Source organism: Janthinobacterium sp. 17J80-10 (assembly GCF_004114795.1).
GTDB lineage: Bacteria > Pseudomonadota > Gammaproteobacteria > Burkholderiales > Burkholderiaceae_D > Paucimonas.
Genome location: NZ_CP035311.1, coordinates 57,672 through 115,342 on the forward strand (window position 1 = coordinate 57,672; position 57,671 = coordinate 115,342).

Sequence of the window (57,671 nt, forward strand, 5' to 3'; positions counted from 1 at the left end):
GCCATCCCTGGCCAGCATGCGCCGGCCGGTATCGAGCACAAACACCACCTGCTGGTCGCGCTCTTCCTGGTATTCGCGGCTGATGGGTTTTTGCAGCCGTGCGCTCGCCTTCCAGTCGATCGCCCGCAGGCTGTCGCCCTGGCGATATTCGCGCAACTGGCGAAAATCCGTGCCTTCGCCACGGCGGCGCTTGCGAATCGCGCCCGCCGTAGGCGCCCGGCGGTCGGTGGCGCTCAGCGCATGCCCGAGCAGTTTGGAAAAATCCGGAAACACTTTGACGATGGATTCGTGCCCCAGGCGATGCTGGCGTTGCCACAGCCCCAGGGGCGAGCCGACCTTGACGTGCGCGGCACCGAATCCGGCAATGCCGCGGCGATCGGGACGCAGCCGGTAAGTGACTGCGGCAAACATCCCCGCCGCGATCCACGTGGCATGGGGCAGGCCTTCCATGTCCCACGCGGTCGGATAGTCATCCATGAGTTCGATCGCCAGCGCGCGCGCGCCGTCATTGTGCAGGGTGAGCGTCACCCCGCTCCATATCTCGACCGGCCATACGCCCGCCAGCCGGCGCTCGATGCGCAGCGACGGCGGCGTCCTGGACAGCCAGGCATCGGCGCCGCCTGCCAGCAGGAGTGCCAAGCCGCTCCCCTGCCAGAGCTGCGCCAGGCCCGGCCACAGGCTGGCCGCAAAGCCCAGCACCGTCCATGCCGCGACCGCATACAACAGCCGGCGCGAGGGAATCATGCGCGCGGCGTGGCGACTTGTTCGATCAGGGCGCCCAGCAGGTCGTCGCTGCGCAGCCCATCCAGTTCGCTCTCGGGCGACAGGGCAACGCGGTGCCGCAGCACCGGCAGCACGGCAGCCTTGATATCGGCGGGCGTGACGTAATCGCGTCCAGCCATCAGGGCCATGGCGCGCGCAATGCGCACCAGCGCAATCGAGCCACGCGGCCCGGCGCCAACCGCCAGCCCGGGCCAGTCGCGCGTGGCGCGCACCACCCGCACGGCATAACCGGCGACGGCGTCGTCGACGCGGACCTGCGCGACAACCTGCTGCAGGGTGACGATGGTGCCTGGCTTGACCAGGCTGCCCACCTGGCCGACATCGAGGCCGTCGCCGATGCGGTTGCGTGTCACCATCTGCAGCAGCATGACTTCTTCCGTCTCGCTGGGGAAGTCGATGCGCACCTTCACCAGGAAACGGTCGAGCTGCGCTTCCGGCAGCGGATAAGTACCTTCGTTTTCCAGCGGGTTTTGCGTTGCCAGCACCATGAAGGGCGCCGCCAGCGCGTGCGACTCGCCCTCGATCGTCACTTGCCGCTCCTGCATGACTTCGAGCAATGAAGACTGGGTCTTGGCAGGCGCGCGGTTGATTTCATCGGCCAGCAGCAGGTGCGTGAAAACCGGTCCCTTGCGCACGCTGAAAGTCTGGTTTTTCATGTCGAACACCGAGTGGCCCATGACATCGGCCGGCATCAGGTCGGGTGTGAACTGGATGCGTGAAAAGCTGCCGGAAAAAGTGCGCGCCAGCGCCTTGACCAGGAGTGTCTTGCCCAAGCCCGGCACGCCTTCGATCAGCACGTGGCCGCCTGCGAGGCAGCAGGCCAGCACCTGGTCGATGACCGATTGCTGGCCGACCACGGCCTGGGCGATCTGCTCGCGCATGCGCTGCACGAGTTCGATTGCCTGCTGCAAATGTTCGGCGCTCAGGCCGAGCGGCGGCGTGGCGGTGGCGGCGATGACGGGAACCGGATTAGCGCTCATGGAATTGTCTCAATTGTCGAAGGATATGGATCTGGCGGGTGAAGATGGCTGGCGCCTTGCCGGCAGGATGCCGCAGCGCGCTGACGAGGTCGGACGCGTCAAGATCGCCGGCCTGGGCGAGGCGTTCGATTTGCTGGTCCGGGTGCAGGCGCAGCAATTCCGGCATGCGCCGTTGCCATGCCTTGTTGGCAGCCGCACGCGCCGCGCCGAGCAGGATTTCTCGTCCTTTCGCAGCGCTCCACAGCCAGCGGCCGCTGGCATCGATATGCTCGATGAGCGAACGGCGCTCCAGCAGCGGCTCCGGCAGCGGCGGCCCGAAACGGCGCAGCGCAGCCCATAGCAGCAGCAACAGGATGCAGGCGATGCCGATCAGGCCGGGATAAAAATTCGTCCAGAGCGCCTGGTACCATTTCGCCATATCCAGCCCGCGCACGATGAGAAAGTGCTGGCCTGGGTGCTGCACCAGCCCGGCCAGTCCCAGCAGCATTTCCGCATGGTCGTAGCGGATGAGTTGGTGATTGTTGAAATAATTCCTGGCCAGCAGCACGACATAGCCACGCCCTTCGCCATACACGCGCACGGTGTCGCCGGCGGCGTCCCCGTGCAGCGGCGGCGGGCCGGACTTGAATGACGTCATGCGGGCGTAAGAGGCGTCCAGCTGCAGGGAATATGCGGCGCCCGGCAGCGTGAAGCTGCTCAACTTGTCAGCTGACGCCTTTGGCGAAGCAGACGGGGCAGCCGGCTTTGGCGCATCGGCGCTAGCATCGGCGCCGATGCGGCGATTTTTGCATGCGCAATCGCCCTGTTTCAGCGCCACGCCAAAGTGCGCCCCGATCGGATCCGTCTCGATCGGCGCTGTCGCCTTGTTGCGGCGCGCCTGCGCGCCGTTTCGGACATCACTCGCGGCATCGTCCTCGCTGCCTTCAGCGTCCTTGCCCTCTTCATTGTCCGTCGCATCGCTGCCCCACTTCGGGCGCATGATCAGCGTATTGCCTTGGCGGACCCAGGCCAGCAAGCGTTCAGCCTGTTCGGCACTGACGACGCCATCGTTTTCCGCAATCAGCAACGTTCCCTTCGGCAAGTTCTTTTGCAATGCTTCGCGCAAAGTGACTGCGGTGGTCACGGCATAGCCGCGCCCGGACAGCAGGCGCGTGGCGGCCAGCATGGGGTTGGTGCGCACCGCTTCGGATTGATGATGACGCGCCACCCAGCGCTTTTCATAGTTCGCAAACCACCACCAGGTGCCAAGCGCAACCAGCAGTACCCCGAGTGCGGCCATCAGCCATTGGCGTTGGGAGTAGCTCATGCCGCCGCCTTGCCGGCTGCAGCGCCGCTGAATTGTTCCTGCCAGGCGAGGCAGCTGGCCCCGATCTGTTCCGTCGCCGGCCAGCGGTCGCCGTAAGCGCCGTCGAGCCAAAGCGCCGTCACGCTGGCGGTGACCTGCAGGCGGCCAGCGGCCAGGCGCTGCTCGCGGCAAGCCTTGCCGGCCAGGCGCAGGCAGTCTGCTTCGGTGGCGCCCCGTGTCAATGGCAAGCCATCCTCGCTGGCCAGGCGCGACACGGTGGCGCGGTACAGCAAGGCCAGCGCTGCCCGGCGCGCGCCTTCATGCCAGAGCTTGAGCACATTGCCGACGATATCGCCAGGCAGGCTTTCCGGACGGATGTCGAGTCCGCCGATTTCCGTTGCCCGCTGCGGCGCGGTCTGGCCAAACCAGCCTGTAAACTGCCCGCGATAGCGGTATAACAGCCACGCCACCAGCAGGACCGCCGCGGCAATCAGGCCGATCCGGATGATCTCGGCAAGCACGGCCAGATCCGGCCACTTGTAGTTCCAGTCCTTGTCAGGCTTGGGCTTCGATGGCGTTTTTGCTTCCCAGGTCTCGACGCAGCGATAGCTGGCCAGATCGTCGGTGGCGTACAGTTGCGCCAGCTCCTGTCGCAGTTGCGCCTGTGCGGCGCTGCGATCCTGGGGCCGTACGGTGCGAGCGCTCTTGGCCCACTCAGGCTCGGCGCATTTTTGCGCCATCGTCGGCTGGCTGACGGTTTTTGCTGCGGCTTGCGCTGGCACCGGCAACCCCAGCGCAAGCAATGCCGCCAGCAGGCAACCTGCCAGCACAGGCACCGCGGCCATGGCGGCACCGCTGCGCCGGCGCGCTGCCGGCGCCTTGAGCTGGCGCAGCATGATTTCAATGTCCCAGGCTTCCAGCGTGGCCCGGCGGCACAGGTACAAGGTAAAGCAGCAGGCGGCATAGACCGGGCCGATGATGGCGCCGCTCAGCGCATAGCCGGCAAAGCTGGCCACCAGCAGCTTCGCCGAGGCAGGGCCGGCATCCGCGTCGAACAGGTAGGCAAACGGATTGATGGCATTTTCATCGGCCAGGAAAATGCCGATGAAGGCGATCAGTCCCAGCTGAAGGATGACTTCAAGATGCGCGCATACCACGCCAAACCAGTACGCCGAACGGGCGGTGCCGTCCGCGCCGATCACCCGGCGGCGCTCCGCAGCGGTCTTGCCGCGCGCACCTTCGAGCTGCCAGATCGGCTGGTACAGCCCGCGGCCGGCGATGACAGGGCGCCACCAGGTCAGCAGGCGGATCCAGCCGCCGCGCAGCTGCCCCGGCCACGCGCGCAGCGCCTCGCGCCACGACACGGCTTCGCCAAACACCTGGCGCGACAGGATGTACAGCGGCGCCCGTTCCAGCAAGGGCCGCAGCCACCAGGGCAACAGCAGCCACCAGCTGCCATAGCCTGGAAAGACATATGCCAGTCCTGCGGCAAGCAGCACCAGCGGCAGCCAAAGCGCCAGCCACGCATTGTAGACAGTGCCGGCATGCGCGCGCAGCAGCGCAAGGCCAAGTTCGATGGCCTGGGCATGGGAGCGCGGACGCAAGTCGATTTGCAGCTTTTCCAGTTGCATCAACGCCCCGCCCGGCCCGCCAGGGCAAAAAAAGCAATCAGCACGGCCCAGCAGGCGGCGCCGACCGCATACTTGACCTGTGCCGAAATGCCGGCGTTGGCCGACCAGAATGCCTCGACAAATGCCGCCAGTACGGTAAGGATGGCAGCGCCGACGATGACGGGGAACATGGTCCTGGCGGCGGCGAAAATCGCATGCCTGCGCGTCATCCGGCCGGGGGCGATCAACGACAGGCCCAGGCGCATGCCGGCAACGCCCGACAGCAGCAGGCCGGTCACTTCAAAGCTGGCGTGGGTGATCACAAAGGCACTGAAGGTTTCGCGCGTGGCGGGATCCATGCTGAGCCAGCTGGCCACCACGCCCAGATGCATGCCATTGAACGTGATGCTGAAAAGCGCGGGGATTCCGCCGAAGATGCCGGCGGCAAAAGTGCGGAATCCGATCGAGACATTGTTCCAGATATAAAAGCCGAACATCATGACGTCGCTTTCGCTGCCGCCGCGCCCGATATGCATTTTGCCAGGCTGGTACATGGCCTGATAATCCTGCAGCTGCTGCGGCGACATGAAAGCATAGGCCCAGTGCGGCTTCACCCAGACCAGCCAGCCCAGCGCCAGCGCAACGCCCCAGAACGCCAGCAGCGCCAGCGTCAGCAGGCGCCATTCCCGACGGACCTGGCGCGGCATTTCCTGCAGGAGCCAGTTGCGCAAGGTGAGCGGCCTTTCGGCAACCGCGCCATACAAGTGCTTGTGACAGTCGAATACCAGCGCCTGCAGATAACCGGTCAGCGCCGGTGAGTAGCCGCGCTGGCCGGACAGCGCCAGGCATTGGCACAGCCGGCGATAAAGCGCCGGCAGCTGCAATGCCGACTCTGGCGCCTTGCCCTGCAGGATCAGCTGGATGTCCTGCCACAGGGCGCCATGTTCAGCTTCGAACTGTTTTTGCTTCATTGGGTCAATCCCGCGACGATGCCGCGCAAGCGCTGCAGCGAAGCTGCGCCGGTGTGCCCGGTCAGCGGCTCGGCCAGCGTACCCAATTCTTCCAGCCGGTCCGGCGACAGGCGCCTTTCACGCTCGAACAAATCCAGCAGCGTGCGCTGCTGCTCGGGGGTGAGCGGAAAGGGCGGCGCGAGCGGCGCGACAGTGGCGTCGATATTGCTGCGTTCCGCGCGCTTTTCACGGTACACGACCTGGGTTCCCGCGACGATATCGCCCAGGCGCCGGCTGCGGCTGTCATACAGCATCGAGAGCAAGCCGGCAAAGTACATGGCCGGCAGAAAATCCGCCACCAGCAGCAAGTTGCGCAAGCCTGACTCGCGCCAGCCCACCGGCAAGCCATCGGCGCGCAAGACTTCGATCCCGAGGATACGTTTGCCCAGGGTACTGCCGCCGAAATACACTTCGCAAATAATCGGATAGCCCCAGTAGGTAACGAACAAGAGCACCAGGTAGACGCCCTGGCCAAGTTTTGATCCCAGCAGAATCAGCGCCAGCAGCCACACTGCCGCCAGCCAGACCAGAAAATCGATCAGCCAGGCCCAGGCGCGGGTTGCCGGCCCTGCCGGGGTCAGCAATAGGCGCACGCCTTCCGGCGTGGTCAACGACAGGCGGCCATCGACAAGGCTGGAACTAGACATAAGGGACCGGGGCACGTATGGACACCGCACCACATCCGTCGGCCGCCATTGCGGCAAGCAAGGCCGGCACAGGTACTGCAGGACTGGGATCAGGATGAGGCATCATTATTTTCTTTTTGGCATGAATGCCAGTGCCCTAGTCTACGAGTTCCATTTTTTCATGTCCATAAATGCAACATTATTGCGTCTTCCAAACAACACTCGCCAGTCATGAAAAAGACTGGGAGCACGTTTGCACGCGCTTTCTGGCGGTTTAAAACTTTAATTACCCGAATTAAGAATATTTAACAAATATCCGTGCAAAATTCATTTAGTTCCCTACCGGAATTATTTATGATGAGTAAACGGCGTGGAAATTTCTCTATGCCAACTTCTATCACTGTAAAAGTTTCTATTCGTGCAAGCTGCGCCACAGTTTTATTTCCATACACCAACAAAGTCTTTTTTTTGTGGAAACTCCGATAGAATTAAAGGTTATTGTTTGCCGCTGAAATGTGTACGCCAACTTGTTGGGCGCGTCCCGGTCCAGTAGTCGCCGGCACATCGAAAGCGCCAATGGCCCCTATATTGAGCATGGAAAACCTTTTAAAACATCTGGTGGAAATCACGGGACACCGTGACCATAACCTGCTGGATATTTCTGTCATTTCTGCGCTCAGCGATCTGGCCGGCGCTCGGCAGGCACGCGTGCTGGAAATCTTCCGCGTGCGCGAGGAAACCTTCGTGCGCCCGCGCGTTTGGCTCAAGGATGGCAAGGCAATTTCTACGGAGGAGCATGCCGAAGGTGACCAGACCGGAGAGCCGATCGGCAATTTCCCGGCCCTCCTCACCTGCATCGAACAGCATCGCGACAATATCGAAGAAACCACGGCCAACAATGAATATGTGATGTGGATACCGGTCTGGCTCAACGAGAAGGTCAGCACTTGCCTGCACATTGTCAATTCGGCGCCCTACTCGCCAGCCATGAAGGATGTCATGAGTGGCATCCTGAACGTGTATCGCAATTTCCAGAACCTGCTTGATTACAGCGAACGCGATTCGCTGACCGGTCTTTTGAACCGCAAGACCTTCGATGAAAAATTCTCGAAGATGACGGCCTATATCGCCCCGCCGGACAGTACCGGCCAGGAGGGCGACGAACGGCGCAGCAGCGACGAGGTGCGCGAGCACTGGATGGCCATGGTCGATATCGACCATTTCAAGCGCATCAACGATACCTTTGGCCACATCTATGGCGATGAAGTACTTATCCTGGTGGCCAACCTGCTGCGCGCGTCATTCCGCGCGCAAGACCGCATCTTCCGCTTCGGCGGCGAAGAATTCATGATCCTGCTGCGCTCGAGCACTCTGGAGGACGCCCGCAAGATCTTCGAACGCTTCCGCACCAGCGTCGAGCAATATAATTTCCCGCAAGTTGGCCAGGTCACGGTCAGCCTGGGCTTCGTGCGAATTTCCGCGCAAACGCCGGTAGTACTCGTCGGCCATGCCGACCAGGCGCTGTACTATGCCAAGACGCACGGCCGCAACCAGATTTGCCACTATGAACAATTGATTGCAGAAGGCTTGCTGCATTCCGGCGTTTCCAACGATAGCGTCGAATTCTTCTGATACGATTGGGCTGCCCCCCTTGACGCCGGCGGCGCAAGTTGCCCGCGGCGCATATGGCGTCTTCGCCCTTGGCTCCCGCGCACTAACCATCGACCGCTTTATTTCAGCAGGCGCGCCAGTTCCACCGCCGTCTTCACGTTCATCTTGTCGAAAACGTGCGCGCGATGAAATTCGACGGTGCGCATGCTGATGCCGAGTTCGTCGGCGATCACCTTGTTCATCTTGCCGGCGAGGATAAGGTCGAGCACTTCGCGCTCGCGCAGCGACAGCGTGGCCAGGCGTGTATGGACTTCGGCGGCGGCGACCGCTTCGCGCGAGGCAGCGAGCGCCTCTTCCACGCGGTCCATCAGCTTGTTGTCGTTGAAGGGCTTTTCGAAGAAGTCGAAGGCGCCGCGCTTCAGGGTGTCGACCGCCATCGGCACATCGCCGTGGCCGGTGAGAAAAATCACCGGCAGCCGCTGCGTCAAGCCGCGCGTGACCAGGGTATCGAACAGCGCGGCCCCGCTCATGTCCGGCATGCGCACGTCGAGCAGCAGGCATTCTCCCTGCGCGTCGAGGTCTTTCCTGGCATCGAGTGCCGTAATGAACGCCGCACCGCTGTCGTAGGCGCTGGAGTCGATCCCCCGCGAACGCGCCAGCCAGGTAAGCGCGTCGCGAATCACCTCTTCGTCGTCGACGATGTGCAGCATCCAGTCCCCTCTTGTTTTTTCGAATTTGCTCCAATTATAGTGAGCTTGTCATGCCAAAGTGCATTTCATGCTGTTACTGCAATCAGGCATGCATTATTTTTGCTCGATGGCACGCGATTCCTTCGTCGCATCGGCCATCGCCGGCAAGGTAAACCGGAAAATCGTACCGCCAGCCGGATTGGGCACATGAACCAGCGTTCCGCCATGGAATTCCACCGTGGTGCGGCAGATTTTCAAACCCATGCCCATGCCTTCGGCCTTGGTGGAAAAGAAGGGGGAGAACAGCCGCTCCGCCACTTCCTCGGAAATGCCGTGCCCCTGGTCGACGACGGAGATGATCACATTGCGCTGCGGCGAATCGGTATCCAGCGTGGCGACAATGCGCAGGATACGGCGCTCCGGCGCGACTTCTTGCATCGCTTCGATCGCATTGCGGGTGAGATTGAGCAAGACCTGCTCCAGCATCACGCGGTCGGCCAGCACGCTCGGCAACCCTGGGGCGATCTGCACTTGCAGATGGACGAAAAACTGGCGCGCCTGCAATTCGACCAGCGTCATCACGCTTTCAATCAGCGACTGCATGGAGAGCGGCTCGCGGCTGGGTTCGCGCCGCTTCACGAAGGTGTGCACGCTGCGGATGATGTGGCCGGCACGCTGCGCCTGGGTGCTGGCTTTTTCCAGGGCCGGCTTGAGCACTTCCGGGTCGAGCAGCTTGCCCCTGGCCGAGCTGTTCTCGATCATGTTGAGTGCCCCGGTGGTATAGCTGGAAATGGCTGCCAGCGGCTGGTTCAGCTCGTGCGCCAGCGTGGAGGCGATTTCCCCCATGGTGGCCAGACGGGCGCTGGCCTCCAGTTTTTCCTGCTGGCGCCGGTTCAGCTCTTCGACTTTCTCGCGGTCGGAAATGTCGAGGATGGAGCCCATCCAGCCGGTTTGCTTGCCGGAGTCGTCCACCAGCGGCGATTCGAAAATCAGCACCGGAAAGCGCTCGCCATTGGCGCGCTGAAAAATCGTCTCGTACTGCGGCGTGACGGTTCCCGCCAGTACCTGCGTGAAGCGCTGCTGGTATTCATCCATCGCCTCCGGCGCCCAGTAGGGCATGGGCGGCGCCTTGCCGACCAGTTCTTCCGCCGGGATACCAACCATCTCGCAGAATGCCGGATTGACATAGGTGATACGCCCTTCGAGATCGCGCGCACGCAAGCCCGTCATCAGCGAATTTTCCATCGCCGTGCGGAAGGCGACCTGCCGGCGCAATGCGCCTTCCGCCGCAAGCCGCCGGTTGATGTCGCGCCATAATGCGATCAGGCTCCAGATCAAACCGACCGACAATGCAATCACCGTTCCGACCAGCAGGTTGGGCAGGAGCGTGGGCTCGCTCTTGACACTGTTGGTGCGCAGCGTGACGCTGGCATAGGGCAGGTCGAGCACGCGGCTGTGCGTGTAGACGCCGCGCCCCGGGCCGCCGGCCGCACGCCTGGCGATCACATTGTCGTTGTCGTCGGCCAACAGGATTTCATTGTCCTGCGCAAACCACCAGGGCACCATCTCTTCCAGGATGCTGGCCACGGAATACTGGACGACAAGGTTACCCAGATACTGCTGGCCGCGATGCAGCGGCACATGATAATCCATCAGCATCGGCCCGTTCTGGCCGGGTGGCGGCGCAGGCTGGCTGTATTGCGGCGTCCTGGTGGCGCGGGCGCGTTCGGCCGTAAGACGCGAACTGGCGGACAAATCGCTGATCGAGATCTGCCCGGTGTCGGTGGAGGTGACCGTGCGCCCAAGCGGGTCCAGCCAGATGATGCGGCTCAGTTCGCGGTTGTTGCGGCGCAGGACCGTCATCCGGTCCTGCAGGCGTTTTCCGGAAAGGTCGCCTGCACTGATTTCATTGCCGATCAGGCCGATGCTGTCTTCATCGCGCTCCAGCTGGAAGCGGATGGCCTGCTCGACCCACAGCGTGTCGGCGATCAGCTTTTCCTGGCGCTCGGTTGCTTCCATCTGCTGCGCCTGCCAGGGCAGCCACAGCATGGCCGACAGGAATAGCAGCACCAGCAGCATCGGTACCAGCCAATGCCATACCCGCTTGCGGTCGGGAATGCCGAAAGTGAACAGCGAGTCGAGTTGTTTGTTAAGCATGATGAGCGGTGCCTTAACGGCGTCAGCCGCCAGTATAGCCGAGGGTCAAGCCCGGCTCCGCGGGCGCGGCATTGTGGTTATCCACAGTTGTGACGCCCGATGGAAGCAATGAAAATGGCGAAATCAGAAGTCTAGCCGGAGCACGGATACTCCCATGAAACTCGTTGCATCGTTACTTGCGTTCGCCGCCGCGCTTGCCGGTGTCGGCGCCCATGCGCAAACGCCGGCGCCGATCGTCATCAAGTTCAGCCATGTCGTTGCCGCCGACACGCCCAAGGGCAAGGCGGCGGAGCGCTTCAAGCAACTGGCGGAAAAAGCCACGGGTGGCCGCGTGCGCATCGATGTGTATCCGAACAGCCAGCTGTACAAGGACAAGGAAGAGCTCGAAGCGCTGCAACTGGGTGCCGTGCAGATGCTGGCGCCATCGCTGGCCAAGTTCGGCCCCCTCGGCGTGCGCGAGTTCGAGGTGTTCGACCTGCCGTATATCTTCCCGAACAAGGAGGCGCTCTATCGCGTTACCGAAGGGCCGATCGGCCATCGCCTGCTGAAGAAGCTGGAAGCCAAGGGCATTACCGGCCTGGCGTTCTGGCACAACGGCTTCAAGGTCATGTCGGCCAACAAGCCGCTGCATACGCCGGCCGACTTCAAGGGCTTGAAGATGCGCATCCAGTCGTCGAAGGTGCTGGATGCGCAAATGCGCGCGCTGGGCGCGATCCCGCAAGCCCTGGTCTTCAGCGAGGTCAACCAGGCCCTGCGCAGCGGCGTAGTCGATGGCACCGAAACCCCGCCCTCCAATTTCTATACGCAGCGCACGCATGAATTGCAGCGCTACCTGACCCTATCCAACCATGGCTATCTCGGCTATGCGGTCATCGTAAACAAGAAGTTCTGGGACGGCCTGCCGGCGGAGATACGGGCTGCGCTGCAGGGCGCGATGACCGAGGCGACCAGATTCGGCAATGCCAATGCGCAGAAGGAGAATGAAGAAGCGCTGGAAGCGATCAGGAAATCCGGCAAGACCGCCGTCCATGTCCTGTCGGAGCAGGAAAAGGCGGAATGGCGCAAGGCCCTGCTTCCCGTGCACAAGGAAATGGAAAGTCGCATCGGCAAGGAGTTGATCGTCGAGGTATATCGGGAAGCGAACGCGGCTTCTTCCCGGTAAGCAAAGAATCCCGAGGAAGCGCTTGTCAAAGGACGGATGCTGCTTGGCCACAGGAATATCACCTACACCTTCCTTCAATATTTGTTTGTTAAACGCAAAAACAGAACAGCGTGTTGGGCAGACATTGGGAACGTATTAACACCATTTTTTTCCAATCTTTTCACAACTACTCCTAGAAGAGACATCATCATGCCGCACCTAGAATCACTGCCAGCAACACCACAGGGCGCCCTCAAGAAAAGCCAGCCCTTCTATCGCTCCCTCTACCTCCAGGTCATCGTTGCCATCGTCATTGGCGTTTTGTTAGGCCATTTTTATCCTGAAACTGGCGCAGCAATGAAGCCGCTGGGCGACGGCTTCATCAAGCTGATCAAGATGATCATTGCGCCGATCATTTTCTGTACCGTCGTGGTCGGCATCGCCGGCATGGAAGACATGAAAAAGGTGGGCAAGACCGGCGGCCTGGCCTTGCTGTACTTTGAGGTGGTCAGTACGCTGGCTCTCGTGATCGGCCTGGTCATCGTCAACCTCGTCAAGCCCGGCGTGGGCATGCATATCGACCCGGCCTCGCTGGACACCAAAGGCCTGTCTGCCTATACCGGCCCGGGCAAGATGGAAAGCACGACCGATTTTTTCCTGAACATCATTCCTTCGAGCGTGGTCGATGCCTTTGCCAAAGGCAACATCCTGCAGGTGTTGCTGTTCTCGATCCTGTTCGGTTTTGCGCTGCATCACTTCGGCGGCCGCAACAATACGGTGTTCCATTTCATTGAAAAAATGGGCGCGATCCTGTTCGGCATCGTCGGCATCATCATGAAGCTGGCACCCATCGGCGCATTCGGCGCCATGGCTTTTACCATTGGCAAATACGGCGTAGGTTCGCTGCTGTCCCTCGGAAAACTGATGGGAACGTTTTATGCGACGTGCCTGATTTTCATTTTTGTCGTCCTTGGCATCATCACGCGCCTGCACGGCTTCAGCGTCTGGAAACTGATCAAGTACATCAAGGAAGAATTGTTCATCGTCCTGGGCACCTCTTCATCAGAATCGGTATTGCCACGCATCATGGCCAAAATGGAAAACCTGGGGGCGAAAAAGTCCGTGGTGGGCCTGGTGGTGCCGACCGGCTATTCTTTCAACCTCGACGGGACCTCGATTTACCTGACCCTGGCGGCAATGTTCGTGGCGCAGGCGACCGACACGCCCATGACACTGACCCAGCAATTGACCTTGCTGGCGGTCTTGCTGGTGACATCGAAGGGCGCTGCCGGCGTGACCGGCAGCGGATTCATCGTCCTGGCGGCGACCCTGTCGGCGGTGGGGGGGGTCCCGGTGGCGGGGCTGGCGCTGATTCTGGGCATTGACCGCTTCATGTCGGAAGCGCGTGCGCTGACCAACCTGATCGGCAACAGCGTGGCAACGCTGGTGGTGGCGAAATGGACGGGCGACCTCGATGCCGGGCGCATGCGCTCGCACCTGGACCGGGAAAGCGCCCTGGAGGCGAACGAGCCCGAGGAACTCGTCGCCGACGCGCTCGACAAGAACGGCACGGCCTGACGGCAGCATCACTGATCGCGCGCGCCGCCAGGCGTGCGCGGCAGGCACGCCGGCTGCCTGCTCTGCCAGACCGCTATATCCAATGCCAATGCATGATGCGATAATTGCCTGCCGCGTTTTTCGCAACCCCTGCTTTTCTTTTCCCGCTTCCCATTAATGAATTCCGGCCTCCTTTACGCCGCCGTGGCCTATGCCGTGTGGGGCTTGTTCCCGCTGTATTTCAAGGCGGTCCAGGACGTTCCGCCCCTGCAGGTGCTGATGCACCGTGCAGTCTGGTCGCTGGCTTTTCTTGCCATCGTGCTGGCCGTGCGCCGGCACTGGACGTGGCTCGGCAGCGCCTTGCGCGATCCGAAAGTGCTGGGAGGTTTTGCTGCCAGTGCCCTGCTGCTGTCGATTAACTGGTTCATCTACATCTGGGCAGTCAACCATGGACGCGTGGTGGATGCCAGCCTGGGCTATTTCATCACGCCGCTGGTGAATGTCTTGCTGGGCTTTATGCTGCTGGGCGAACGCCTGCGTCCACCGCAATGGGGCGCAGTCGCCCTGGCCGCCGCAGGGGTGGCGTGGCTGACCTGGCAAAGCGGCACCCTGCCCTGGATCGGCCTGCTCCTGGCGGCCTCGTTCGGCGGCTATGGCTTGCTGCGCAAGACCGCGTCGCTGGGCGCGCTCGATGGCCTGGCGCTGGAAACCCTGCTGATGTTCCCGATCGCCGCGGGTTACCTGGCATGGCAAAGCATCGCCGGCAGCAATGCCTTTGGCAGCGCGCCGCTTTCGGCCCAGTTGCTGCTGGCCGCGGCCGGGCCGATCACGGCCATTCCGCTGTTGATGTTTGCCACCGGGGCGCGCCGCATTCCACTATCAGTGCTGGGGTTGCTGCAATACATCACGCCCAGCATGCAATTGCTGCTGGGCGTGCTGCTCTATCAAGAACCTTTCGACAGCAAGCGCCTGCTGGGATTTATCCTGATCTGGTCAGGACTCGCGGTGTATTCGCTGGAAAGCGTGTGGCGGGCCTGGGCAGGCAGGCGATCCGCCAACCCCTAGCCCGCCCTGCGCGGCGCCTTAGAAGCGATAGCCGACGCCGACGCCAACCAGCAAGGGATCGACTTTAACGCGGCTCAATTGCGCGCCGCCGGCGGTCACATCGCTGCGCAGCTGCATTTTCTTGATATCCAGGTTCACTGACCAGTGCTTGTCGATCTTGAAGTCGACGCCCGCTTGCAATGCCAGGCCGACGCTATGATTTTCCAGGTCCGCGCCGCCGCCCAACAGGCTGACGTTGGAAATGCGGGTGTAATTGAGGCCGGCGCCGACATACGGGCTGATCTGTGCATTCGGGGTGAAGTGGTATTGCACGGTCAGCGTCGGCGGCAAGTGCTTGAAGGTGCCGATCTTGGCGCCATCCAGGTAGACGCTATGCTTTTGCGGATAGGTGAGGATCAGTTCGGCTGCCCAGTTCGGCGTGAAAAAGTAAGAAATGTCGACCTCGGGAATAGTCTTGCTGCTGACCGAAAGGCGGTCGGCAGCGCCGGCGCCGCCAACCGGATCGGACTTGTCTGCCGGGTTGATGTGCACGGCGCGCGCACGGATTTGCCATGGGCTTTGCTCCGCCATCGCCGGGGCGGCCAGCATGCCAAGAGTCGAAAGGGCCAGAACGATTGCAGTCTTTTTCATGATATTTCCTTCGTTAGAGTAATTACTAATATGTAAGTTAATCCCCCATCCGACGAATTCGATTGATATGAATCAACCAATGCCAAGTAGAAATGTCGGGATTGTCGTACGGGTTTCTTCTCGCAGGCACCCCTTCCCGGCGGCGATGCGGTATCCTTGCACTCTTCTTTTTTTTGGATCCAACCCCGGTACTTTCCATGGCAAATTACGTTTACACCATGAACCGCGTGGGCAAGATTGTCCCGCCCAAGCGCCACATCCTGAAGGATATTTCGCTGTCGTTTTTCCCCGGCGCCAAGATCGGCGTGCTCGGCCTGAATGGCTCGGGCAAATCGACCCTCCTGAAAATCATGGCCGGCATCGACAAGGAAATCGAAGGCGAAGCCGTGCCGATGCCGGGGCTGAACATCGGCTACTTGCCGCAGGAGCCGCAACTCGATCCGGAGCAGACTGTGCGCCAGTCAGTGGAATCGGCGCTGGGCGAAGTGTTCGAGGCACAGGCCAAGCTCGATGCCGTGTATGCCGCCTATGCCGACGAGGATGCCGATTTCGATGCGCTGGCGGCGGAACAGCAACGCCTGGAAGCGATCATTGCTGCAAGCGACGGCAACACCCTGAACCAGCAACTGGAAATGGCCGCCGATGCATTGCGCCTGCCGCCCTGGGATGCCAAGATCGGTGTCTTGTCCGGCGGTGAAAAGCGCCGCGTCGCCCTGTGCCGCCTGTTGCTGTCGAAACCCGACATGCTCTTGCTGGACGAGCCGACCAACCATCTCGATGCCGAATCGGTCGAATGGCTGGAGCAATTCCTGCAGCGCTTCCCCGGCACCGTGGTGGGCATCACCCATGACCGCTACTTCCTGGACAATGCCGCCGAATGGATCCTCGAACTCGACCGCGGTCACGGCATTCCCTGGAAGGGCAATTACAGCTCCTGGCTGGAACAGAAGGGTGCCCGACTGAAGCAGGAGGAATCCAGCGAATCGGCGCGCCAGAAAACCATTGCCAAGGAACTGGAGTGGGTACGGCAAAATCCGAAAGGACGCCAGGCCAAGAGCAAGGCGCGCCTGGCACGCTTCAATGAATTGTCCGAGCACGAATACCAGAAGCGCAACGAGACCCAGGAAATCTTCATTCCCGTGGCCGAGCGCCTGGGCAATGAGGTCATCGAATTCAAGAACGTCTCCAAAGCCTTTGGCGACCGCCTCCTGATCGACAATCTCAGCTTCAAGGTTCCAGCAGGCGCCATCGTCGGCATCATCGGCCCCAACGGCGCCGGCAAATCGACCCTGTTCAAGATGATCGCCGGACTCGATCAGCCCGACAGCGGCGAAGTCGTAAAGGGCTCGACCGTACAGATTTCCCTGGTCGACCAGTCGCGCGAGCAGCTGGAAAACAAGAAGACCGTGTTTGACGATGTCGCCAATGGCGCCGACCTCCTGACGGTCGGCCGTTTCGAGATGCCGGCGCGCGCTTACCTCGGGCGCTTCAATTTCAAGGGCGGCGACCAGCAAAAGATCGTCGGCAACCTCTCCGGCGGCGAACGCGGCCGCCTGCACTTGGCCAAGACGCTGCTCATGGGCGGCAATGTCCTGCTGCTCGATGAACCGTCAAACGACCTGGATGTGGAAACCCTGCGCGCGCTGGAAGATGCCTTGCTGGAATTTGCCGGCAGCGTCATGGTGATTTCGCATGACCGCTGGTTCCTCGACCGCATTGCCACCCATATCCTGGCGTTCGAAGGCAATTCGCAAGTGACGTTCTTTGACGGCAATTACCAGGAATACGAAGCCGACAAGATCAAGCGCCTCGGCGAAGAAGGCGCCAAGCCCAAGCGGGTGCGCTACAAGCCCGTAACGCGCTAGGCGCTACGCCGCGCCAGCGGCAATTACCGGCCAATTGTCGGCCAATGACCAACGGGGTGAGCCATGCTCGCCCCGTTTTGCATTCAATCCACCGCGCCCTGCTGGCGCAGCCATTGCACCAATGCCTGCAAGCACTCCTGATTGATGGTGATGCTGCTAGACACCACATCCTGGCTGCCGGTGTCTTCGCGGATCTGGAACTCCAGCGACGAACTGCCTTCCGTCTGCAGCGTCACCACCAGCTTTTCGTGGCCGATCGCCGTGGCGTTCTGGATGACGGCCTGGCCGGAGTCGGATGCCTGGAATGTCGAGTGCATGGCCGCTCCCTATTCATCCATGCCATTGAGGGTTTCGATATCGCCGATGGCCAGCCTGAGCATCAGTGCGGGCGTCGCCTCTTTCGGTGGAATACCGGTCACCATGGCATCAGGAAAAGCTTTTTTCATGATGCCATTGTGATGAATGAAGTATTCGCCTTGATCATACTCAATGACATAGGTCAGCCGCTTGCCGCCGCGGCGCGTATATTCTTCAACTGGCATGGCAATTCTCCATGTGCGATGCGAGGATATCAATCATAGACCCACGCTAGCATGGTACTCCAAGCAAGGATACGCGTTTGATCAAAGATGATTTCAAGGTAGGCATGGCATGCCATCCCAGGTGATCGATGAATACGAAATCGAGTATGAAGGCGTTGCCTTGCCCGAGCATCAGGGCTGGGGCGCCTATGTGACAGTGTATGGCCCCTCTCACAATCCCATGCATCGCAACAGCATTTTTCCACGACACCACGTTTCAATCGAGGCGGTGTTTCCTACCGAAGCCCTTGCGGAAGCCGAAGCGCAACGTGTCGCCATGGAATTATTACGGGGCCATCGTCCGCGGCATTAAGAGTGCAGCGGCGGCGCACTTTCGGTACTGAATATCTGGAACAATTGCCTGGTTTTCATGCCTAATCTTTCTGGTAGCAGTCATTGCATTTTTCCGGAGACCGACATGAGCATTTCCAAACTGCAGAAAGAAGCCTGGCATCCTTACTTTGACGCCATGTCGAAAACCCTGGCTGGAAAAACCGCGGAAATTGCCGTGGATTCCCTCAAAATTGGCCATCAGATCGAAGCGGAATGGCTGCCACTGTATGGCCTGGTGTATGACCCGAAAAGCGATATCTTTGAAGTCGTCATGGAGGGACTGGACCACATGATCCAGCATCCGCAGGAAGTGTATATCGATATCGACGCCGCTGGCTTGAACAGCGTGGAAGTCATCGATGAAGACGACGTGCATCAGATCATCACCCTGCGCGCACCGCTTTTGCTGCCCCAGCCGCTGCACTGAAGCTCTTGCAGTGGAAAGCCAGTCAGTTCCCGCATTGCCACGCATGGTCGTGTCCACTGCCGCGACGCCGGCGCGAATTGCAGGACGGCTGCCTTCCCACGTAAACCCTGGCGCATTGACCGCACTGATTCCTGCACTATCTCGCGTTCACGACCGTCATCCCCGGCACAAGCTGAAGCTCGCAGCGCGCCCACCCTCGCCATTCCTCTTTCGCTGAGCGGCAAGCTTTTCAATCTTCCAACTACTGAACAGACCGCAAGCCCGCCGGCCGCGGCGACGGCACAAAGGATTTTCCAGCATGGAACGTATTATTCATTTCGGCTTCCTGACGACTGTCTCGATCATCATTGGAATGAGCCTGCTGCTTTACGGTGCGCTGTCGCAGTCGCAGGAATCCACCCTGCACTTGCAACAAATCAATAATATTTTGCAAGTCACGCACCAGCTACGGGAAAACTACGTCAAGGCAGAACTGGCGGCGCGCAGCTATGATGCCACCGGCAATCCAGTCAAACTGGATGATAACAAGCGTCTGCTAAGGGATCTCGGCCGCGATATCGCCGCGCTGGAGCCAATGCTCAGAAACATGCCCGAGCAACATCGCAGACAGCAACAGATGGCGGCAGTCTTCGTTGCCATGCAGGATCCGGTGCTGGACGCCACACTGCCAAACCGACCTGCCGGCAAGGAAGCCGGCCTGATGACCGAGGAGCGCCGCACTTTCTTCCAGCACGTCAGCGACATTTCGAATGGCACCCTGCGCGAGCTCAACGCCTACAACACCCAGTCGCAACGTCGCATCCAGGGTACCCTGCAAGCCCTGTTCGGCATGGTTGCCTTCGGCTTGCTGATTCTGGCGCCGACATACCTGAACGCGATCCGGCAGGTGCGCGCGCGCAAAATGGCAGAGCTGCAGCAGAAGGAAAGCAGCGAACTATTGCGCCTGACGGTCGATTCCGTGGAAGGCATGATCCTGTACGTTGACAGCAACCAGCGTTACAAATTTCACAGCAAATCGTACGAGCAGATGTTCAGCCGCGGCGGCCGGCCCATTGACGGCGTCACGGTGAACGAGGTGCTGGACAGAGACGCCTATGGCAAGGTCAGGGGCTTGATCGAACAGGTGCTGCGCGGACAGCCGGCGCACGGCGAATACCGGCGCTCCCTTCCGGACGGCAGCATCATGGATGTGCGCGTCAGCCTGACCGCCCACCTGAACAGTGCCGGGCTGGTCCAGGGGTTTTTCGGCCAGATCACCGATATCACCGAATACAAGCGCAAGGAGGCGCTGCTGCTGGAGAAAACTACATTCCAGAAGGCGGTGCTCGACAGCGCCCGCATATCCATCATTACCACCGACTGCGACGGCATCGTCCGCTCGTTCAACGTGGGCGCCGAACGCATGCTGGGCTACCGCGCCGACGAAGTGATCGGCAAGGCCACGCCGGCGCTCTACCACGACGAGCAGGAATCCCGCGAGCGGGCGCGGGAATTGAGCGCCGAACTGGGCGCGCCGGTCACACCGGGCATCGGCGTCTACATTGCCAAGGCCAGTCTCGGCCGTGTCGACGAAATGGAATCGACTTATGTCCGCAAGGATGGCTCGCGCCTGCCGGTATTTCTGTCGATCACCGCGCTGCGCACCGACCGGGGCGAGATCATCGGCTACCTGGGCATCGCCTTCGACATCACTCGCCAGAAGGAGTCCGAAGCCCAGCTCATCCAGGCACGCGCCGAGGCGGAAGCGGCATCGCGCGCCAAGAGTGCTTTCCTCGCCACCATGAGCCACGAAATCCGCACGCCCATGAACGGCGTGCTCGGCATGGCCGAAGTGCTGGCGCGCAGCAGGCTGTCGGCGCACCAGGCCGAAATGGTGAAGACCATCCGCGAATCAGCGGGCGTGCTGCTGAGCCTGATCGACGACATCCTGGATTTTTCCAAGATCGAGGCCGGCCGCTTCGAACTGGACCGCACCCCGGTCAGTATCCGCGACCTGGCCGAAGGCATCTGCACCTCGCTGCTGCCGGTGGCCGCGCGCAAGGGTGTCGAACTGGACGTGTTCATCTCGCCCGAGATCCCGGAACGGGTGATGGCCGACGACATGCGGCTGCGGCAATTGCTGTACAACCTGCTCGGCAACGCCATCAAGTTCTCCTCGGGGCGGCCCGACAAAGACGGTCGCGTCTGGCTGAGAGCCGAAGTGGCGCAGGCCGAGCCGCTGAAAATCGCCTTCCGCGTCATCGACAATGGCATCGGCATCTCCGCGGAAGCAGTGGACAAGCTGTTTTTCGCCTTCACGCAGGCGGAATCCTCCACCACGCGACGCTTCGGCGGCACCGGCCTCGGGCTGGCCATCTGCAAGCGGCTCGTCGAACTGGCGCACGGCGAGATCAGGGCGGACAGCACGCCCGGTGTCGGCTCGACCTTCACCGCAGTGCTGCCGCTTGCGCCGGCCGACGAACAACCGCCACCACCATTTCCAGACCTGGGCGGCCTCGAATGCATCGTGGTCGAGAGCCCGCATCTCGTCGCCGCCAATCTGCGCGCCTATCTGAAGCCGCAAGGCGCCCGGGTGCGCATCGCCGCCGATCTCGGCACCGCGGCGGCAATGGCGGCCGACATCGCGCCACCGGTGGTGGTCGTGCAGGACGCCGGCGACCGCCAGGCGGCGCAACGGGCGTTGCAGGAAGCTTTTGCCGGAATATCCGATGTGCGGCATTTGCTGCTGACACGCGGCAGCCGCAGGCAGGCACGCATCGAGGCGCCGCATGTGGTCAGCCTGGATGCCGATGCCATGCCCCGCCGCAACCTGCTGCATGCCGTCACCATGGTGGCCGGCCTTGCCGTGCCGCCCCTGCTGTCGGACCATGCCACCGGCAAGAAGGCAGCAGCAGCGCAAGCACCGGAGGCTGCCAAGGCCCGTACCGGCAGCGGGCTGATCCTGGTTGCGGAAGACGACCCCATCAACCAGAAAGTCATCCTGCGTCAACTGGACCTGCTTGGCTATGCCGCCGAAATGGCCGACAACGGGATCGAAGCGCTGCGCCTGTGGCGTAAAGGCAAGCATGCCTTGCTGCTGACCGATCTGCACATGCCGGAACTCGACGGCTACGGGCTGGCCATGACGATCCGCGCCGAAGAGCCTCAAGGCCGCCGCCTGCCCATCCTGGCGCTGTCCGCCAACGCCTTGCGCGGCGAAACCGGGCGCGCCATCGCCGCCGGCATGGACGGCTACCTGACCAAGCCGGTGCAGCTCGACATTCTGCAGCACGCACTGGAAAGTTGGATACCGCCCATCGGCACGCCGGTCGCGCCTGCTGACCCGGCGATCCAGGATGTTGGCGCATCGTCCGTGGTCGATATCGGCGTACTGAAAGCGCTGGTGGGCGATGACGACGAGGCGGTGCACGAACTGCTGACCGAATTTCACGCGACCGCCCGGCAGCAGGCGGACGAATTGCGGCGCGCAGTCTACGAAGGCGATTTCGGCCTGGCCGGCAGCGTCGCCCACAAGCTCAAGTCATCCTCGCGTTCGGTGGGTGCGCTGGCGCTGGGAGATGCCTGCGCCGAACTGGAAAATACCGCCAAGAGCGGCGAGAAGTCAGCGATCCTGAGCAGCATGCCGAAATTCGAGAAAGCCGCGACGGCGGTCAAAAACACGCTCGCCGGATTGTTGGCGGAACGCAACGAGAAGCTGGCGAGAGCGGGCCATGAAAATCCTCGTGGTTGACGACGACGGCTTTGCGCTCCAGCTGCTGGATCGCCAGCTGGCCAATCTCGGATTTTCCAATGTCGTGTCGTGCAACCACGCCCGGGAAGCACTGACGCGCCTGGAAAGCGACGCCGCCTACTTCGGGCTGGTATTTTGCGATCTGCAGATGCCGGAGATCGATGGCGTGGAGTTCGTGCGCCAGCTGGTGCGCATCGGTTACCGCGGCGGACTGGCGCTGGTAAGCGGCGAAGACGAGCGCGTCCTGCGCACTGCGGAAAGATTGGCCCGGGCTCACCATCTTGACGTGCTCGGCGCGCTGCACAAGCCGGTCACCCTGTCCGCGCTGCAGGGACTTCTGTCGTTGCGGCACGCCTCTCGCTGCGATGCGCCGGAATCGGCGCGTCACATCTATACGCCGCAGCAGCTGCGCGCGGCGCTCGACGGCAACCAATTGATCAACCATTACCAGCCCAAGGTAAGCCTCGCCAGCGGCGAGCTGGTCGGGGTCGAAAGCCTGGTGCGCTGGCAGCATCCGGACGATGGCCTGGTCGAGCCGGAGCACTTCGTCGGTATCGCCGAAAAGCACGGCCTGATCGACGATCTGACGCGCGTAGTGCTCGTCACCGCCCTGCGCCATGGCGGCGCCTGGCATGCCGGCGGCCTGCCGCTGCAGGTTGCCGTCAACATCTCGATGGAAAATCTCGGCGTGCTCGACTTCCCCGACATGGTCGAGCGGGAGGCCGCAGCGGCCGGCATGCCGCTCACGCACCTGGTGCTGGAAGTGACCGAAAGCTGCCTGATGAAAGACCCGCTGTCGCCGCTGGATATCCTCACGCGCCTGCGCCTGAAACGCATCGGCCTGTCGATCGACGATTTCGGCACTGGCCATTCCTCGCTGGCGCAACTGCGCGACATCCCCTTCACCGAACTGAAGATCGACCGCAGCTTCGTCCATGGCGCCAGTCGCAATTCGTATCTGCAGGTGATCCTCGAAGCCAGCCTGGCCATGGCGCGCCAGCTTGGCATGAAGACGGTTGCCGAAGGCATGGAAGAACGGGCAGACTGGAATTTGCTGCGTACCTGCTCCTGCGACGTGGCGCAAGGTTACCTGGTCGGCAAGCCAATGCCGGCGGCGGATTTGCCGGCCTGGCTACGGGAGTGGGAAGGCCGCCGCGGGGAACTGACCTCCAGGCCGGCGTGACGACGACAGCCAGCACTGCGCCGCCGCACACCTGCCGGCTTGCGCGCTTGCCTACGGTTTCTATCAAGGCTGCAAATACAATCCGTGGCGCGACGTATTCAACGCCAGCGCATGGCCATAATGTCAACGGGATTGACGATTAGGGTACGATGCGCGATGGGAGTTCCCGCTGCATCGGGATAAAAAGACCGACGGATTTATACTGTGTTCCCGCCTGCCATGAGTGATTCTAATGAAACTCGCCAACCTGTTGCATGACATTCCAGCGCAATTGCCCGTTGAAATGACCGACATCCTTGCGGCTGCCGGCACCGTCAGGATCGAGCGCATCGTCTCGCGCGGACATGCGTCCCCCCCCGATTACTGGTATGACCAGGACCAGCACGAATGGGTACTGTTGATGCAGGGCGCCGCCACCCTGCGGTTTGCCGGGGGCGACGAGGCCATGCAGTTGGCTCCCGGCGATTACGTCAACATCCCGGCGCACGTGCGCCATCGCGTCGACGCGACGGCACCGGACCGAGACACCGTTTGGCTGGCGGTTTTTTACTAGGCAAGCGCGGACATTCCAGCAACATGCCGCGGTAAAAATTTACCAAAAGCAATTTCCCCATGCGACAATCGCTCCCATCGTTTTAGCCAAGCGATCCTTATGCAACGCGATACCCTGGTTTATTGCAATTCCGCCGACCTGCCCTGGGTCCCGTGGGCCTTGCCCGGCGCCACATTCAAACTATTGCACGCCGATCCGGACAGCGGGCGGTTTTCCCTGATGATCCGCCTGGCCGCTGGCATCGAGGCGCCCAGGCACCGGCATGTGGGCGCCGTCGAGGGGTGCGTGTTGTCCGGCGGCTTTTATTACGACGACCAGCCTGACGTCTGGTTCGGCCAGGGCTTTTACCTTCTGGAGCGAGCAGGCGCGGTGCACCGCCCGGTCAGTCCGCAAGGCGCGGAAATGTTCGCGCTCTACCAGGGCGCCGTCGAAGGGCTAGATGCAGCAGGCAATGTCACCGGCCGCATCGACTGCACCTGGCACATGCGGGCCTGGCGTTTGCATGCAGCAAACGCCCGCAGGCGCCGCCAAAACGGCACGACATCATCATGAGCAGCGTGAGCACGGGCGCACGAAGCCGTCTTGGGCGGTATGCACTCATCGTCCTGATCGTCCTGGTGGTGCTCGCCGTGGCGGGCTTCTTTGGATTGCGCTACGCCACCACCCTGCTCAAGACTCAGGTCGAGGCCGCGCTGGGCGACACCAGCGAAATCGGCGCCATCGAAGTGGGCTGGTCCGCCATCGAAGTCCATGACCTGCGCATCCGCGCGCCACGCGACTGGCCGGCGCAGGATACATTGCAGGCCGCCAGGATCACCATCGTGCCCGACCTGCGCGGGCTCTTGTCGGACCGCTCGCGCATCAGAATCCACAGCATCACGGTCAATGACGCCTATCTTTCCGTGCTACGCACCCGCAACGGCCGCCTGCGCCTGCTGCCCAGCTTGCTGGAAACAAGAAAGGCAGACAACAGCGCTGGCATGGCCGTCGAAGTCATTATCGGCAAGATCGAATTGCAGCAAGGGCGGATTGAATTCTTCGATGCCAGCGTCAAGCAGCCGGCCCACCGCATGCGCCTGGAACAATTGAATGCCAGCGTGGGGCATTTGCAAGTCCCCAGCCTTGCCGGCCGCACCTCCATGCAAGTCGATGGCGTGGTCAAGGGTGTGCAGCGCGACGGCAAAGTGGCTATTGCCGGCTGGCTTGAACTGGCAACCAAGAATTCCCAATTAACGAGCCGCCTGACGGGCGTCGACCTGGTGGCACTGCAACCCTACCTCATCAAGGCGGCGGAAACCGGCGTCAAGCGGGGCGTGCTGGATTTGCACCTGCAATCGACAGTCAAGGCCAATCACTTGCATGCGCCTGGCAAGCTGACCCTGACCGACCTGGAATTGAGTGAAAAAGGCGGCAGTTTCGGCACCTTCATGGGCTTGCCGCGGCAGGCCGTGATTGCCGGCTTAAAGGACCGCAACAACCGGATTACCGTGCAATTCACGCTGCAGGGCCGGCTCGACGATCCGCAATTTTCTCTCAATGAAAGTTTCGCCAAGAGTATTGGCGCCGCCACCGCCGGTTTGCTCGGCATTAGCATCGAAGGCCTGGCGCGCCAGCTCGGCAACGCACCGCAAGCCATCGGCTCGGCCATCAAGAACCTGTTCGGGCAATAGCGCAAGTGTCCATGCAGTAAACCGAACTTTGCGGGCACGTTTGACTCCACTAGCTATTCTCTAGCGTGGAGCGACATCATGGAAACTACCCAGGGACTGGAGGGCTTGCGTGTGGCGGTCCTGCTCACCGATGGTTTTGAGCAATCCGAATTCACCGGTCCGCGCGAGGCCCTGCAGCAAGCCGGCGCCAGCGTCACCGTCGTGTCTTCGCATCTGGGCCAGGTGCAGGGATTCAAGCACTTCGACAAGCTGGATGCCTTTGATGTCGACCTCACCTTCGACGATGCCGACCCTGAAGATTTCGATGCCGTGCTCTTGCCCGGCGGCGTCGTCAATGCCGACCAGATCCGCATCGCGCCGCAGGCGCAGCAATTCGTGCAACGCATGCAGGATGATGGCAAGACCATTGCCGTCATCTGCCACGGCGCATGGCTGCTGGTGTCTGCCGGCCTGGTGCGCGGGCGCACGCTGACCAGCTGGCCGACGCTGCAGGATGACATCAAGAATGCGGGCGGTCACTGGGTCGACCAGCAGGTTGCCGTGGATGGCAACTGGGTCAGCAGCCGGCGACCGGGAGATATCCCCGCCTTCAATGAAAAGCTGATCGACAAGCTCAGTGAGCGCATCAACCTGAGCGTGCGCGGCACCGCTGACGAACAGCGTCCGGGAATCGGCAGCTGAGCAGTTGCACGCGCGGCAGGCGGTCGCAACGCCGCATGCGGCATTTTGACAGGCGCGCGCTTAATGCGGCTGCGGGAAATGCGGCAGTTCGGCGGCCAGCACCGGGTGCATGAAATAATGCCCCTGGAATTCATCGCATCCTTGCGTGCGTAGAAAATTGAGCTGCTCGATCGTTTCCACACCCTCGGCGACGACTTTCAAGTTCAGGCTCTTGGCCATGATGAGGATGGCGCGGATGATGGCGGCATCGTTGGCGTCATCATCGAGGTCGCGCACAAAAGACTGGTCGATCTTGAGCTTATCGACTGGAAAATGTTTCAAGTAGCTAAGGCTTGAATAGCCGGTGCCAAAGTCATCCACTGCCAGCACCACCCCCATCGCACGCAAGGCGTGCATGGTGTCCATCGCGGAGCCGGCCGTATCGATCAGGACGCTTTCAGTGATTTCCAATTCCAGCAATTGCGGCGCCAGCGCAGTCTGCCGCAAGACCTCGCGCACTTTTTGCAGAAAATCCTTTTGGCGGAACTGGATCACCGAAAGATTTACGCCCACCATCATCGGCGTGCCCTCGTCCTGCCACAGCTTGGCCTGCCGACAGGCCGCCAGCAATACCCAGTCGCCAATGGGGACAATCAGGCCGCACGCTTCCGCCGTCTGCAGGAAGTGCGCGGGCGCCAGTATGTGACCCTCCGGATGCCGCCAGCGCAACAAGGCTTCCACGCCGACGATGCGGCCACTGGCGATCTCGATTTCCGGCTGGTATTCCAGGAAAAACTGGTTCTGCTCCAGCGCCGTACGCAGCTGATTTTCCAGCGTCATCCGCGCAACGATGCGGACATTCATGGCATGGTTAAAGAACTGGTAATTGTTGCGGCCGTGTTCCTTGGCATGGTACATCGCGGTGTCGGCATTCCTGAGCAGGACATCCATGTCCTGTCCATCTTCGGGATACAGGCTGATGCCGACGCAGGTGGTGATCGACAGCATGTGTTCCTCGATATGGCAGGGCATGCCCATGGCTTGCAGGATGTTGGCCGCGATATGCCCTACCTGCTCGATGCCGCCGATTTCCGTCAACATCACGACGAATTCATCGCCGCCCTGGCGGCTCACGGTATCGTTGCTGCGCACGCATTTTTTCAAGCGTTCGGCGACCAGCTGCAACAGCTTGTCGCCAATATGATGGCCCAGTGAATCGTTGATATTCTTGAAGTGATCCAGATCGAGAAACAGCACGGCAAGCTTGCTGCGGTTGCGGCGGGCGTTGGCAATCGCCTGTTGCAACCGGTCCAGCAGGAGCACCCGGTTGGGCAATCCGGTCAGAAAGTCATGCTCGCTCAAGTGGCGGATGCGCTCTTCGGATGCCTTGCGTTCGGATATATCGTAGAAGATCACGATGAAATTGACCAGCCGCCCGTCATCCCGCACCGCTGAAATGGAAGCCCAGGCCGGAAATGCCTCGCCGTTGCCGCGACGCCCCCACAGCTCACCCTGCCAGTGGCCGGTGCGGTAGACCGCAGCGCGGATGGCATCGCACTCGGACAGGTCTTGTTCATCGACGCATAGCGAAGGGTCTTCGCGGCCGATGACATCCTGTGCGCGAAATCCCGTCGCCGTCGTGTAGGCGGCATTGACGGAATAAACGCGCCATTGCGCATCCAGGATAATGATGCCGTCGTGGCTGTTTTCGAAAACCTGCGCCGACAGGCGCAGCGCTTGTTCAGTCTGCTTGCGCTCGCTGATGTCGCGTACCATGGCATACATCATTTCGACGCCATCGGCTTGCACCGCCGTCACGGTTACCTCGCCCCAGAACACGCCATGGTCGCGCGTGCTGTATTGCCATTCGAAACGATGGCTGCCTTTTTCTCGCACGATCGCGTGCATTGCTTCCATTTTTTCCTGCGACAGGCGTCCGTCAGGCTGATGTCGCGGAGAAATCTGGTGTGGCACTGCGCCCTGCAGGTCCGCCTGGTTTTCGGCGTAGCCAAACAGGCACAGTGCTGCCGGATTAAATTCATGAAATTTTCCGTCTCGCAGCAATATGATGGCGTCGGCGGAATTTTTAAAAAATTCGCGGATGCGGGTGACGCTGTCAATATCGGCAGGCGAGATTGCTTGCTGGATGCCAGGCGCTGCCCCCTGCGGCGCCCCTTGCGCGCAAGGGGCGTCGTCGCGCATACCTGCATCCTCTGCGAGATTGCCGTGCATGCTGAGGCCAGCCCTTTCTTTTCTGTCCAAAAAACTTTTGTCGCGCATAGCCATTCCGTCTTTTCAAGAAAGCCGACAACGCCTGACGCGGTATTTTTTTGGCAAGACGGCAAATCCAGCATACAGCCTGGTGGCAAAAGTAAATTGCGCCGCAACCAGAAATCCCTGTGGATTTTTAATTAGTTGTTAGCTATTTGAGCGTAATTAACAAAATTTCCTCAATACAAGCTCCTCAACAACGCTTTTTGGAATGACGGAAAAGGGCCTTAGCGTTCTGCATCCTTTTTTACATTCCCATCAGGAAGTTTTTGGGTATTCGGGTCGCGTGTGCGCCCTTCATTGGTCGCGTCCGCAGGACTGCTCCGGGCGCGGTTTGCCTCTGCCGTCCCCGGTGTTGCGCCTCGCAAATCCGTATCCACCAGCCCGCGTTCAAGGTCATCGAACGCTTGCTGCATATCTTCACGGGGCGCGCCCATGGCTTGGCTGTCGGCAGATTCATCACGTTCATGCGGCAAGCGTGGAGACGCTGCGGGCGTGGTGGGAGGGGCTGTTTTGACTTGGCGTTGCTTCAGGGTACGTCGCATGGCATCCGCTTCTGGAAATCAATAGAATGCATTTCCATGCAATGCCCGTACCAAGCCCGGCCGCGGCGGCGGCACACGGCAAGGCCTTGCGCGCTGGCCAATCGACAGCTTGCCGGTCAGGCGGCCATATCAGTAAGAATTACAAGCGAACGTAACGAGCAGGGCAGGCATTACGCGGGCCCCTGCCCGCCAATGCGCTTTTTGGCAAGCAGGTATTCCTGTTCAAGGCGGTCGACCACATCGGCTACTGCAGGCGCATCATCGATCAGGCCGACACCTTGTCCGGCTCCCCAGATATCGCGCCAGGCCTTGGCCGCGCTATTGCCGCCGGAGCCGAAGTTCATGGCGCTCTTGTCCGCCTGCGGCAAATTGTCCGGGTCAAGACCGGCTTGCTGAATCGATTTTTTCAGGTAATTGCCGTGCACGCCCGTAAACAGATTGGTATAGACAATATCGGCAGCGGTGGCATCGATGATCGCCTGGCGGTAAGCATCGCTGACATTAGCTTCGCGGGTCGCCAGCCAGCGCGATCCGATATACGCCAGGTCCGCGCCCATCGCCTGTGCTGCAAGGATGGCGTCGCCCGAGGCAATCGCGCCCGAGAGCGCCAGTGGCCCGTCAAAAAACTTGCGCACTTCGCCCACCAGGGCAAATGGCGACAAGGCCCCCGCATGGCCGCCGGCGCCGGCAGCCACCAGGATCAGACCATCGACACCGGCTTCCAGCGCCTTGTGCGCATGGCGGATCGAAATCACGTCGTGCAGGACGATGCCGCCATAGCCATGAATGGCGGCGAGCATCTCGGGCGGCGGCGCCCGCAGGCTGGAAATAATGATCGGCACCCGGTGCCGCACGCATACCGCGACATCCTCGGCCAGGCGGTCGTTGGACTGGTGGACGATCTGGTTGACGGCGATCGGACCGACCAGCGCTTGCGGGTGGGCTGCCTGCCAGGCGGCCAATTCAGCCTGCATGTCGCTCAGCCAGGTATCGAGCATGGCGGCAGGACGCGCATTCAGGGCGGGGAAAGCGCCCACGATGCCGGCCTTGCATTGCGCAAGCACGAGTTGCGGACCACTGGCAATGAACATCGGCGAACCAATGACGGGCAAACGCAGTTTTTGCAATGTTGCAGGCAAGGCCATGACCTGTTCCTTTCACACATCAGATGCAAATTATAGGACAAAAAAGCACGGTCGTTCACCCAATTGCCATATTGAGATATGTTACTGTGTGGCAAAAATATTACATGCTTGAGATGAAAAGAATTCCTGTATACACGCATCAAGCCCTCGGCTTGATCATTGCGCTGTTCGGCGCCACCGTGGTCTTGCGCTGGATTTTCCAGTTAGACGCAGTTGCCCGCCTGATTCCCGGGTCGGAATCGATGGGCTTGAACAGCCCCCTGCTGTTTCTGAGCGCTGGAATTTTCTGCACATTGTTCCCGACAAGATGGCCGCCCTTGCAGCCGTTATTAAAATTATGCATCTTGCTGCTCTTGCTGCTGCCGGGGCTGACCATGATCCAGCACCTGTCCGGCGTCAGCCTGGGCATCGATTTCGTGCGGATGCCGACCGCGCCGACTGCCTCGATTCCCTATCCGGGACGCATGGCGCCCAACACCACGCTGGCCTTCCTGTGCACCGGGCTGACGCTGCTGCTGCTGTCGCGCCCGCAGCGCGGCCGCAGCAGCGAGCGCGTGATCACTGCGGCGATCAGCATCACCATGCTGGTGGGCTTCGCTGCGCTGGCTGGCTACTTCATGCGGCTGGACATGCTGTATCACATTGCCACATTCAACAAGATGCTGATGCCGACCGCGGCTGGCATGAGCATGCTCGGCTGCTGCCTCTGGCTGCTGCGCCAGCGCCTGCACCACGTCCGGGGCGCCACCGCCAGCGCCTACCAGCGACGCATCATCTGGCGCGCCGGCGCAGTGCTGACAGTTGTCGCCCTGGCCGCAGGCGTGGCCGGGTTTGCCGTGGTACGCAACGTGCTGGAAAAGGCATTGACCGACAACATGCTGTTCGCCACGACCACCAACGCCACCTCGATGGCCAACCTGCTGGAAGACAGGCTCGCCTTCCATCAGACGATCGTGACCCGACCCATCGTGCAGCGGCATTTCGCCCAGCTTGCCGATAACCCGCAGGATCCGCAGGCACGCGAGTTCCTGCAAAACACCGCCACCAACCTCTTGACTGCCGGCCCCACCGGCGTTCGCCTGCTGGACACCAGCGGCCGCACGGTGGCGGCCAGCGGCACGCTCCTGCGCGACCGCGCCGCTGTTGCGCATGCCTTGCGAAGCACGGGACGAGGCACGTCATACCTGGTCTGGCAAGACCGCTATTACCTGTATGCAGAAGCGCCGGCGATGGCCAACGGACGGCAGGTCGGCACGATCATCACCGAACAACCGATGCCCGCCTTCGACAGGCTGATGCAGGTGATCCGGAACAGCGGCGACTCGACTGACGTGCTCCTGTGCAGCCATAGCCAGGGCGCTGCACTGTGCGCGCCCAGCCGCTTCAACCCGACAGTCACCCGGGTTCCGGCGCTGCGTGAAGGCAAGCTCCATGACTTGCCGGTCCATCACGCCCTGTTAGGCCAGAGCGGCGTGCGCGCCCTGCACGACTTGCGCAATGTGCCGGTATTCGCCGCCTATTCGCCGTTGCAGGATTTCGGCCTGGGGCTGGTGATCAAGATGGATTCCGACAGCATGTATGCGCCCTTGAAAGAACAGACGCAATTGCTGACGGCGCTGCTGGTGGCGCTGGTGGCGCTCGGCACCGCTGCCGCGAACCTGGCGGTGCGGCCGCTTCTGGACCGCATCGAACAAGATGTCAGCGAGTTGCGCGTGGCCGAAGAAAAGCTGGCCGGCAGCGAGAAGCGCCTGCGCGCCATTGCCGACAATCTGCCGGTACTGATTTCGTATATCGACAGCAAACAGACCTATCGCTTCGTCAACCGCACCTTCGAGGCGTGGACCGGCAAGCCCCCGCAACAGGTGCTCAACCGCGATGTCGCCGAAGTGCTGGGCGAAGAAAAATTTGCGGCGCGCCGCGACAAGCTTGCCCGCGCGCTGGCGGGGGAACGGGTCGAATTCGAACTTGCCACCATGGGCGCCGGCGTGCTGCGCCAGCTGCATACCATCTATATTCCCGACAGGGCCGCTGATGGCGCGGTGCAGGGCATCTACACGCTCAGCACCGACATCACTGCGCTGCACGCCGCGCAAGAACAGCTGCAAGCGATGGCGCGCTTCGATGCCCTGACCGGTTTGCCGAACCGCTACCTGATGAATGAGAAATTGCTGGAAGCAATCGCCCGCTGCCGCCGCTCGGGCGCGCCGATGGCAGTCATGTTCCTCGATATCGACCATTTCAAGACCATCAACGACAGCCTGGGCCACGCCGCCGGCGATGCAGTGCTGAAGGAATTCGGAAGGCGCCTCAAAGCCAGCGTGCGCGAGACGGACATGGTATGCCGCCTGGCAGGCGACGAGTTCCTGATCATCCTGGAAAACCTTGGCAGCGCGGCAGAAACCGAAAACATCGCCACCAAGATTCTCGCCAATGCCAGCGCCCCCTGCGAGATCCTGGCTCAGCCACTGCGCATTTCCACCAGCATCGGCATTGCCTATTGCGATGGCCAGCCATTGCTGCCGGATGCCCTGATCGACCAGGCAGACCAGGCCCTGTACCAGGCCAAGCAAGGCGGCCGCGCCACGTTCCGCATGCGCCTCTGCTGAGCTACTGCCGGCGCCTGGCGCCGGCTCAGGCCGCCAGGCGCATGTCGAAGACGGCAGCGGCGTCCGGCAGCAGCGGCTCGTTGGGCGCTTCCGGGTCGTTCAAAACCGCAAACAGGTAATCGATATTGATCGCCTGGATCAGCAAGTCGCCGCCATTGGCCTTGATGACCTGAGTAATCAGCATGCCGCCTTCGCCGTTGGCCAGCGGCGTCGGAATGATTTGCCCCGCATCGAATTCCGGCACGCCGTGCAAGTCTTCCACCAGCAAGCCGATGATCTGGCCGCCATGGGAAACAATCATGACCTGGCTGGCGGCATCAAGCGGCGTCGGCTTGCCCCGCATCAGGTGGCCGAGGTCATAGACCCAGGCAAAACGTTTTTCCTCGCCCTGGTGTTCCAGCGAAATGATGCCGACCCGTTCCGGCCGCCCGCCCATCGAGACGCGCGAGATGCGCTGGGCCGGCAGCGCCTGCTGGGCATGTTCCGCCGCAATCGCAAACAGGCTGCCATCGAGGTAGAAGGTGGCGAATTCACGTCCGCCGGCGCCCGCGTCGACCAGGGTATCCTGGCGGTTCCGCGCAGCCACCTCGCGCACCTGGCCGAAGTAAGTGAACACTACCGCCAGCACATCGTCGGCGTAGCCATCGGCCACCTTGAACTCGCGGTAGCCGCTGGACGCGGTGACGCCGATGACGGCGTAATGGTCGTCATCTTCCACGATGCGCGAGGTGCCACTGCCGTTGGGCAGCTTCAGCATGGCAGGATCCATCTCCAGCGTGCTGCCGACCGGACGCCGCGGGTCCGTGCTGGAAATGATGCGTCCCTGGCGGTCGACATAAAAGGCGTGCGCGGCATCCTTGCCGGCCAGGCCGCTCTTGAGCATGGCCGCAAACTCCACCGTGGCGTCGAACACGATGCCGATACCGCCAACGATGGCAGTGTCATTGTCGGCATCGCGGATTGCCGCATGGTAGACATAGGTCGGCGCGCCGTCATATAGGGCAGTGGGCACAAACGGCGTGACATGGTAATTCTGTTCGCCGCGCAGCGCCTTGACGCTGGCCAGGGTGGCGGCATCGAGCGTGGTGCCGACAATCGAGGCGCCCTCGCCGTCGCGGCTGCTGGCGACGATGACGCCATGGCGGTCGTAGACGAAGATGCGGGTATAGACGGTGTAGAGGCGGTTGATGTAATCGAGGATGTCGGTCACCTGCTGGACCGATTCCAGATCCATTGCTTCCTCGGCCAGGCGCATGCGCAATTCCGGCGTCAGCGCCCACCAGCGGCAATCATCCGAACGTTCGTACAAATTGCGGTCGAGAAGATCGACCAGCAGATGCGAGACGAACTCGACATCGTCCAGGCTGGAGCCGATCACGGTCTGGTACAGGTCGCGGATCGATTGCGAAAACAGTTCATTGCTGCGGTTGCCGGTTTCACCGATCTGCTCGAGGATGGTCTTGAGCTTTTGCAATTCGCCGCGCTGTCCTGCCGTCATCACCTGACCATTCCAGACCACGCGCCGGATGGTGTCGGCGGCGGTCATGATTTCGAACAGCGGCGGGCAGAAGGAACGCGCATGGGTCAGGAGTCCTTCCGCGCTGTCCGGGTCGAGGTCGTCAAGGGCGTTGCTGGCAGCGCCGGAAAACGCCACCTCGACCGGGATCATCACCTGGCCCTGCCATCCCGGCGGCCCCATGTAGCCCTGGTAGCCGGCGGCTGAAAAGGTGCGCACGAGGTACTCGCGCCCGCCGTACACCATCAGGTGTGAGCTGCCCGCGCGGTTGACCGGGACGATCGTGCCGACATCGATCCAGCTGCGGTCAGCGCTGGCAATGACGCGGTTGTCACCGTCCAGCAGCAGCATGTTGAAGCGGTCTTCCTCTTCACGCAGCGAGCGGAAAATGCCCGCCATTTCTTCCTCAAAATTGAAGCACAGGCACAAGACACCGACCACGGCACCCGTCTGCGGATCCAGCATGCGCTGCGAATAGATCAGCGCCTGTTTCTTGGACGGCCGCAAGTCGGTGGCACGGAACGTCTGCACGTAGCCGGTGGCGCCCAGCGTCTGCGCAAGCAGGGGATCGACGCTGCCTTCTACCGGGCTTTCCTCGTCGATCTGCACCAGCACGTTGCCTTTGGTGTCGAGCAGCATGATCTCGTCATACACCGTGTACTTGTTGCGGTACGCGCGCAGGCGGTAGCGGATGGCCTCGACATTGTCGGTGGCGCCGGCAACGAATTCGCACAGTTCGCGGTCGGTGGCCAGAAAGCCGACGTCGGCGGTGCGCTCGTACAGGTTGCGCACCACGATATCGATGACGTATTGCGCCTTGGCGCCGATTTTGGCGAGCACGGTGGCGACCTTTTCGCGCACCAGGCTGGTCACCAGTTCTTCCTCGAGCCGGTTGAAGCCGGCCCGGGTCGCAGCCATCGTAGGCAGGATGGTCCGTGCCTCGGTCGGGCAATTCATCTTGGCAGACGACTCGATCATGCGCCACATCAGGTTCAGTTCGCGCAGGGACTGTTCGCAACGGATCACGTCGCGCATGTACGGCAGAAAATTATCGATCTGTAGCGATGCTGGGGTTTTCATGACGAGACTCCTTGATGCGGACGATTTTTGTTGTGCATGCCGATCAGTTCCTGCAGCGGCAGCGGCCGGCTCAGCAGATAACCCTGCATGAAGCTGCAGCCGAACTGGGCCAGGTACAGCAACTGGGCATCGGTTTCGACGCCTTCGGCCACGACGTCGAGCTTCATGTGGCGGCCGAGGTCGATAATGGAACGGATGATTGCGCCGTCGCCGCGGTCATGCGGCAGGCCGGCAACGAACGAACGGTCGATCTTGATTGAGGTGATCGGCAGTTTCTTGAGGCGCGACAGCGAGGAATGGCCGATGCCGAAGTCGTCCAGGCTGATGTTAAAGCCCAGTTGACGCAACATCTGCATCACCGGCACCACTTTTTCCGGTTGCTTCATGACCATGCCTTCGGTCAGCTCCAGGCAGACATGCTGGGCAGCGATGCCGCAGGAAGCAACCACTTCGGTCAGCTCGTAGGGCAAGCCGCTGTTGGTGAATTCCGGCGCCGCCATGTTGACGTTGACCCGCAAATCGGTCATGCCCGCGCTGTGCAGCACAGCCAGGTCGCGGCAAGCCTGCCGCACGACCCAGCGGCCGATCTGCACGATCAGCCGGCTTTTTTCCGCGATCGGAATGAACATGTCGGGAGGCAGCAGCTCGCCGCCGGGCTTGCGCCAGCGCAGCAAGGCCTCGACTGCCACCATGCGGCTGCCGTAGTGGTCGAACACCGGCTGGTATTCGAGGTGAAATTCGTTTTCCGCCAGTGCCCGGTGCAGCTGGGCTTCGATGGTCAGCTGGCGCGCCAGGTTCGACTGTTGCTGCGCCAGGAGCAGGTTGCCGTTATCGGAGCAAAAGCAATAGGCATTGCGTCCGCTTTTCTTGCTGCGGTACATGGCTTCATCCGCACTGCGCAGCAGTTCCTGGGGATTCCAGCCGTTTTCGGCGAACATGCTGATGCCGATGCTGGTGGAGACCTTGAGTTCATGCCCTTCGAACTGGAACGGCGCGCGCGCGGCCAGCAAGATGCGTTCGGCCAGTGCCTGCAACGCCGCGGTGGCGTCGGCGCCGGCAAATGCCTGGGGCGCCAGGACGGCGAATTCGTCGCCGCCGAGCCGGCCGATCGTGGCATCTGCCGGCGCCAGCTTTTGCAGGCGCGCGGCAAACTGGCGCAGCACCAGGTTGCCGGCATCGTGTCCGAAGGCATCGTTGATCGGCTTGAAGCGATCCAGATCGATGTAGAGCAAGCCGAAAGGCGCGCCGCCCTGGCCGGCTTGCGCGCTCATGACTTCCAGCCTTTGATGGAAATGGTTGCGGTTGGCCAGGCCGGTCAGGTCGTCGGTCTGCGCCAGGCGGCGCATGATTTCCTGCTGCTCCATGCGTTGCACCGCCTGGGCGATCAAGCCGCCGATCACCGCCGACAGGTTTGGCAGTTGCGCATCGTGCTGGCGCGTCAGGGTACTGAAGAATTCCAGCACGCCCACGCTGTGGCGCCGGCCATCCGCGGCCACATACGACACGGGAAAGGCATAGCCGGATTCCAGCCCGCACTCGCGCGCCGAATCGCGCCGCAAAAAGCTGCTATCGCTTTTCATGTCCTCGATCCAGCACGCCTGGCCGGTGCTCCAGACATGGCCGACGAAACCCTCGCCAGGCGCCATGCGCACGTCGCGGCTCTCCCGGGTGAATGCCGCCAGCGCATATTCCGAGTGGTTCCAGTAATACTGGCAAGCCAGCTCGGGCTGTTCCATCGGCGCGTGCTGCATCTGCCAGTAGGCGCCCCACTCCCAGCCGAGATGCTCGCACACCAGCTGGATCACCCGCGGCACGGCATCTTCCAGCGAATCGGCGCCCACCAGCGATTGCGTCATCGAATAACTGAAGCGCTCGCGCATTTCGACGTGCCTCGCAGCAGTCACATCGACCAGCACGCCGGCATGCATGCCGGCCATGCCCCCGTCCTGCACCACCGACTTCATGCGCAGCCAGCGCAAGCCGCGGGTGCCCTGCAGCACGCGGAACTCATAATCGATGGTCACCCCGCGCAGCCGGGTTTGCATCAATGCCATGACCAGTTGCAGCATATCTTCCGGCACGACGTTGGTAAAACCTGCCTCCAGCGAGCGGTGCAAGCCCGGATCGACGTCGAGAAATTGCGCGGCGCCATGCGAGAGGATCAACTGGGCGTCGCGGGTATCGAGCCACCAGCGGCCAAAGCCCGCGGCGCTTTCCATCGTTTCCGGGAAGGCAACATGCGCCAGGAGTTCCGGCATGGCGGCAAACGGCCCGGCCTCATTATCCGTTGCCTGTACCTCGGAAGAGATCGATTGGTCATTCATGCTATTGCCTGCGTATTAGTGTTGTTTTATATCCATAAAGCAACATTCAGGCCATGACAAAACCTTGCGGTTTTAAGGGGAATTACCTGCTATGCAGGGTATTGGGAACATATTCGTAGAAAACAGGACGCTGCGGCACGCTTGTGGTGCGCCCTAAAATGGTGCTGATGAGCAAGACTAAGTCAGCGTGTGAACTGATATGCGCGGGCAATCTTGGCAAACTCCACCAGTAACGCGTCTGTGCCGCTATGGAAAGTCATGAACGAATTGCCGGCGCGTACCACGACACGTGGTGGAAAGAGCCAACCTGCATAGGGGATGCGAAGAATTTTGACGCTCAGGACGTCTGACCAGGCCACTTGCCGGGTATGCAATCCTGTCTGCCGTATCCCTACGTCATCAATGGTGGTGCGGGCATGCATGAACCAGTAATAGCTAATCCCGAGCATGAGGGCGGCACCCAGCAGCAGTAACTGAATCGTCCAGGGAAGTTGCAGCAATGGAAAGCGCATGGCGATCACGATGCCATACCCTGCCAAACCGAGAGACGTCGCCGTAGCCACTGCCTTGAACCTGAGACTGTAGGATGGCCCGGTTACTGCTTTTTCAGGTTCATACCTGCGTAAAGTCATGCGTTTAATATTAATCAATATACAAGTTTAAGTTGACGGCAAGATACGTGCTCAAGCTCGCCCTGCGCGTCGAATTGCCATTATGCAGGCAATTCGACGCGTCCCGGCGGAGGTACGTGCTTTTTGTCGGGACCGGCCGATAAATGTGCTCCGGGATGGCGGTTTTAAGAGTGGACAAGGCCTAATCAGGCGTTTAGACTTCCCGCAATTATAAAAAAGCGAACGGCCTGAACCGGGCCTGTTTGCAAACGAGACCGGGCTTGAAAGTTACTCAAACTCACTTTCGACATGAGCCTTATTAAGGAGAGATGCATGACCGACGCGCGTAACTACGATGCGTTGCCGATGAACTGGGTCGGTGATTATTCTGGCAAAAAGGCGCTGTTGACGCCGAACCTCGAAGCCATATTCGACCCGCATACTGGTTCCCACTACACGTACCGGCAAGTCGATGAGCGCGCCAACCGCGTCGCCACCTGGCTGGTAGACCATCTCGGCATCGCCAAGGGCGACCGCATCGCCCTCATTTCGCGCAACCGCATGGAATGCATCGACTTGTTTTTTGCCTGCGGCAAAATCGGCGCCATCCTTTGCCCGCTCTCCTATCGCCTGCAAAAGCCGGAACTGCGCGACCTGATGGCGCGCGAAATGCCCAAGGCGATCTTTGTCGAAGACATGTTTGCCGCCCTGGCCGATGACAGCGTCCTGCCGGCGCCGCAGCCGACCGTCATCTGCTTCGGTGACGACCTCCCGGCCTACGACACGATCCTGGCCACCGAAGCGCGCGACGTCAAGGTGCCGGTGGCGATGAACGACCCCTTCCTCTATATCCACACCGGCGGCACCACCGCCGTGCCCAAGGTCTGCATCGTGCCGCACCGGCAAATGATGTGGAATGCCTTCGAAGCCTTGCTGATGTCGGCAGGCTCGGCGCATGGCAAGGAACTGGTGCTGTTCCCGCTGTTCCATGTCGGCGGCTGGAACGTCTTCTTTTGCCTGTTCATGCGTAATAGCGTGGCCATCCCGCTGCGGCAATTCGATGCCGGCCAGATTCTCGACATGATCGACCAGAAGGTCATCAATCGCCTGGGCGTGGTGGAAGCCATGCTGCAGATGCTCAAGGCCCATCCCAAGTTCGAACAGACCGATTTCTCCGGGCTTGAATTGATCACCACGGCGGCGGCTCCCTGCTCCAGCGAAAGCCTGCAGCCTTTCTGGGACCGCGGCATCCCCACCAACCAGGCTTACGGCCTGACCGAGGCCGGCCCGTCAAATTTCGCCTTCCTAGCGCGCGAACCCGGACTCGACCATATCAAGGCCAATTCGCGCAAGGTCGGTACGCCCTTCTACTGCTGCGATTACAAGATCGTCGCCGAGGATGACCGCAACCAGCTGCAACCCGCGGGCAAGATCGGCGTGCTGTGCCTGCGCAGCTACCACAATTTCGACGGTTACCTGAACGACCCGGAGCGCACCGCCAAGGTGCTCGATGCCGATGGCTGGATCTATACCGGCGACCTCGCGGTCTGCGATGAAGAGGGCCTGGTATCGATCGTTGGCCGCGCCGACAATATGTTCATCACCGGCGGCGAAAACGTCTCCCCCGAGGAAATCGAAAACGCCCTGCGCAGCCATCCTGCCGTGGCGGCGGCCATTTGCGCCGGCATCCCCGACAAGAAATGGGGCGAAATCCCGGTCTCCATGGTGGTGCTCAATCCGGGCCAGCAAGCGACCGAAGCGGATCTGCGGACACACTGCAAGGGATTGCTGGCCGCTTACAAGGTGCCCAAAACAGTCGCCATCGAAGACGCAATCCCCTTGACCCCTGTCGGCAAGCTGGACCGCAAGGCGCTCAAAACCTACTTTAAAGCCAAAGAAGCCGCGTTCGGCTGAATGTCGCAGCGATGCGCCGGTGTGTGCAGATTTGTCACACCGGCGGCATTTTCAGCCACTTATTTACCTTTTCTAACCTTTTCCTCATTCCCCTCGGAAAACAAAACAGTACAATTAAAATTCGAGGAAGAATTGGCATAAAAATAACAAGCCATTGCCAATGAGCGGCCGTACAAAATAACGCGAACGAAGAGACGAAGGCAAATGAATCTGGCAAATGTAAGTATCCGAGTCCGGCTGCGTGTCGGACTGGGCGTTCTGTTGTCATTCCTGGCCGGCATGACTGTGCTGGCCCTTTCCACTGCAGGACCTGAGGCAAGCCGGGCGATGATTGGCGGCACCGGACTCGCCCTGATGGCAGCTGGCATGCTATGCGGCTGGTGGCTCAGCCGCAGCATCGTTGTGCCCTTGCAGGAAGCCATTGTCCTGGCCCAGCGCATGGCGGCCGGCGACATCAGCGAACCCTTCACCGCGCGCGGCCATGGCGAATTGCTGGAGCTGCAGCAATCGCTGCAGGAAATGAGCGAACGCATGTTCCAGATCGTTTCCAAGGTACGTTCCGGCACCACCGCCGTGGCGACCTCGGCCGGCTTCATCAATGGCGACAATACCGCGCTTTCCTCGCGCACCGAATCGCAGGCCAGCTCGCTCGAAGAAACCGCTTCGTCGATGGAAGAACTGACGTCGACCGTGCGCCAGAACGCCGACAACGCGCGCCAGGCCAACCAGCTGGTGGCCTCCGCCGCCAGCTCTGCCGTCAAGGGCGGCCATGTGGTCGATGACGTGGTCACCACCATGGGCTCGATCAAGGAAAGCTCGCGCAAGATCGTCGACATCATTTCCGTCATCGACGGCATTGCCTTCCAGACCAATATCCTGGCGCTGAATGCCGCGGTCGAAGCGGCACGCGCCGGCGAACAGGGCCGCGGCTTTGCCGTGGTGGCCGCGGAAGTGCGCACGCTGGCGCAGCGCTCGGCGTCCGCCGCCAAGGAAATCAAGACGCTCATCGGCGACTCGGTCGGCAAGGTCGATGCCGGCGGCAAGCTGGTCGACGAAGCCGGACGGGCCATGAAGGAAATCGTCTCCAGCGTCAAGCGCGTCGAAGACATCATGAGCGAGATCGCCGCCGCCAGCGCCGAGCAGAGCAGCGGCATCGAGGAAGTCAACAAGGCGGTGATGCAGATCGATGGCATGACCCAGCAAAATGCCAACCTGGTCGAACAGGCCGCCAAGACCGTGGTCAGCCTGCAGGAACAAGCCGTGCAATTGACCCAGGCCGTGTCGGTATTTAACCTTGGCGAGCGCGAATTCGGCAACGCCGAGGAAGCGCAGGCGCTGGTCGAGCGCGGCTGCGAAATCCTGCGCAACTATGGCAAGCAGGCTTTCTTCGATGAAGTCTGCAACCCGACCGGCCAGCTGATCGACCGCGACCTGTACCTGTCGGCGTGCGACGAAAACGACAAGATCATCGTGCATGGTACCCTGCCACGCCTGGTCGGCCTCGACGGCAAGGTGGTCAAGGACCCGGACGGCAAGTTTTTCATTGTCGAGATGCTGCGCGTCGCTCGCTCCCAGGGCAATGGCTGGGTCGATTACAAGTTCGTGCACCCGGTGACCAAGGAAGTCATGGCCAAGACCGCCTACGTCGGCGCGGTCGGCAACATCGTCATGTCCTGCGGCTTCTACAAGCGCTGATCGAGGAATTGTTGGAGGCGGCAGTTGAACTCCGCCGCCTTCTCATGAAACAGCACATGCCCGGCCTGTTCAAATAGCGCCAGTTCGGCGTGCGCGCCAATGCCCTGGGCCAGCGTGTGCGCATTCTTCACGGGCCAGACCACGTCATCCTCGCCGTGCATGACCAGCACCGGCACTTCAATCCGCGCCAGCCACTTGTAGTACGGCCGGGTATCCTGCACTGCCTGCAACTGCGCCTTGGCCGCATGCTCGGGTTGGGCGCCAATCTTGGCATACAGCCGGGCCGCATCGTCAAACACTTCCGGATGCGCCGCCAGGTATTGCGGATGAAAATACAGGCCAAACAGGGTTTGCAGACGCTGTTGCGGCGTAGCGCCGGGAAACGCCAGCTTCTGCAGCACCGACATCGAGGGAAAGGTAATGCGCGGGTCGCCGCCCGAGACGCCGGTGGAGACCAGCACCAGTTGCGCCACGCGTTCGGGATAATGGTGAATGAAGCATTGCACCAGCACGCCGCCCATCGAGGCCCCGACCAGGCGCACCGGTTCGGCGATGTCCAGCGCATCGAGCAGGCCCGCCAGGTCGGCCGCCATGGTATCCATGGTGTAGGGGCCGGGAGGCTTGCTGCTGCGGCCAGCGCCGCGGTTATCCAGCACGATCACGCGGTAAGCTTGCCGGAAGTGGGCGATCTGGGCGCGCCATGACTCGACCGTGCCGCCCAGGCCGGGCACCAGCACCAGCGGCGCGCCGGCGCCGAATTCCTCGTAGTAGAGGTCGATTCCATTGATTTGCAGAGTGGGCATGTGGGGCTCCGTGTGCGCTACACAATGATTAATGCGCGCGTTGCTGTACCAGGACCCAGGGCTTGACAACCACGGTCCACAGGGCAGCATCGGCTTCCAGCCAGCTCTGGGCCTGCGCATCGGAGACCTGGCCGATCTGGCCGGCAGCCATCCATTGCTGCACTGCCGCCGTGTTGTCCTGGGCAATCTGCACGGCGACCTCGACCAGGTCGAGCGCATCATCGACAACGATCACGTTGCCTGCAGCAAAAAAACGCTGCATTGCCGTCCAGGCAAAACGCGCAGTTTCACCGTTCAATGTGGCGCGCAGCGCATCCTCTTGCGAAATCGGGTCAGTCATGTTCAACGAAAATGGTAGTGAAGTTGCCGGTATTCTAAACGCTCGCGGCGTCGACGGTATAACCGGCGGCCGCTAGCGATTGAACAGCAGGATCAGCGAAAGGCCGGCCGCCACCACGGAGATGCCCATCGACAGCACGCAGATGCGCACCAGGCGCTGCGACTTGGCTTCCGCTGCCAGCGCCGCTTCCTCGATGGCGGTGACAGTGGTTTGCAGCTGTTCGGCCAGCTCGCGGATGTGCGCATCGTTTTGCGCTGCCACCGCCTGCAGTTCGGCGATCTGCTGCTGCACCGGCGCATTGGACGCCACGCCCACGTCGCCGCCTTTGGCGCGGGTAAAGATCGGCTTGGTTGCCGAAACGATGTCGCCGACATGCGGCAAAATCGCTTTCAGGGCGGGGATGATCCAGGGGGACATGCTGGGCTCCTTGCGCGGATGGGAACAAGGGCCAGTGTACCAAGTTTGCCGCAAACCACATTGCGGCAAACGATACCGCTACCCGGGCGCCTGCACGGTACGCCGGCAGGCTGTATTATTTTCATGGGCCGAAGTAATGTAAACGGCGCATTCAATGGTTTAATACGGCGTTGCTATTACTTCATAAAGGATCGGCATGGCCAGCAAAAAAAACGCGTCTGAAGACGATGATTCGATCTGGGTTGTCTACGAAGCACCGCCCGATTTTCCCGACCAGTATGTTGCCCGCCGTCTGCACATGAACCGCACGACTGGCGATTATGTCGTTGGCAATACGCTGATCGATGTGCGCAGCAAGCTGCCCAAGGGATTATTCCGGATCGAGCGCAGCGAGCGCGACGATCCGATGATTCGGGAATCGTGGATCTAGCATTCCCGTCTGGCGACAGACAGGGCGAGCGCTCAGGTGCCCGGCGGCAGGCCGTCGAAGAACTCGACCAGGCCTGTTTCCAGGGAATACTCGGCGCCCACCACCCGCAAGCCTTCTTTCTGGATCAACTGCTCGATGACTTCCGAGCCGTGCCGCAGCTGGTTGGCCGAGGCGCGGATGTTGGCGCGCACGGCCTGGTGCACCAGGGCGTCGTGATCGTGCCGCAACTCCGTCGCCAGCAAGCCTTCCACTGAAGGCCGCACGCGGTCGACAATGGAATGCAGGTTGCGCGACTGGTTTTCGCTTGGCCTTTGCAATTCCTCCAGGGTAGCGGTGATGGCGCCACAGCTCGAATGGCCGAGCACGACGACCAGGCGCGTATGAAAACGCTCGGCAGCAAATTCGACGCTGCCGACCTGCGATGGCGCGACAATATTACCCGCCACGCGGATGACGAACAGGTCGCCCAGGCCCTGGTCAAAAACGATTTCGGCGGGCACCCGTGAATCGGAACAGCCAAGGATGATGGCAAAGGGCTCCTGCCCTTCCGTCAGTGCGGTGCGGCGCGCATGGCTAGTGAGCGCATCGCTGTTTTTCGCATCCGAAACGAAGCGTAGATTACCTTCGCGTAGACGCTGCAATGCTTCTAGTGCTGAAATCATGTTGGTTCCCTCCTTCGCCTTAACCGTCAATTTCGCAGCGCGCATCCACGGCGGTGCCGCGCGCGGTCATGCCGAGCTTTTCCAGCAGGGCGCGGTCGGCGTCGATTTCCGGGTTGCCCGTGGTGAGCAGCTTTTCGCCATAGAAGATCGAATTGGCGCCCGCCACGAAGCACAAGGCCTGCACCGTCTCGCCCATCTGTCGGCGCCCTGCCGACAGGCGCACCCGCGCTTTGGGCATGGTGATCCTGGCCACCGCCACCGTGCGCACGAATTCCAGCGGGTCGATCGGCTCGGTGCCGTACAAGGGCGTGCCTTCCACCTGCACCAGGTTATTCACCGGCACGGACTCCGGGTACGGGTCCATGTTGGCCAGCTGCGCAATCAGGCCGGCGCGCTGCAGGCGCGATTCGCCCATGCCGACGATGCCGCCGCTGCACACCTTGATGCCGGCGCCGCGCACCCGCCCCAGGGTATCCAGGCGGTCCTGGTATTCACGGGTGGAAATGACGTCGCCATAGAATTCCGGCGCCGTGTCGAGGTTGTGGTTGTAATAATCCAGGCCGGCGGCGCGCAGGCGCTCGGCTTGGCCCTGCCCCAGCATGCCCAGCGTGACGCAGGTTTCGAGCCCCAGGGCTTTGACTTCGCGCACCATTTCCTCGACCTTCACCAGGTCGCGGTCTTTCGGCTCGCGCCAGGCCGCGCCCATGCAGAAGCGGTTGGCGCCATGGGCCTTGGCTTCGCGCGCTGCCTTGAGCACGGTGTCCAGCGGCAGGATCTTTTCAGCCACCACGCCGGTATCGTAGCGCGCTGCCTGCGGACAATAGCCGCAATCTTCGGAGCAGCCGCCGGTCTTGATCGACATGAGCGTGGCCAGCTCGACTTCGGCCGGGTTGAAGTATTCGCGGTGCGCCTGCTGGGCGCGGTAGAGCAATTCCGTGAAGGGCAGCTCGAACAGGGCGACGATGGCGTCCACCGGCCACTTGTCGGCCACGACGGGCGCAACGGGTGCAGGGGCAGTCTGGAATACGAGGGGTTGCGATGACATAAAAATCCTTTTCAAACAATTTCGTGCAAATTCATTGGCTCGGGTTGCGCCGGACCGCGGCCACCGGCCAGCCTGGCAGGCTGGAAAAATCCAGGTGCGACGCGGCAGCTGCCGGCAATGCCGCAGGCAGGCGCGGCACGCAACCCAGCAGGGGCGCCTGCAGGCGTGCGCTCAGAGTTTCAACATTGGCAATGCCATGCTGCATGCCGAGATCGACCACGTTGCCGACCCAACCGACCAGCTTCAGGCCGCGGGCGGCAATCGCCTCGGCGCTCAGCAGCGCATGGTTGATGCATCCCAGGCGCAAACCCACCACCATGACGACCGGCAGGGCAAGCTGTTGCGCCAGGTCGGCGGTGTCGAAAGTGGCGTTCAGCGGCACGCGAAAGCCGCCCACCCCTTCCACCACCACCGCGTCAGCCATCGCGGCCACGCGATCATAGCAGGCCTGGATGTGCTGCGGGTTGATTTCAATGCCTTCCAGGGCAGCGGCAATATGCGGCGAAGCCGGTTCGCGCAGCAGGTAGGGCGTTGTCAGTTCCGCAGGAAGCGCCACCGAGGCCGCCGCCGCCAGGGCATCGGCGTCGCCATTGTGCAGGACGCCGTCGCGCAGCACCGCGCCGGCCGCCACCGGCTTCATGCCGGCGGCGCGGATGCCGCTTTCCGCCAGCACGTGCAGCATGGCCGCCGACACCAGCGTCTTGCCGATATCGGTATCGGTGCCAGTGATGAAATATGCGCAAGTTGCCGTCATTGTCAGGCTCCAGTCTGTTGGTTAGTTTGCTGCTTCCAATGCATTCAGGGCGCGCACCAGTTGCGCCACCTGTTCGGCCGTATGCGACGCCGACAGCGTCACGCGCAGGCGCGCCGTGCCCGCCGGCACAGTCGGCGGGCGGATCGCCGGCACCCACAAGCCTTGTGCGTACAGGGCCGCGGCTGCATCCAGCGCTTCCTGGTTGGCGCCGATCACGATTGGCTGGATCGCCGTGATCGATGGCAGGCGGCGCCAGCGCGCCAGCTGCAGATCGGCGTCCAGCTGGCCGACCAGCATGCGCAACTGCGTTCTGCGGGCATCCCCTTCGCGGCCTGCAATGATGTCCAGGCTTGCCAGCAAGGCATGCGCCAGTGCCGGCGCGGCGGCGGTGGTGTAGATGTAGGGCCGCGCGCGCTGCACCAGCCATTCGATCACGGTCTCATGCGCGGCGACGAAGGCGCCGCCGACGCCGGCAGCCTTGCCGAGCGTGCCCATGTAGACCAGGTTGGGCGAGCTCAGGCCGAAATGCTCGAGTGCGCCGCGGCCGTGTTCGCCCAGCACGCCGAAACCGTGGGCATCGTCCACCACCAGCCAGGCGTCATGGCGCTCGCACAGGGCCAGCAGTTGCGGCAGCGGCGCAATATTGCCATCCATGCTGAAGACGCTGTCGGTCACCACCAGCTTGGCGGTAGCCGTGCTGGCGGCCAGCAGCTTTTCCAGCGCGGCGAGATCGCCATGCGGATAGACCTCGACCTGCGCGCGCGCCAGGCGGCAGCCGTCAATGAGCGACGCGTGGTTCAGGCTTTCGGAAAAAATCACGGCATCGGCGCCGCCCAGCGCGGAAAGCAGCGCCAGGTTGGCCATGTAGCCGGTGCAGAAATACAGGGCGCGCGGCTGCTGCAGATGCGGCGCCATGAATTGCGCCAGCTTGTCTTCCAGCTCGGCATGGGCGCGGCTGTGGCCACTGACCAGGTGCGAGGCACCGCTGCCGGCGCCATACAGGCCCGCCCCCTCGCGCAAGGCTTCGACCACTTGCGGGTGGGCCGCAAGTCCCAGGTAATCGTTGCTGCAGAACGCCAGCATGTCGCGGCCATCGACGGTGACGCGCGGCGCGCACGGCGAGTCGGCAGTACGGCGGCGGCGCTGCAGGCTTTGCGCCTGCAACTGGTCCAGTTGCCGCTGCAGATCGTCGAGGAGTTTCATCCCTTCAATACCTTTTCAAAGACGGTGTGCATGCGGCCGGCCAGCAAGGCAATTTCCTCGTGATCGAGGATATACGGCGGCATCAGGTAGACGGTGGTGCCGATCGGCCGCAGCAGCAATTCATGCTCCAGCGCCGTCGTGAAAAAGCGCCGCGAAAAAGTCTGCGCCTGCTGCGGATCATCGATGACTGCATCGAAGGCCCAGATCATGCCGCGCTGGCGGAAGTGCCGCACCCGCTCATGCTGCGCCAGCGGCGCCAGCGCATCGGTGATGCGCGCAGCCTTGTCGCGGTTGCTGTTGATAACGTCGTCTTCCTCGAAAATCGCCAAGGTCGCCAGCGCTGCACGGCAAGCCAGCGGGTTGCCGGTAAACGAATGCGAATGCAGAAAGCCGCGCGCAACATCGCGGTCGTAAAAGGCCTGGTAGACGGCATCGGTGGTCATCACCAGCGACAGCGGCAGGTAACCGCCGCTGATGCCCTTGGACAAACAGACGAAGTCGGGCCAGATGCCGGCCTGTTCGCAGGCAAAGAAGGTGCCAGTGCGGCCATTGCCGACCGCAATCTCGTCGGCGATCATGTGCACGCCGTAGCGGTCGCACAGCGCGCGCACCTGCTTGAGGTACACCGGGTCGTGCATGGCCATGCCGGTTGCGCACTGCACCAGCGGCTCGACGATCACCGCGGCGATATGCCCGGCGCGTTCGGCCAGCAGTTTTTCCAGCTCGGCGGCGGCGCGCAGCGCCACGTCGGCTGCCGACTCGCCCTCGCGCGCGCCGCGCGCATCGGGGCTGGCGATGACGTGCACCTGCTGCAGCAGGCTGCCGTAAGCTTCGCGAAACAGCGGCACGTCGGTGACGGCCAGTGCGCCAAGCGTCTCGCCGTGGTAGCTGTTCTTGAGGCAGACGAATTCGCGCTTGTCGGGCAAGCCGCCGTTGCGCCAGGCGTGCACGCTCATCTTCAAGGCGATCTCGACGGCGGAAGCGCCGTCGGAAGCGTAGAAGCAATGCCCGAGGGCGTGGCCGGTAAGTGCGCCCAGTTTCTCTGAAAGTGCGATCACCGGCTCGTGCGTGAAACCGGCCAGCATCGCGTGTTCAAGGCGGTCGAGCTGGTCTTTCAGCGCGGCATTGATGCGCGGGTTGGCATGGCCAAAGAGATTCACCCACCAGGAACTGATGGCGTCCAGGTAGCGCCTGCCGTCGGCGTCATACAGCCAGGCGCCGCGCCCGTGGGAAACCGGCACCAGCGGCACGCTTTCGTGGTGCTGCATTTGCGTGCAGGGGTGCCAGACGCTTTTCAGGCTGCGGGCGATCCAGTCGCTTTGTCCATTTTGTCGGCTGTGTTCCAAATACGTTCTCCAAAAACTTTCTTGTTGTTGGCCTGCAGCAGGGCTGCGACGATCGCATCGGTGCGCTCGTGCAGCGCATCGGCAGCCACGGCCTCGTGCACCAGGCCGATCTGTTTGGCTTCAAAGGCGGACAATCGTTCCGCCGTCAGCAGGTAGCGGCGCGCTGCGCGCGCACCCGCGGCTTGCTCCAGCCAGGGAATATATGCCGTCAGCGCTGCATCGGCTTGCGCCTCGGGCAGGCAGAAACCCGCATGGCCCGCTGCCAGGGCAATATCGCAGGCAGCGACAAGACCTGCACCAGCGCCTTGGCAATCGCCCTGAACCCTGGCCACCACCGGCGCGGGCAAGGCCTGCATCGTTTGCAGCAAGCCTGCCAAATCCGCATCGGCGCGGCGCCAGGCGGGCGGACTGGCTGCCAGTTCGCCACGCCAGTCCAGCGCGCTGCCCACGCAAAATTGCGGACCACGCGCGGCCAGCACGACTGCGCGCAGCTGCGCCAGGTTCGCAAGGCCGGCAAACGCTGCAGCCAATTCTTCCAGCATGACGGCATCGAGCGCATTGCCGTGCCCCGGACGGTTCAGCCAGATTGTGGCGAGCATGCCGCCGCCATGATCAATTTCCAGTGTGCGGTAGTTCATGTGACCTTCATGTCCTGCCCGCCGGGAAGCTGCCATCGAGGTAATACCAGCGCCCTTCCTCGCGCACGAAGCGGCTGACTTCGTGCATGCGCTGGGCGCGCCCGCCGACCTTGTAGCGGGCAACGAATTCTACCGTGCCCTCGTCGCCGGCTGCCGCATGCCGGCGCACTTCCAGCCCCAGCCAGGTCATGCCGGGCTCGGTAGAGACCAGCGGCCCGGCCGGCAAGGTACGCGGATACCAGGTGGCGCGCACATAGGCTTCATTGCCCAGGGTATAGGCGGTATAGCGCGAGCGCATCAATTCTTCCGGAGTGTGCGGGAGCTGCTGCTGTCCGATGAAGCGGCCGCAGCACGCCGCGTACGCGTGACCGCCGCAGGGACATGCCTGTGCGGCGGCGGACTGCGGCCTGTTTTTGCCCATGTTCGTGCGTCAGAATGAAGTCCGGCGAGCGCGCTGCGTACAATGTCCGGCAACACGCTCGCCGATCGGGCTGCCTTGGCAGCCCGTGGATTACACCAGTTCGATGGCCATGGCGGTGCCTTCGCCGCCGCCGATGCAAAGCGAGGCCACGCCGCGCTTGCCGCCGGTGCGCTGCAGGGCGCCGATCAGGGTGACGATGATGCGCGCGCCGGACGCGCCGATCGGGTGGCCCAGAGCGCAGGCGCCGCCGTGGACGTTGACCTTTTCGTGCGGAATGTTGTGTTCATTCATGGCTGCCATCGGCACGGCGGCGAATGCTTCATTGATTTCGAACAGGTCGACGTCGGCGGTGGTCCAGCCCACTTTCTTGTACAGGTTGGCAATGGCGCCCACCGGTGCGGTGGTGAACCATTCCGGCTCTTGCGAGTGGCGAGCATGGCCGAGGATCTTCGCAATCGGCTTGCAGCCGAGTTTCTTCGCGGTCGATTCGCGCATCAGCACCAGGGCGGCGGCGCCATCGTTGATCGACGACGACGACGCGGCGGTGATGGTGCCGTCTTTCTTGAACGCCGGCTTCAGGCTGGAAATCTTGTCGAGCTTGGCTTTGAGCGGGCCTTCATCCTTGTCGATGACGACATCGCCGCCGCGGCCCTTGACCGTGACCGGGGCGATTTCGCCGGCGAACCAGCCATTGGCGGTGGCTGCCTGGGCACGCTTGACCGATTCAATGGCGAAGGCATCCTGGTCGGCACGGGTGAAGCCGTACTTGGCGGCGCAATCCTCGCCGAAGGTGCCCATGGAACGGCCGGCACCGCTGGCGTCGCGCGCATAGGCGTCTTCGAGGCCGTCATACATCATGTGGTCAAACATCATGCCGTGGCCGATGCGGTAGCCGCCGCGCGCCTTCGGGATCAGGTAAGGGGCATTGGTCATGGATTCCATGCCGCCGGTCACCACCACATCATTGGTGCCGGCAATGATGGAGTCGTAACCATACATCGTGGCCTGCATGGCCGCGCCACACATCTTGGAGAGGGTGACAGCGCCGGTCGAGGTCGGCAGGCCGGCCTTGATCATGGCCTGGCGCGCTGGCGCCTGGCCCTGTCCTGCCATCAGGCAATTACCGAAAATGACATCCTGCACCTGCTCGGGTGCCAGGCCGGCGCGCTCGACGGCGGCACGGATGGCAACGGCGCCCAGGTCATTGGCCGACAGCGAAGAAAAATCGCCCTGGAATGCACCCATGGGGGTACGGGCAGCGCCAACAATAACGATCGGATCTTGCATGGTGGTCTCTCCAAGTTGTAATGCAATAAAAAATTTTTACGCTGCGCGCGGGGATGGGTCAGCCATAACCCCCTGGAAACAAAAGCGCATTTCCTGCGGATACGGAAATACATCCTCGATATAGCCCTGCATTATCCGCTGTTTTCGGTTTTCCCAGAATTCCGGCGTCAGTAAATCGGCATGGTGCTTGAGAAAATATTTACGCACGTTAGGGTTGCCAAGAAGGAAAGTTTCAAACTGTTCCGGGAACACGTCATGCTTGCCGACCGGGTACCAGGGCTCGGCCGCCATTTCATCCTCTTCATTGCGCGGTGCCGGAATGGCGCGGAAATTACAATCGGTAATGTATTCGATTTCATCGTAATCGTAGAACACCACGCGACCATGCTTGGTCACGCCAAAATTCTTGTACAGCATGTCGCCCGGGAAGATATTGGCGCCGACCAGGTCCTTGATGGCATTGCCGTATTCCTTGATGCCATGTTCCAGCGCTTCCTCGTCGCCGCGCTGCTCGGCCTTGGTCAGCCAGATATTCAGCGGCACCATGCGGCGTTCGATATACAGATGGCGGATGACGATCTGGTCGTCTTCTTCCTCGACCAGCGACGGCGCCACCTGCTTCAGCTCGGCCAGCAAGTCTTCTGAAAAGCGGCTGCGCGGAAACGCCACGTGGGAAAACTCCAGCGTATCGGCCATGCGGCCGACGCGGTCATGGTTTTTCACCAGCAGGTATTTTTCCGCGACCAGCGCCGGCGTGGTTTCCTTGGGCGGCGGGAAGGAATCTTTGATCAGCTTGAATACGTAGGGGAACGACGGCAGTTCGAACACCACCATCACCAGGCCGCGGATGCCGGGCGAGGCCTGGAAGCGGTCGGAGGAATGATGCAGGTGATGCAGGAAGTCGCGATAGAACAAGCCCTTGCCGAGCTTTTGCAAGCCGAGGATGGTGTAGATCTCGCTCCTGGGCTTGTACGGCATCATGCTGCGCAAGAAATGCACATAGGCTGACGGCACTTCCATGTCGACCATGAAGTAGGCACGGGTAAAGGAAAACAGCACCGTGATCAGGGCCGGGTCGAAAATGACGGTATCGAGCAGCAGCTTGCCCTTGCGGTTTTGCAGGATCGGGATGACGAAGGGGTAGATGCGGTTGCCGTTGATGCCCTTGCCGACAATGTAGGCCCCCTTGTTCCGGTAAAACAGGCTGGCCAGCACCTGGATCTGGTAGTTGGCTTCCCGCTCGACATGGCCGAACGCTTGCTCCATGCGACCTTCGACGTAAGCGATGTCGCGGTCGAGGTCGACGAATTCCGACTTCAGCTGGAAATTGGTGATGACGCGCTTCCAGGCATGGTGCATGCCTTCGCGCGCCGGGTAATACACGCGGTAGGTCGGCAAGCCTTCGACCGGCTCGATATACTCCGTGGACACCGCCGGCCGCACGAAAATGAAATCGTTGTGGAAATAGGTGCGGTGCAGGATGCTGCAGCAAACCGAATTGAAAAAGATTTCTGCCAGTTCCGGCTGCTTGTGGTTGATCAAAAGACCAATGTAGTGCAGCTTGACCTCGCGCCAGACTTCGTCGGACAGGTCTTCCTCGGCATATTCATCCTCGAGGATTTGCACGCATTCCTGCACCCGCTTGTCGTAATAGGCAATGCGTTCGCGCGCGGTGCGCTGGGCATTGAGCCAGTCGCTGCTTTCGAAAAAGCCTTTGGCTTGCTGGCTGACCTGGCGAAACAGCCGGTAATGCTTGTCGAAACCGTCAAGGATGGTGCGGGCGATATCGAAAGCGATCTGCGACGACAGCAGTTTGGGGAAATCGGGTTGCATCTGACTCTTTACACGAGGGCCGGGGCCACTAGTTTAACCAATTCTGCCTGGCACGAGCATGTTTGCCGCAACCAGCCGCGTGGGCCCGCAGACGGCAAGCGGGCCGGGCCGGCACTGCAGCGTCTGGCGATTGCGCTTAAAATTCAGGAGAAGCCACCCATTGTAGGCGCGCGCGAAGCAAAAGAAAATGCGCCACCATTGCGTTTATTGCAACAACCCTCTTTCCAGACGCCGCACGGCCTCTCTTCTCTTCATGACGACACTTGAATCGCAACTCGATTATCCCTTTGGCGACACCCTGCCGGCGCCGGGCGCGCCTTTGCAAGTCGCTCCCGGCGTGTACTGGCTGCGCATGGGCCTGCCCTTTGCCCTGAACCATATCAACCTGTGGCTGCTGGAAGATGAAATCGACACTGACGGCAGCAGCGTCAAAGGCTGGACCATCATCGACTGCGGCATCGCCGACGATGCCACGCGCGCATCCTGGGAGGTGGTATTCGCTAACCACTTGCGCGGCTTGCCGGTCTTGCAGGTCATTGCCACCCATTGCCATCCTGACCATGTCGGCCTGGCCGACTGGCTGTGCCGGCGCTGGCAGGCGCCGCTGTTGATGAGCGCCGGCGAATACGCGTTTGCGCGCATGATGGCTGCCGCCATGCCCGGCATCGACGGGGCGTCGATGTTCCCGCATTTTCGCCAGCACGGCCTGGGCGACCACGGCATGGAGGCGCAACTGGAAGGGCGGCGCAGCTATTATCCCGCGCTGGTGCCTGCCGTGCCGCACGCCTTCAGGCGCCTGCAGGATGGCCAGGCGCTGACGATCGGCGGGCGCACATGGCGCGTGATTACCGGCTTCGGCCACTCGCCGGAACACGTTGCGCTCAGCTGCGCCGACGATGGCCTGCTGATTTCCGGCGACATGGTCTTGCCGCGCATTTCCACCAACGTCTCGGTATTTGCCATCGAACCGGAAAGCAACCCGGTCCAGCTCTACGTCGATTCGCTGGGCAAGTACGCCCATCTGGCCGCCGACACGCTGGTGCTGCCGTCGCATGGCAAGCCCTTCCGCGGCTTACACGCGCGCATCGGGCAACTGTGCGACCATCATGCGGCGCGCCTGGAAGAAGTGCTGGACGCCTGCAGCGAACCGCGTTCGGCCGCCGACATCGTGCCGATCATGTTCCGGCGTCCGCTGGATGCGCACCAGCTGAGCTTCGCCCTCGGCGAGGCGCTGGCGCATCTGCACCAGCTATGGCTTTCGCGCCGCGTGCGGCGCCTGCAGCATGCCGACGGCGTCTTCCGCTTTCAGCGCACTGAAGCGGCAACGGACAATTTGTAACTGATTGCCTGCTTCCGAACGACTTTTATTGACCGGCCTGTCGCACCACCCGACGACAGACAGATACTGACAAACTTGCGCAAACCCCTGCCGGCATTGAGTTTATTTCCACATGGCAACATGCGTAAGCCGTGCACGCTTACGGTGCGCGGGGTTTTCTGCGAGCGCAATGTAACTGAATTTCCGCCTGACATACCGCGCAAATTCCCTTACACTTGACGCGTGTTTCCAATTTTCTGCGCCGGCAGGAATGTTCTTCACAAGGACAAAGAAGCACCATCGCAAAGAAGCACCGTCTCACCTTCACATTGGAATAGTGCGCATTCATGAAAGCATCGATAGAACGGGAAGATTTCAGCGAGCGATTGCAACATGCCTTGCGCAATGCTGATTATTCTCCCGACAGCCCTACCCAACTGGCGCGGGAATTCAACATCCGCTTTGCGGGCCGCCCGATCACCGTGCATGCCGCCCGCAAGTGGCTGGTGGGCGAAGCGATCCCCACCCAGGAAAAACTGCGCACGCTGGCGCAATGGCTGGGCGTGCAGGCCGAATGGCTGCGCTTCGGCAGCGGCCAGCAGGAGCAGCGCATGGGCGGCGCCGGCGGCGATGCCACCGAGCGCTTCGACTCCGCCGACGTCAAGCTGATCGCCGATCTGCAGCGACTCGACGAACACCACCGCACCATCGCGCGCGAATTCATCCGCCTCTTGGTGCGCATGAATCGCGCCAAGGATTAAAAACCCCAGGTCGGGAATTCTCCGCCCGGGGCTTTCGGCCACATTGCTTGCGCACGCAACCTTGACGTCCGTGTTCCTCAGTCAGCGATAGACAACCGCATTACTTCCAGAGCGCGCATTTTGATTCGGCTTTGGTCATGTAGGCCTGTTCGCCGGGAATGGTCTGCACCAGCTTGTAGTAATCCCATGGCTTTTTCGATTCGGCAGGCGACTTCACCTCCATCAAGTACATGTCATGCACCATGCGGCCATCCGGGCGAACCACGCCGTTTTTGGTGAAGAAATCGTTGATTTTGGTTTTGCGCAAATGCGCCATGATGGTGTCCGCATCGGTCGTGCCGGTCGCCTTGACCGCATTCAGATACTGGATAGTCGCCGAGGCATCCGCAGCCTGAAACATCGACGGCATTTTTTTCATTTTCTCGAAATAACGGGCCGACCATTTGCGCGAATCATCGTTCAGGTCCCAGTACCAGCCGTCGGTGAGATACATGCCCTTGGTGACATCCAAGCCGAGCGCATGCACATCGTTAATGAAGATCAGCATGCCGGCCAGCTTCATCGTTTTGGTGATGCCGAATTCGTTGGCGGCCTTGATCGCGTTGATGGTGTCGCCGCCCGCATTGGCTAATCCAAGCACTTGCGCTTTCGAGGCTTGCGCCTGCAACAGGAACGATGAAAAATCGGGCGCTGACAGGGGATGCTTGACGCTACCCACGACCTTGCCACCGTTAGTCTTAACGATATCGGCAGTATCTTTTTCCAGCGAAGTGCCGAACGCATAATCGACGGTCAGGAAATACCAGGATTTGCCCCCTTGCTTGGTCAGCGCTGCGCCGGTGCCACGGGCAAGCGCTGTCGTGTCATACGCATATTGAATCGTGTAGGCATTGCATTCTTCGTTGGTCAGGCGAGTGGTTCCCGAACCGGCCGAAATGAAGACCTTTTTCTTTTCCGCGGCGATTCTTGCCATCGCCAGATTCGCCGCCGAGTTCGCACCGCCGATCAGCATATCCACGCCTTGGCTGTCGAACCATTCACGGGCCTTGGCTGCCGCCACATCGGCCTTGTTCAAATGATCGGCGGCAATCAGCTCGACCTTTTTCCCATTGACCACGCCGCCGAAATCGGCAATCGCCAGCTTGATCGCTTCGACGCCGCCTGGGCCATCAAAGTCGGCATAGACGCCGGACATATCGGTGATGAAGCCAATTTTGATGACATTGTCTGCTGCGCAAGCCGACGCCGCCATTCCAAACGTGCCAGCTACCGCAATGGCGAGCGAGGTAATTTTTCTATTCATTCTCATGGTCGTTTCCTCCAGTAAAAACTTATGGTGTCGTTCTATTTATTCACCAGGCAATGCACCTGGCACTTTTTCACTATCACATCCACATCCAACCCCGGCTGTGGCGGCCGGTTCGCATCAGCACGCGGTGCGTGTCATCGTCCCGTCAACCAGTCGTAAAAGGCCGAGCGGATTGGCATCCTGCAAGGCAGGCGGCAGCAACTCGTCCGGATAATTCTGGTAGCACACCGGCCGCAAAAAGCGTTCAATCGCCAAGGTGCCCACCGACGTGCCGCGTGCATCCGACGTTGCCGGGTAAGGTCCGCCATGCACCATCGCATCGCATACTTCGACGCCGGTCGGGTAACCATTGATCAGCAATCGCCCGGCCTTCTCTTCCAGAGACTCAATCAAGTCCTGGTAGGCGTGCAAGTCATCCCGCTCCGCCTGCAGCGTCGCCGTCAGCTGGCCATGCATGCGCGCGGCAAAGTCGAGCAGCTGCTCCCGGTTGTCAAGCTCGACCACCACGGTCGCCGGACCGAACACTTCTTCTTCCAGCGGCGCGGCAGGGTTGAACAGCAACGCTGCGTTAGCCTTGAACAAGTGTGGCGTGGCCTGGTTGCCGGCGGCGTCACCACCTGCGAGCATCTCGATGCCAGGCAATTGAGTGAGGCGCCTGATGCCGGCGGCATAATTGGCGTGGGTGGCAGCAGTCAGCATGGTCTGCGGCGCCTGTGCCGACATCGCTTTTTTCAGCTGGCCGACAAACTCGCTGAAATCCGGCGAGCGCACACCGATTACCAGGCCCGGATTGGTGCACAACTGGCCGCAACCCATGGTGACTGACGCTGCCAGTTCATTGGCGATTGCAGTGCCGCGCTTGTGCAGGGCCTGCGGCAACAAGATGATCGGATTGATGCTCGACATTTCGGCAAAGACCGGAATCGGCTGCGGCCGTGCGGCAGCCATGTCGCACAATGCGCGTCCGCCCTTGAGCGACCCGGTAAAGCCGACTGCCTGGATGCCGCTTGCCTTGACCAGCCGCGCACCGACATCGACGCCGTAAATCATGTTGAATACGCCGGCCGGCACGCCGCAGCGGCGGGCAGCACGTTCAATGGCGTCGGCCACTCTTTCGGAAGTCACCATGTGGCCGGTATGCGCCTTGACGACCACCGGACAACCAGCCGCCAGCGCCGCGGCGGTATCGCCGCCGGCGACCGAAAACGCCAGGGGGAAATTGCTGGCGCCAAACACCGCAACCGGTCCGAT

The 57,671-nt window shown here is 61.5% G+C and carries 50 protein-coding genes (2 of these 50 cut by a window edge); 19 read left to right on the forward strand and 31 right to left on the reverse strand.

All coding sequences use genetic code 11. From position 1 onward, the window contains the following. The 6 genes in view from EKL02_RS00270 to EKL02_RS00295 are tightly spaced (each overlapping or abutting the next) and all read right to left on the reverse strand, a layout consistent with a single transcriptional unit that may run on beyond the window. Window positions 1-744: the 5' portion of a DUF58 domain-containing protein gene (locus EKL02_RS00270; protein ID WP_128900153.1), read on the reverse strand. It extends 561 nt beyond the left edge of the window; only the first 744 of its 1,305 coding nucleotides appear in the window; the start codon lies at window positions 742-744; the stop codon falls past the left edge of the window. Beyond that, the gene (locus tag EKL02_RS00275; protein ID WP_128900154.1) at window positions 741-1,763 is read right to left on the reverse strand and encodes a MoxR family ATPase; all 1,023 of its coding nucleotides are present in this window, start codon (window positions 1,761-1,763) and stop codon (window positions 741-743) included. The genes EKL02_RS00270 and EKL02_RS00275 overlap by 4 nt, the downstream gene beginning before the upstream one ends. Further along, window positions 1,753-3,069, reverse strand: coding sequence for a DUF4350 domain-containing protein (locus tag EKL02_RS00280; protein ID WP_128900155.1), 1,317 nt, complete (start codon window positions 3,067-3,069; stop codon window positions 1,753-1,755). The genes EKL02_RS00275 and EKL02_RS00280 overlap by 11 nt, the downstream gene beginning before the upstream one ends. Beyond that, entirely contained in the window at window positions 3,066-4,679 is a 1,614-nt protein-coding gene (locus EKL02_RS00285; RefSeq protein WP_128900156.1) for a hypothetical protein, read from the reverse strand. Before EKL02_RS00285 ends, EKL02_RS00280 begins: the two co-directional genes overlap by 4 nt. Then, on the reverse strand, window positions 4,679-5,629 hold the full coding sequence (locus tag EKL02_RS00290; RefSeq protein WP_128900157.1) for a stage II sporulation protein M: 951 nt from the start codon (window positions 5,627-5,629) through the stop codon (window positions 4,679-4,681). Before EKL02_RS00290 ends, EKL02_RS00285 begins: the two co-directional genes overlap by 1 nt. After that, a complete protein-coding gene (locus tag EKL02_RS00295; RefSeq protein WP_128900158.1) occupies window positions 5,626-6,315 on the reverse strand; it encodes an RDD family protein in 690 nt (229 codons plus the stop codon). The genes EKL02_RS00290 and EKL02_RS00295 overlap by 4 nt, the downstream gene beginning before the upstream one ends. 573 nt (window positions 6,316-6,888) lie before the next feature. Here EKL02_RS00295 and EKL02_RS00300 point away from each other — a divergent pair. Next, window positions 6,889-7,926, forward strand: coding sequence for a GGDEF domain-containing protein (locus tag EKL02_RS00300; RefSeq protein WP_128900159.1), 1,038 nt, complete (start codon window positions 6,889-6,891; stop codon window positions 7,924-7,926). Between the two features lie 98 nt (window positions 7,927-8,024). Here the strand turns inward: EKL02_RS00300 and EKL02_RS00305 are convergent, their stop codons facing one another. Further along, complete coding sequence (locus EKL02_RS00305) at window positions 8,025-8,615, reverse strand: response regulator (protein WP_128900160.1); 591 nt, start codon at window positions 8,613-8,615, stop codon at window positions 8,025-8,027. A 93-nt stretch (window positions 8,616-8,708) separates the two neighbouring features. After that, window positions 8,709-10,751, reverse strand: a complete 2,043-nt coding sequence (locus EKL02_RS00310; protein ID WP_128900161.1) for a PAS domain-containing sensor histidine kinase — start codon at window positions 10,749-10,751, stop codon at window positions 8,709-8,711. 154 nt (window positions 10,752-10,905) lie between these two features. Here EKL02_RS00310 and EKL02_RS00315 point away from each other — a divergent pair, with 154 nt between their 5' ends. The 3 genes from EKL02_RS00315 (at window position 10,906) to rarD (ending at window position 14,514) form a co-directional block, all read left to right on the forward strand. Next, complete coding sequence (locus EKL02_RS00315; protein WP_128900162.1) at window positions 10,906-11,913, forward strand: TRAP transporter substrate-binding protein; 1,008 nt, start codon at window positions 10,906-10,908, stop codon at window positions 11,911-11,913. A gap of 189 nt (window positions 11,914-12,102) precedes the next feature. Beyond that, window positions 12,103-13,470 (forward strand): dicarboxylate/amino acid:cation symporter, encoded by a 1,368-nt coding sequence (locus EKL02_RS00320; RefSeq protein WP_128900163.1) that lies wholly within the window; start codon window positions 12,103-12,105, stop codon window positions 13,468-13,470. A 156-nt stretch (window positions 13,471-13,626) separates the two neighbouring features. Next, window positions 13,627-14,514, forward strand: a complete 888-nt coding sequence (rarD, locus tag EKL02_RS00325) for an EamA family transporter RarD (protein WP_128900164.1) — start codon at window positions 13,627-13,629, stop codon at window positions 14,512-14,514. 18 nt (window positions 14,515-14,532) lie between these two features. On the opposite strand, the gene EKL02_RS00330 is transcribed toward rarD, so the two are convergent. Next, window positions 14,533-15,144, reverse strand: coding sequence for an OmpW family protein (locus EKL02_RS00330; protein ID WP_128900165.1), 612 nt, complete (start codon window positions 15,142-15,144; stop codon window positions 14,533-14,535). 197 nt (window positions 15,145-15,341) lie between these two features. Between EKL02_RS00330 and ettA the strand changes: the two genes are divergently transcribed. Continuing rightward, a complete protein-coding gene (gene ettA, locus EKL02_RS00335) occupies window positions 15,342-17,009 on the forward strand; it encodes an energy-dependent translational throttle protein EttA (RefSeq protein ID WP_128900166.1) in 1,668 nt (555 codons plus the stop codon). An 83-nt stretch (window positions 17,010-17,092) separates the two neighbouring features. Here the strand turns inward: ettA and EKL02_RS00340 are convergent, their stop codons facing one another. Continuing rightward, window positions 17,093-17,326, reverse strand: coding sequence for a hypothetical protein (locus tag EKL02_RS00340; protein WP_128900167.1), 234 nt, complete (start codon window positions 17,324-17,326; stop codon window positions 17,093-17,095). 9 nt (window positions 17,327-17,335) lie between these two features. Beyond that, the gene (locus tag EKL02_RS00345) at window positions 17,336-17,551 is read right to left on the reverse strand and encodes a hypothetical protein (protein ID WP_128900168.1); all 216 of its coding nucleotides are present in this window, start codon (window positions 17,549-17,551) and stop codon (window positions 17,336-17,338) included. A 109-nt stretch (window positions 17,552-17,660) separates the two neighbouring features. On the opposite strand from EKL02_RS00345, the gene EKL02_RS00350 reads away from it, so the two are divergent. The 8 genes from EKL02_RS00350 to EKL02_RS00385 all read left to right on the forward strand — a co-directional run bounded on the left by EKL02_RS00350 (window position 17,661) and on the right by EKL02_RS00385 (window position 26,167). After that, window positions 17,661-17,903 (forward strand): hypothetical protein, encoded by a 243-nt coding sequence (locus EKL02_RS00350; RefSeq protein WP_128900169.1) that lies wholly within the window; start codon window positions 17,661-17,663, stop codon window positions 17,901-17,903. A gap of 105 nt (window positions 17,904-18,008) precedes the next feature. After that, entirely contained in the window at window positions 18,009-18,350 is a 342-nt protein-coding gene (locus EKL02_RS00355; protein ID WP_164931898.1) for a DUF5335 family protein, read from the forward strand. Window positions 18,351-18,648: 298 nt separating this feature from the next. Beyond that, window positions 18,649-22,080: a PAS domain S-box protein gene (locus tag EKL02_RS00360; protein ID WP_128900170.1), complete on the forward strand. Its 3,432-nt coding sequence runs from the start codon at window positions 18,649-18,651 to the stop codon at window positions 22,078-22,080. Next, window positions 22,061-23,263, forward strand: coding sequence for an EAL domain-containing response regulator (locus EKL02_RS00365; RefSeq protein WP_128900171.1), 1,203 nt, complete (start codon window positions 22,061-22,063; stop codon window positions 23,261-23,263). The genes EKL02_RS00360 and EKL02_RS00365 overlap by 20 nt, the downstream gene beginning before the upstream one ends. A 232-nt stretch (window positions 23,264-23,495) precedes the next feature. Next, a complete protein-coding gene (locus EKL02_RS00370; protein ID WP_128900172.1) occupies window positions 23,496-23,816 on the forward strand; it encodes a cupin domain-containing protein in 321 nt (106 codons plus the stop codon). 99 nt (window positions 23,817-23,915) lie between these two features. Then, window positions 23,916-24,368 carry a 2,4'-dihydroxyacetophenone dioxygenase family protein gene (locus EKL02_RS00375; RefSeq protein WP_128900173.1) on the forward strand — a complete coding sequence of 151 codons (453 nt, stop codon included), beginning with the start codon at window positions 23,916-23,918 and terminating at the stop codon, window positions 24,366-24,368. Continuing rightward, on the forward strand, window positions 24,365-25,486 hold the full coding sequence (locus EKL02_RS00380) for a DUF748 domain-containing protein (RefSeq protein WP_128900174.1): 1,122 nt from the start codon (window positions 24,365-24,367) through the stop codon (window positions 25,484-25,486). Before EKL02_RS00375 ends, EKL02_RS00380 begins: the two co-directional genes overlap by 4 nt. A 78-nt stretch (window positions 25,487-25,564) precedes the next feature. After that, a complete protein-coding gene (locus tag EKL02_RS00385) occupies window positions 25,565-26,167 on the forward strand; it encodes a type 1 glutamine amidotransferase domain-containing protein (RefSeq protein ID WP_128900175.1) in 603 nt (200 codons plus the stop codon). Window positions 26,168-26,227: 60 nt separating this feature from the next. On the opposite strand, the gene EKL02_RS00390 is transcribed toward EKL02_RS00385, so the two are convergent. The 3 genes from EKL02_RS00390 to EKL02_RS00400 form a co-directional block, all read right to left on the reverse strand. Further along, on the reverse strand, window positions 26,228-28,348 hold the full coding sequence (locus EKL02_RS00390) for an EAL domain-containing protein (RefSeq protein WP_164931899.1): 2,121 nt from the start codon (window positions 28,346-28,348) through the stop codon (window positions 26,228-26,230). A gap of 296 nt (window positions 28,349-28,644) precedes the next feature. Beyond that, a complete protein-coding gene (locus tag EKL02_RS18315; RefSeq protein WP_206732427.1) occupies window positions 28,645-28,962 on the reverse strand; it encodes a hypothetical protein in 318 nt (105 codons plus the stop codon). A 170-nt stretch (window positions 28,963-29,132) separates the two neighbouring features. Continuing rightward, complete coding sequence (locus EKL02_RS00400; RefSeq protein WP_128900177.1) at window positions 29,133-30,107, reverse strand: nitronate monooxygenase family protein; 975 nt, start codon at window positions 30,105-30,107, stop codon at window positions 29,133-29,135. A 113-nt stretch (window positions 30,108-30,220) separates the two neighbouring features. On the opposite strand from EKL02_RS00400, the gene EKL02_RS00405 reads away from it, so the two are divergent. After that, on the forward strand, window positions 30,221-32,713 hold the full coding sequence (locus EKL02_RS00405; protein ID WP_164931900.1) for a diguanylate cyclase: 2,493 nt from the start codon (window positions 30,221-30,223) through the stop codon (window positions 32,711-32,713). A 25-nt stretch (window positions 32,714-32,738) separates the two neighbouring features. On the opposite strand, the gene EKL02_RS00410 is transcribed toward EKL02_RS00405, so the two are convergent. From EKL02_RS00410 to EKL02_RS00420, 3 genes are all read right to left on the reverse strand, one after another. After that, window positions 32,739-35,309: a chemotaxis protein CheW gene (locus tag EKL02_RS00410; protein ID WP_128900179.1), complete on the reverse strand. Its 2,571-nt coding sequence runs from the start codon at window positions 35,307-35,309 to the stop codon at window positions 32,739-32,741. Next, window positions 35,306-37,633 (reverse strand): EAL domain-containing protein, encoded by a 2,328-nt coding sequence (locus EKL02_RS00415; protein ID WP_128900180.1) that lies wholly within the window; start codon window positions 37,631-37,633, stop codon window positions 35,306-35,308. Before EKL02_RS00415 ends, EKL02_RS00410 begins: the two co-directional genes overlap by 4 nt. A gap of 182 nt (window positions 37,634-37,815) precedes the next feature. Beyond that, window positions 37,816-38,265, reverse strand: coding sequence for a hypothetical protein (locus tag EKL02_RS00420; protein WP_128900181.1), 450 nt, complete (start codon window positions 38,263-38,265; stop codon window positions 37,816-37,818). A 312-nt stretch (window positions 38,266-38,577) separates the two neighbouring features. Here EKL02_RS00420 and EKL02_RS00425 point away from each other — a divergent pair, with 312 nt between their 5' ends. Both EKL02_RS00425 and EKL02_RS00430 read left to right on the forward strand, forming a co-directional pair. Beyond that, window positions 38,578-40,158, forward strand: a complete 1,581-nt coding sequence (locus EKL02_RS00425; RefSeq protein ID WP_164931901.1) for an AMP-binding protein — start codon at window positions 38,578-38,580, stop codon at window positions 40,156-40,158. A 204-nt stretch (window positions 40,159-40,362) separates the two neighbouring features. After that, window positions 40,363-41,853 carry a methyl-accepting chemotaxis protein gene (locus EKL02_RS00430; RefSeq protein WP_128900183.1) on the forward strand — a complete coding sequence of 497 codons (1,491 nt, stop codon included), beginning with the start codon at window positions 40,363-40,365 and terminating at the stop codon, window positions 41,851-41,853. On the opposite strand, the gene EKL02_RS00435 is transcribed toward EKL02_RS00430, so the two are convergent. The 3 genes from EKL02_RS00435 to EKL02_RS00445 form a co-directional block, all read right to left on the reverse strand. Beyond that, the gene (locus tag EKL02_RS00435; protein ID WP_164931902.1) at window positions 41,841-42,656 is read right to left on the reverse strand and encodes an alpha/beta hydrolase; all 816 of its coding nucleotides are present in this window, start codon (window positions 42,654-42,656) and stop codon (window positions 41,841-41,843) included. The two genes, EKL02_RS00430 and EKL02_RS00435, sit on opposite strands and share 13 nt — an antisense overlap. 28 nt (window positions 42,657-42,684) lie before the next feature. Beyond that, window positions 42,685-42,996, reverse strand: coding sequence for a DUF2288 domain-containing protein (locus EKL02_RS00440; protein WP_128900185.1), 312 nt, complete (start codon window positions 42,994-42,996; stop codon window positions 42,685-42,687). 72 nt (window positions 42,997-43,068) lie between these two features. Further along, complete coding sequence (locus EKL02_RS00445; protein WP_128900186.1) at window positions 43,069-43,413, reverse strand: hypothetical protein; 345 nt, start codon at window positions 43,411-43,413, stop codon at window positions 43,069-43,071. Window positions 43,414-43,609: 196 nt separating this feature from the next. On the opposite strand from EKL02_RS00445, the gene EKL02_RS00450 reads away from it, so the two are divergent. Next, window positions 43,610-43,843, forward strand: a complete 234-nt coding sequence (locus EKL02_RS00450) for a hypothetical protein (RefSeq protein WP_128900187.1) — start codon at window positions 43,610-43,612, stop codon at window positions 43,841-43,843. Window positions 43,844-43,875: 32 nt separating this feature from the next. Here the strand turns inward: EKL02_RS00450 and EKL02_RS00455 are convergent, their stop codons facing one another. The 9 genes from EKL02_RS00455 to aceK form a co-directional block, all read right to left on the reverse strand. After that, a complete protein-coding gene (locus EKL02_RS00455; protein ID WP_128900188.1) occupies window positions 43,876-44,505 on the reverse strand; it encodes a carbonic anhydrase in 630 nt (209 codons plus the stop codon). Between the two features lie 19 nt (window positions 44,506-44,524). After that, the gene (gene bioB / locus EKL02_RS00460) at window positions 44,525-45,550 is read right to left on the reverse strand and encodes a biotin synthase BioB (RefSeq protein ID WP_128900189.1); all 1,026 of its coding nucleotides are present in this window, start codon (window positions 45,548-45,550) and stop codon (window positions 44,525-44,527) included. Window positions 45,551-45,581: 31 nt separating this feature from the next. Next, window positions 45,582-46,304 carry a dethiobiotin synthase gene (bioD, locus tag EKL02_RS00465; protein WP_128900190.1) on the reverse strand — a complete coding sequence of 241 codons (723 nt, stop codon included), beginning with the start codon at window positions 46,302-46,304 and terminating at the stop codon, window positions 45,582-45,584. 21 nt (window positions 46,305-46,325) lie between these two features. Then, on the reverse strand, window positions 46,326-47,507 hold the full coding sequence (gene bioF / locus EKL02_RS00470; protein WP_128900191.1) for an 8-amino-7-oxononanoate synthase: 1,182 nt from the start codon (window positions 47,505-47,507) through the stop codon (window positions 46,326-46,328). Next, window positions 47,504-48,853 (reverse strand): adenosylmethionine--8-amino-7-oxononanoate transaminase, encoded by a 1,350-nt coding sequence (gene bioA / locus EKL02_RS00475; RefSeq protein WP_128900192.1) that lies wholly within the window; start codon window positions 48,851-48,853, stop codon window positions 47,504-47,506. Before bioA ends, bioF begins: the two co-directional genes overlap by 4 nt. Next, entirely contained in the window at window positions 48,802-49,491 is a 690-nt protein-coding gene (locus EKL02_RS00480; RefSeq protein ID WP_164931903.1) for an enoyl-CoA hydratase-related protein, read from the reverse strand. Before EKL02_RS00480 ends, bioA begins: the two co-directional genes overlap by 52 nt. 7 nt (window positions 49,492-49,498) lie before the next feature. Beyond that, a complete protein-coding gene (locus tag EKL02_RS00485; RefSeq protein ID WP_128900194.1) occupies window positions 49,499-49,912 on the reverse strand; it encodes a YchJ family metal-binding protein in 414 nt (137 codons plus the stop codon). Between the two features lie 90 nt (window positions 49,913-50,002). Continuing rightward, window positions 50,003-51,199 (reverse strand): acetyl-CoA C-acyltransferase, encoded by a 1,197-nt coding sequence (locus EKL02_RS00490; protein ID WP_128900195.1) that lies wholly within the window; start codon window positions 51,197-51,199, stop codon window positions 50,003-50,005. A gap of 36 nt (window positions 51,200-51,235) precedes the next feature. Beyond that, complete coding sequence (gene aceK / locus EKL02_RS00495) at window positions 51,236-53,032, reverse strand: bifunctional isocitrate dehydrogenase kinase/phosphatase (RefSeq protein ID WP_128900196.1); 1,797 nt, start codon at window positions 53,030-53,032, stop codon at window positions 51,236-51,238. 253 nt (window positions 53,033-53,285) lie between these two features. On the opposite strand from aceK, the gene EKL02_RS00500 reads away from it, so the two are divergent. Together EKL02_RS00500 and EKL02_RS00505 are read left to right on the forward strand one after the other, a co-directional pair. After that, window positions 53,286-54,371 carry an MBL fold metallo-hydrolase gene (locus EKL02_RS00500; RefSeq protein WP_128900197.1) on the forward strand — a complete coding sequence of 362 codons (1,086 nt, stop codon included), beginning with the start codon at window positions 53,286-53,288 and terminating at the stop codon, window positions 54,369-54,371. Between the two features lie 326 nt (window positions 54,372-54,697). Continuing rightward, window positions 54,698-55,111: a hypothetical protein gene (locus EKL02_RS00505; protein WP_206732428.1), complete on the forward strand. Its 414-nt coding sequence runs from the start codon at window positions 54,698-54,700 to the stop codon at window positions 55,109-55,111. A gap of 100 nt (window positions 55,112-55,211) precedes the next feature. Here the strand turns inward: EKL02_RS00505 and EKL02_RS00510 are convergent, their stop codons facing one another. Beyond that, window positions 55,212-56,414, reverse strand: a complete 1,203-nt coding sequence (locus EKL02_RS00510; protein ID WP_128903321.1) for an ABC transporter substrate-binding protein — start codon at window positions 56,412-56,414, stop codon at window positions 55,212-55,214. 123 nt (window positions 56,415-56,537) lie between these two features. Further along, window positions 56,538-57,671, reverse strand: partial view of an aldehyde dehydrogenase (NADP(+)) gene (locus EKL02_RS00515; protein WP_128900198.1) — the 3' portion only. 450 nt of this gene lie beyond the right edge of the window; only the last 1,134 of its 1,584 coding nucleotides appear in the window; its start codon lies beyond the right edge, outside the window — the gene reads right to left on this strand; the stop codon is at window positions 56,538-56,540.

Coding starts and splice junctions, on each gene's coding strand:
- EKL02_RS00275 (WP_128900154.1), bottom strand. CDS start 1,763: ATGAGCGCTAATCCGGTTCCCGTCATCGCCGCCACCGCCACGCCGCCG.
- EKL02_RS00280 (WP_128900155.1), bottom strand. CDS start 3,069: ATGAGCTACTCCCAACGCCAATGGCTGATGGCCGCACTCGGGGTACTG.
- EKL02_RS00285 (WP_128900156.1), bottom strand. CDS start 4,679: ATGCAACTGGAAAAGCTGCAAATCGACTTGCGTCCGCGCTCCCATGCC.
- EKL02_RS00290 (WP_128900157.1), bottom strand. CDS start 5,629: ATGAAGCAAAAACAGTTCGAAGCTGAACATGGCGCCCTGTGGCAGGAC.
- EKL02_RS00295 (WP_128900158.1), bottom strand. CDS start 6,315: ATGTCTAGTTCCAGCCTTGTCGATGGCCGCCTGTCGTTGACCACGCCG.
- EKL02_RS00300 (WP_128900159.1), top strand. CDS start 6,889: ATGGAAAACCTTTTAAAACATCTGGTGGAAATCACGGGACACCGTGAC.
- EKL02_RS00305 (WP_128900160.1), bottom strand. CDS start 8,615: ATGCTGCACATCGTCGACGACGAAGAGGTGATTCGCGACGCGCTTACC.
- EKL02_RS00310 (WP_128900161.1), bottom strand. CDS start 10,751: ATGCTTAACAAACAACTCGACTCGCTGTTCACTTTCGGCATTCCCGAC.
- EKL02_RS00315 (WP_128900162.1), top strand. CDS start 10,906: ATGAAACTCGTTGCATCGTTACTTGCGTTCGCCGCCGCGCTTGCCGGT.
- EKL02_RS00320 (WP_128900163.1), top strand. CDS start 12,103: ATGCCGCACCTAGAATCACTGCCAGCAACACCACAGGGCGCCCTCAAG.
- rarD (WP_128900164.1), top strand. CDS start 13,627: ATGAATTCCGGCCTCCTTTACGCCGCCGTGGCCTATGCCGTGTGGGGC.
- EKL02_RS00330 (WP_128900165.1), bottom strand. CDS start 15,144: ATGAAAAAGACTGCAATCGTTCTGGCCCTTTCGACTCTTGGCATGCTG.
- ettA (WP_128900166.1), top strand. CDS start 15,342: ATGGCAAATTACGTTTACACCATGAACCGCGTGGGCAAGATTGTCCCG.
- EKL02_RS00340 (WP_128900167.1), bottom strand. CDS start 17,326: ATGCACTCGACATTCCAGGCATCCGACTCCGGCCAGGCCGTCATCCAG.
- EKL02_RS00345 (WP_128900168.1), bottom strand. CDS start 17,551: ATGCCAGTTGAAGAATATACGCGCCGCGGCGGCAAGCGGCTGACCTAT.
- EKL02_RS00350 (WP_128900169.1), top strand. CDS start 17,661: ATGCCATCCCAGGTGATCGATGAATACGAAATCGAGTATGAAGGCGTT.
- EKL02_RS00355 (WP_164931898.1), top strand. CDS start 18,009: ATGAGCATTTCCAAACTGCAGAAAGAAGCCTGGCATCCTTACTTTGAC.
- EKL02_RS00360 (WP_128900170.1), top strand. CDS start 18,649: ATGGAACGTATTATTCATTTCGGCTTCCTGACGACTGTCTCGATCATC.
- EKL02_RS00365 (WP_128900171.1), top strand. CDS start 22,061: ATGAAAATCCTCGTGGTTGACGACGACGGCTTTGCGCTCCAGCTGCTG.
- EKL02_RS00370 (WP_128900172.1), top strand. CDS start 23,496: ATGAAACTCGCCAACCTGTTGCATGACATTCCAGCGCAATTGCCCGTT.
- EKL02_RS00375 (WP_128900173.1), top strand. CDS start 23,916: ATGCAACGCGATACCCTGGTTTATTGCAATTCCGCCGACCTGCCCTGG.
- EKL02_RS00380 (WP_128900174.1), top strand. CDS start 24,365: ATGAGCAGCGTGAGCACGGGCGCACGAAGCCGTCTTGGGCGGTATGCA.
- EKL02_RS00385 (WP_128900175.1), top strand. CDS start 25,565: ATGGAAACTACCCAGGGACTGGAGGGCTTGCGTGTGGCGGTCCTGCTC.
- EKL02_RS00390 (WP_164931899.1), bottom strand. CDS start 28,348: ATGCGCGACGACGCCCCTTGCGCGCAAGGGGCGCCGCAGGGGGCAGCG.
- EKL02_RS18315 (WP_206732427.1), bottom strand. CDS start 28,962: ATGCGACGTACCCTGAAGCAACGCCAAGTCAAAACAGCCCCTCCCACC.
- EKL02_RS00400 (WP_128900177.1), bottom strand. CDS start 30,107: ATGGCCTTGCCTGCAACATTGCAAAAACTGCGTTTGCCCGTCATTGGT.
- EKL02_RS00405 (WP_164931900.1), top strand. CDS start 30,221: ATGAAAAGAATTCCTGTATACACGCATCAAGCCCTCGGCTTGATCATT.
- EKL02_RS00410 (WP_128900179.1), bottom strand. CDS start 35,309: ATGAAAACCCCAGCATCGCTACAGATCGATAATTTTCTGCCGTACATG.
- EKL02_RS00415 (WP_128900180.1), bottom strand. CDS start 37,633: ATGAATGACCAATCGATCTCTTCCGAGGTACAGGCAACGGATAATGAG.
- EKL02_RS00420 (WP_128900181.1), bottom strand. CDS start 38,265: ATGACTTTACGCAGGTATGAACCTGAAAAAGCAGTAACCGGGCCATCC.
- EKL02_RS00425 (WP_164931901.1), top strand. CDS start 38,578: ATGACCGACGCGCGTAACTACGATGCGTTGCCGATGAACTGGGTCGGT.
- EKL02_RS00430 (WP_128900183.1), top strand. CDS start 40,363: ATGAATCTGGCAAATGTAAGTATCCGAGTCCGGCTGCGTGTCGGACTG.
- EKL02_RS00435 (WP_164931902.1), bottom strand. CDS start 42,656: ATGCCCACTCTGCAAATCAATGGAATCGACCTCTACTACGAGGAATTC.
- EKL02_RS00440 (WP_128900185.1), bottom strand. CDS start 42,996: ATGACTGACCCGATTTCGCAAGAGGATGCGCTGCGCGCCACATTGAAC.
- EKL02_RS00445 (WP_128900186.1), bottom strand. CDS start 43,413: ATGTCCCCCTGGATCATCCCCGCCCTGAAAGCGATTTTGCCGCATGTC.
- EKL02_RS00450 (WP_128900187.1), top strand. CDS start 43,610: ATGGCCAGCAAAAAAAACGCGTCTGAAGACGATGATTCGATCTGGGTT.
- EKL02_RS00455 (WP_128900188.1), bottom strand. CDS start 44,505: ATGATTTCAGCACTAGAAGCATTGCAGCGTCTACGCGAAGGTAATCTA.
- bioB (WP_128900189.1), bottom strand. CDS start 45,550: ATGTCATCGCAACCCCTCGTATTCCAGACTGCCCCTGCACCCGTTGCG.
- bioD (WP_128900190.1), bottom strand. CDS start 46,304: ATGACGGCAACTTGCGCATATTTCATCACTGGCACCGATACCGATATC.
- bioF (WP_128900191.1), bottom strand. CDS start 47,507: ATGAAACTCCTCGACGATCTGCAGCGGCAACTGGACCAGTTGCAGGCG.
- EKL02_RS00480 (WP_164931903.1), bottom strand. CDS start 49,491: ATGAACTACCGCACACTGGAAATTGATCATGGCGGCGGCATGCTCGCC.
- EKL02_RS00485 (WP_128900194.1), bottom strand. CDS start 49,912: ATGGGCAAAAACAGGCCGCAGTCCGCCGCCGCACAGGCATGTCCCTGC.
- EKL02_RS00490 (WP_128900195.1), bottom strand. CDS start 51,199: ATGCAAGATCCGATCGTTATTGTTGGCGCTGCCCGTACCCCCATGGGT.
- aceK (WP_128900196.1), bottom strand. CDS start 53,032: ATGCAACCCGATTTCCCCAAACTGCTGTCGTCGCAGATCGCTTTCGAT.
- EKL02_RS00500 (WP_128900197.1), top strand. CDS start 53,286: ATGACGACACTTGAATCGCAACTCGATTATCCCTTTGGCGACACCCTG.
- EKL02_RS00505 (WP_206732428.1), top strand. CDS start 54,698: ATGAAAGCATCGATAGAACGGGAAGATTTCAGCGAGCGATTGCAACAT.
- EKL02_RS00510 (WP_128903321.1), bottom strand. CDS start 56,414: ATGAATAGAAAAATTACCTCGCTCGCCATTGCGGTAGCTGGCACGTTT.